Origin of the sequence: Mucilaginibacter sp. (genome assembly GCF_028288225.1) — a bacterium.
In the GTDB taxonomy this organism is placed as follows: Bacteria; Bacteroidota; Bacteroidia; order Sphingobacteriales; family Sphingobacteriaceae; genus Mucilaginibacter.
This window is the reverse complement of sequence record NZ_JAQBOC010000070.1, coordinates 1-53,249: the sequence shown is the minus strand read 5'-3', so window position 1 is coordinate 53,249 and position 53,249 is coordinate 1. Positions and strand designations below refer to the sequence as shown.

At 41.1% G+C, this 53,249-nt stretch carries 53 protein-coding genes, 1 tRNA gene and 1 pseudogene; 25 read left to right on the top strand and 30 right to left on the bottom strand.

Annotated features, from left to right (window positions below; genetic code table 11):
- Positions 1-232, top strand: a 232-nt coding sequence (locus tag JWQ54_RS20710; RefSeq protein ID WP_299588814.1) for a hypothetical protein, incomplete at its 5' end; no start/stop codon positions are given.
- Positions 233-288: 56 nt separating this feature from the next.
- Here JWQ54_RS20710 and JWQ54_RS20705 read toward each other — a convergent pair.
- A pseudogene (locus JWQ54_RS20705) lies at positions 289-453 on the bottom strand (IS3 family transposase); the annotation flags it as partial.
- Between the two features lie 307 nt (positions 454-760).
- On the opposite strand from JWQ54_RS20705, the gene JWQ54_RS20700 reads away from it, so the two are divergent.
- From JWQ54_RS20700 to JWQ54_RS20685, 4 genes are all read left to right on the top strand, one after another.
- Positions 761-1,618, top strand: coding sequence for a glycosyltransferase family 2 protein (locus JWQ54_RS20700; RefSeq protein WP_299588812.1), 858 nt, complete (start codon positions 761-763; stop codon positions 1,616-1,618).
- A 309-nt stretch (positions 1,619-1,927) separates the two neighbouring features.
- The gene (locus JWQ54_RS20695) at positions 1,928-3,004 is read left to right on the top strand and encodes a GNAT family N-acetyltransferase (protein WP_299588810.1); all 1,077 of its coding nucleotides are present in this window, start codon (positions 1,928-1,930) and stop codon (positions 3,002-3,004) included.
- A 26-nt stretch (positions 3,005-3,030) separates the two neighbouring features.
- Positions 3,031-3,834, top strand: a complete 804-nt coding sequence (locus tag JWQ54_RS20690; RefSeq protein WP_299588808.1) for a phytanoyl-CoA dioxygenase family protein — start codon at positions 3,031-3,033, stop codon at positions 3,832-3,834.
- Between the two features lie 75 nt (positions 3,835-3,909).
- Complete coding sequence (locus JWQ54_RS20685) at positions 3,910-4,317, top strand: GNAT family N-acetyltransferase (RefSeq protein ID WP_299588806.1); 408 nt, start codon at positions 3,910-3,912, stop codon at positions 4,315-4,317.
- A gap of 382 nt (positions 4,318-4,699) precedes the next feature.
- Here the strand turns inward: JWQ54_RS20685 and JWQ54_RS20680 are convergent, their stop codons facing one another.
- The 6 genes from JWQ54_RS20680 to JWQ54_RS20655 all read right to left on the bottom strand — a co-directional run bounded on the left by JWQ54_RS20680 (position 4,700) and on the right by JWQ54_RS20655 (position 10,509).
- A complete protein-coding gene (locus tag JWQ54_RS20680) occupies positions 4,700-5,473 on the bottom strand; it encodes an MlaD family protein (protein WP_299588804.1) in 774 nt (257 codons plus the stop codon).
- On the bottom strand, positions 5,470-6,258 hold the full coding sequence (locus tag JWQ54_RS20675; RefSeq protein WP_299588803.1) for an ABC transporter ATP-binding protein: 789 nt from the start codon (positions 6,256-6,258) through the stop codon (positions 5,470-5,472). Before JWQ54_RS20675 ends, JWQ54_RS20680 begins: the two co-directional genes overlap by 4 nt.
- A gap of 7 nt (positions 6,259-6,265) precedes the next feature.
- Positions 6,266-7,045, bottom strand: coding sequence for an ABC transporter permease (locus JWQ54_RS20670; RefSeq protein WP_299588800.1), 780 nt, complete (start codon positions 7,043-7,045; stop codon positions 6,266-6,268).
- Positions 7,046-7,612: 567 nt separating this feature from the next.
- Complete coding sequence (locus JWQ54_RS20665; protein ID WP_299588798.1) at positions 7,613-8,680, bottom strand: serine hydrolase; 1,068 nt, start codon at positions 8,678-8,680, stop codon at positions 7,613-7,615.
- A 259-nt stretch (positions 8,681-8,939) separates the two neighbouring features.
- Complete coding sequence (locus JWQ54_RS20660; RefSeq protein WP_299588795.1) at positions 8,940-9,830, bottom strand: SBBP repeat-containing protein; 891 nt, start codon at positions 9,828-9,830, stop codon at positions 8,940-8,942.
- Between the two features lie 202 nt (positions 9,831-10,032).
- Positions 10,033-10,509, bottom strand: a complete 477-nt coding sequence (locus JWQ54_RS20655; protein WP_299588793.1) for a hypothetical protein — start codon at positions 10,507-10,509, stop codon at positions 10,033-10,035.
- A 406-nt stretch (positions 10,510-10,915) separates the two neighbouring features.
- Here JWQ54_RS20655 and JWQ54_RS20650 point away from each other — a divergent pair, with 406 nt between their 5' ends.
- The 5 genes from JWQ54_RS20650 (at position 10,916) to JWQ54_RS20630 (ending at position 17,447) form a co-directional block, all read left to right on the top strand.
- Positions 10,916-11,602: an NAD(P)H-binding protein gene (locus JWQ54_RS20650; protein ID WP_299588790.1), complete on the top strand. Its 687-nt coding sequence runs from the start codon at positions 10,916-10,918 to the stop codon at positions 11,600-11,602.
- Positions 11,599-13,464 carry an ABC-F family ATP-binding cassette domain-containing protein gene (locus JWQ54_RS20645; RefSeq protein WP_299588788.1) on the top strand — a complete coding sequence of 622 codons (1,866 nt, stop codon included), beginning with the start codon at positions 11,599-11,601 and terminating at the stop codon, positions 13,462-13,464. Before JWQ54_RS20650 ends, JWQ54_RS20645 begins: the two co-directional genes overlap by 4 nt.
- On the top strand, positions 13,465-13,719 hold the full coding sequence (locus JWQ54_RS20640) for a hypothetical protein (RefSeq protein ID WP_299588785.1): 255 nt from the start codon (positions 13,465-13,467) through the stop codon (positions 13,717-13,719).
- Between the two features lie 107 nt (positions 13,720-13,826).
- Positions 13,827-15,689 (top strand): tRNA uridine-5-carboxymethylaminomethyl(34) synthesis enzyme MnmG, encoded by a 1,863-nt coding sequence (gene mnmG, locus JWQ54_RS20635; RefSeq protein ID WP_299588783.1) that lies wholly within the window; start codon positions 13,827-13,829, stop codon positions 15,687-15,689.
- Between the two features lie 117 nt (positions 15,690-15,806).
- Complete coding sequence (locus JWQ54_RS20630; protein ID WP_299588780.1) at positions 15,807-17,447, top strand: Ig-like domain-containing protein; 1,641 nt, start codon at positions 15,807-15,809, stop codon at positions 17,445-17,447.
- Here the strand turns inward: JWQ54_RS20630 and JWQ54_RS20625 are convergent.
- Positions 17,437-17,949, bottom strand: coding sequence for a gamma carbonic anhydrase family protein (locus JWQ54_RS20625; protein WP_299588777.1), 513 nt, complete (start codon positions 17,947-17,949; stop codon positions 17,437-17,439). The two genes, JWQ54_RS20630 and JWQ54_RS20625, sit on opposite strands and share 11 nt — an antisense overlap.
- 86 nt (positions 17,950-18,035) lie before the next feature.
- Here JWQ54_RS20625 and JWQ54_RS20620 point away from each other — a divergent pair, with 86 nt between their 5' ends.
- Together JWQ54_RS20620 and JWQ54_RS20615 are read left to right on the top strand one after the other, a co-directional pair.
- Positions 18,036-18,551, top strand: coding sequence for a hypothetical protein (locus JWQ54_RS20620; protein ID WP_299588775.1), 516 nt, complete (start codon positions 18,036-18,038; stop codon positions 18,549-18,551).
- 69 nt (positions 18,552-18,620) lie between these two features.
- Positions 18,621-18,693 (top strand) — tRNA-Gly (locus tag JWQ54_RS20615).
- 816 nt (positions 18,694-19,509) lie between these two features.
- Here the strand turns inward: JWQ54_RS20615 and hpt are convergent.
- A complete protein-coding gene (hpt, locus tag JWQ54_RS20610; RefSeq protein ID WP_299588772.1) occupies positions 19,510-20,049 on the bottom strand; it encodes a hypoxanthine phosphoribosyltransferase in 540 nt (179 codons plus the stop codon).
- A gap of 1,208 nt (positions 20,050-21,257) precedes the next feature.
- Between hpt and JWQ54_RS20605 the strand changes: the two genes are divergently transcribed.
- Together JWQ54_RS20605 and def are read left to right on the top strand one after the other, a co-directional pair.
- A complete protein-coding gene (locus JWQ54_RS20605; protein ID WP_299588769.1) occupies positions 21,258-22,490 on the top strand; it encodes a pitrilysin family protein in 1,233 nt (410 codons plus the stop codon).
- Positions 22,491-22,507: 17 nt separating this feature from the next.
- Complete coding sequence (gene def / locus JWQ54_RS20600) at positions 22,508-23,080, top strand: peptide deformylase (protein ID WP_299588767.1); 573 nt, start codon at positions 22,508-22,510, stop codon at positions 23,078-23,080.
- 707 nt (positions 23,081-23,787) lie between these two features.
- On the opposite strand, the gene JWQ54_RS20595 is transcribed toward def, so the two are convergent.
- From JWQ54_RS20595 to JWQ54_RS20585, 3 genes are all read right to left on the bottom strand, one after another.
- The gene (locus tag JWQ54_RS20595; RefSeq protein WP_299588765.1) at positions 23,788-24,423 is read right to left on the bottom strand and encodes a hypothetical protein; all 636 of its coding nucleotides are present in this window, start codon (positions 24,421-24,423) and stop codon (positions 23,788-23,790) included.
- 113 nt (positions 24,424-24,536) lie between these two features.
- Positions 24,537-24,815, bottom strand: a complete 279-nt coding sequence (locus tag JWQ54_RS20590) for a NifU family protein (protein WP_299588763.1) — start codon at positions 24,813-24,815, stop codon at positions 24,537-24,539.
- Between the two features lie 253 nt (positions 24,816-25,068).
- Positions 25,069-26,169, bottom strand: coding sequence for an Mrp/NBP35 family ATP-binding protein (locus JWQ54_RS20585; protein WP_299588761.1), 1,101 nt, complete (start codon positions 26,167-26,169; stop codon positions 25,069-25,071).
- A gap of 421 nt (positions 26,170-26,590) precedes the next feature.
- On the opposite strand from JWQ54_RS20585, the gene JWQ54_RS20580 reads away from it, so the two are divergent.
- Together JWQ54_RS20580 and JWQ54_RS20575 are read left to right on the top strand one after the other, a co-directional pair.
- Positions 26,591-27,547: an NAD-dependent epimerase/dehydratase family protein gene (locus tag JWQ54_RS20580; protein WP_299588760.1), complete on the top strand. Its 957-nt coding sequence runs from the start codon at positions 26,591-26,593 to the stop codon at positions 27,545-27,547.
- Between the two features lie 67 nt (positions 27,548-27,614).
- Positions 27,615-28,136: an OsmC family protein gene (locus tag JWQ54_RS20575; protein WP_299588758.1), complete on the top strand. Its 522-nt coding sequence runs from the start codon at positions 27,615-27,617 to the stop codon at positions 28,134-28,136.
- 103 nt (positions 28,137-28,239) lie between these two features.
- On the opposite strand, the gene JWQ54_RS20570 is transcribed toward JWQ54_RS20575, so the two are convergent.
- The 4 genes from JWQ54_RS20570 to JWQ54_RS20555 all read right to left on the bottom strand — a co-directional run bounded on the left by JWQ54_RS20570 (position 28,240) and on the right by JWQ54_RS20555 (position 31,405).
- Positions 28,240-28,605 (bottom strand): CoA-binding protein, encoded by a 366-nt coding sequence (locus JWQ54_RS20570; protein WP_299588757.1) that lies wholly within the window; start codon positions 28,603-28,605, stop codon positions 28,240-28,242.
- A 103-nt stretch (positions 28,606-28,708) separates the two neighbouring features.
- Positions 28,709-29,191 (bottom strand): DinB family protein, encoded by a 483-nt coding sequence (locus tag JWQ54_RS20565; RefSeq protein WP_299588755.1) that lies wholly within the window; start codon positions 29,189-29,191, stop codon positions 28,709-28,711.
- A gap of 1 nt (position 29,192) precedes the next feature.
- Positions 29,193-30,737 (bottom strand): NAD(P)/FAD-dependent oxidoreductase, encoded by a 1,545-nt coding sequence (locus JWQ54_RS20560; protein ID WP_299588753.1) that lies wholly within the window; start codon positions 30,735-30,737, stop codon positions 29,193-29,195.
- Between the two features lie 209 nt (positions 30,738-30,946).
- On the bottom strand, positions 30,947-31,405 hold the full coding sequence (locus tag JWQ54_RS20555) for a GNAT family N-acetyltransferase (protein ID WP_299588751.1): 459 nt from the start codon (positions 31,403-31,405) through the stop codon (positions 30,947-30,949).
- Between the two features lie 213 nt (positions 31,406-31,618).
- Between JWQ54_RS20555 and JWQ54_RS20550 the strand changes: the two genes are divergently transcribed.
- Complete coding sequence (locus JWQ54_RS20550) at positions 31,619-32,185, top strand: RNA polymerase sigma factor (RefSeq protein WP_299588749.1); 567 nt, start codon at positions 31,619-31,621, stop codon at positions 32,183-32,185.
- A 150-nt stretch (positions 32,186-32,335) separates the two neighbouring features.
- Here JWQ54_RS20550 and JWQ54_RS20545 read toward each other — a convergent pair whose 3' ends face one another.
- From JWQ54_RS20545 to JWQ54_RS20525, 5 genes are all read right to left on the bottom strand, one after another.
- On the bottom strand, positions 32,336-32,758 hold the full coding sequence (locus JWQ54_RS20545; RefSeq protein WP_299588747.1) for a hypothetical protein: 423 nt from the start codon (positions 32,756-32,758) through the stop codon (positions 32,336-32,338).
- Positions 32,759-32,795: 37 nt separating this feature from the next.
- Complete coding sequence (locus JWQ54_RS20540) at positions 32,796-33,026, bottom strand: hypothetical protein (protein ID WP_299588745.1); 231 nt, start codon at positions 33,024-33,026, stop codon at positions 32,796-32,798.
- A 228-nt stretch (positions 33,027-33,254) separates the two neighbouring features.
- Positions 33,255-33,650: a putative toxin-antitoxin system toxin component, PIN family gene (locus JWQ54_RS20535; protein WP_299588743.1), complete on the bottom strand. Its 396-nt coding sequence runs from the start codon at positions 33,648-33,650 to the stop codon at positions 33,255-33,257.
- Between the two features lie 5 nt (positions 33,651-33,655).
- Positions 33,656-33,961, bottom strand: a complete 306-nt coding sequence (locus JWQ54_RS20530) for a DUF2683 family protein (RefSeq protein ID WP_299588742.1) — start codon at positions 33,959-33,961, stop codon at positions 33,656-33,658.
- 122 nt (positions 33,962-34,083) lie between these two features.
- Positions 34,084-36,375 (bottom strand): GH92 family glycosyl hydrolase, encoded by a 2,292-nt coding sequence (locus JWQ54_RS20525; RefSeq protein WP_299588739.1) that lies wholly within the window; start codon positions 36,373-36,375, stop codon positions 34,084-34,086.
- A gap of 305 nt (positions 36,376-36,680) precedes the next feature.
- On the opposite strand from JWQ54_RS20525, the gene JWQ54_RS20520 reads away from it, so the two are divergent.
- Complete coding sequence (locus JWQ54_RS20520; RefSeq protein ID WP_299588737.1) at positions 36,681-37,466, top strand: DUF3050 domain-containing protein; 786 nt, start codon at positions 36,681-36,683, stop codon at positions 37,464-37,466.
- 115 nt (positions 37,467-37,581) lie between these two features.
- The gene (locus tag JWQ54_RS20515) at positions 37,582-39,840 is read left to right on the top strand and encodes a transglycosylase domain-containing protein (RefSeq protein WP_299588736.1); all 2,259 of its coding nucleotides are present in this window, start codon (positions 37,582-37,584) and stop codon (positions 39,838-39,840) included.
- Positions 39,841-40,085: 245 nt separating this feature from the next.
- Here the strand turns inward: JWQ54_RS20515 and JWQ54_RS20510 are convergent, their stop codons facing one another.
- A complete protein-coding gene (locus tag JWQ54_RS20510; RefSeq protein ID WP_299588734.1) occupies positions 40,086-41,096 on the bottom strand; it encodes a LacI family DNA-binding transcriptional regulator in 1,011 nt (336 codons plus the stop codon).
- A gap of 195 nt (positions 41,097-41,291) precedes the next feature.
- On the opposite strand from JWQ54_RS20510, the gene JWQ54_RS20505 reads away from it, so the two are divergent.
- Positions 41,292-41,657, top strand: coding sequence for a PleD family two-component system response regulator (locus tag JWQ54_RS20505; RefSeq protein ID WP_367187123.1), 366 nt, complete (start codon positions 41,292-41,294; stop codon positions 41,655-41,657).
- A gap of 55 nt (positions 41,658-41,712) precedes the next feature.
- Here the strand turns inward: JWQ54_RS20505 and JWQ54_RS20500 are convergent, their stop codons facing one another.
- From JWQ54_RS20500 to JWQ54_RS20475, 6 genes are all read right to left on the bottom strand, one after another.
- Positions 41,713-41,874: a hypothetical protein gene (locus JWQ54_RS20500; protein WP_299588732.1), complete on the bottom strand. Its 162-nt coding sequence runs from the start codon at positions 41,872-41,874 to the stop codon at positions 41,713-41,715.
- Positions 41,875-42,063, bottom strand: a complete 189-nt coding sequence (locus JWQ54_RS20495) for a hypothetical protein (RefSeq protein WP_299588730.1) — start codon at positions 42,061-42,063, stop codon at positions 41,875-41,877.
- Positions 42,064-42,202: 139 nt separating this feature from the next.
- Positions 42,203-44,194 (bottom strand): type I pullulanase, encoded by a 1,992-nt coding sequence (pulA, locus tag JWQ54_RS20490; RefSeq protein WP_299588728.1) that lies wholly within the window; start codon positions 44,192-44,194, stop codon positions 42,203-42,205.
- A 305-nt stretch (positions 44,195-44,499) separates the two neighbouring features.
- The gene (locus tag JWQ54_RS20485; RefSeq protein ID WP_299588725.1) at positions 44,500-44,985 is read right to left on the bottom strand and encodes a peptide deformylase; all 486 of its coding nucleotides are present in this window, start codon (positions 44,983-44,985) and stop codon (positions 44,500-44,502) included.
- Positions 44,986-45,462: 477 nt separating this feature from the next.
- Positions 45,463-46,050, bottom strand: coding sequence for a DUF4142 domain-containing protein (locus JWQ54_RS20480; protein ID WP_299588723.1), 588 nt, complete (start codon positions 46,048-46,050; stop codon positions 45,463-45,465).
- Positions 46,051-46,142: 92 nt separating this feature from the next.
- A complete protein-coding gene (locus JWQ54_RS20475) occupies positions 46,143-46,790 on the bottom strand; it encodes a YceH family protein (RefSeq protein WP_299588721.1) in 648 nt (215 codons plus the stop codon).
- A 237-nt stretch (positions 46,791-47,027) separates the two neighbouring features.
- Here JWQ54_RS20475 and JWQ54_RS20470 point away from each other — a divergent pair, with 237 nt between their 5' ends.
- Positions 47,028-47,864 (top strand): MBL fold metallo-hydrolase, encoded by an 837-nt coding sequence (locus JWQ54_RS20470; protein ID WP_299588719.1) that lies wholly within the window; start codon positions 47,028-47,030, stop codon positions 47,862-47,864.
- A 235-nt stretch (positions 47,865-48,099) separates the two neighbouring features.
- Here the strand turns inward: JWQ54_RS20470 and JWQ54_RS20465 are convergent, their stop codons facing one another.
- Positions 48,100-48,768, bottom strand: coding sequence for a GntR family transcriptional regulator (locus JWQ54_RS20465; RefSeq protein WP_299588716.1), 669 nt, complete (start codon positions 48,766-48,768; stop codon positions 48,100-48,102).
- A 268-nt stretch (positions 48,769-49,036) separates the two neighbouring features.
- Here JWQ54_RS20465 and JWQ54_RS20460 point away from each other — a divergent pair, with 268 nt between their 5' ends.
- From JWQ54_RS20460 to JWQ54_RS20450, 3 genes are all read left to right on the top strand, one after another.
- On the top strand, positions 49,037-49,945 hold the full coding sequence (locus JWQ54_RS20460; protein ID WP_299588715.1) for a metallophosphoesterase: 909 nt from the start codon (positions 49,037-49,039) through the stop codon (positions 49,943-49,945).
- A gap of 225 nt (positions 49,946-50,170) precedes the next feature.
- Complete coding sequence (locus JWQ54_RS20455) at positions 50,171-51,244, top strand: acyltransferase family protein (protein WP_299588712.1); 1,074 nt, start codon at positions 50,171-50,173, stop codon at positions 51,242-51,244.
- 104 nt (positions 51,245-51,348) lie between these two features.
- Positions 51,349-51,552: a YtxH domain-containing protein gene (locus JWQ54_RS20450; RefSeq protein WP_299588710.1), complete on the top strand. Its 204-nt coding sequence runs from the start codon at positions 51,349-51,351 to the stop codon at positions 51,550-51,552.
- Positions 51,553-51,586: 34 nt separating this feature from the next.
- Here JWQ54_RS20450 and JWQ54_RS20445 read toward each other — a convergent pair whose 3' ends face one another.
- On the bottom strand, positions 51,587-52,303 hold the full coding sequence (locus tag JWQ54_RS20445) for a DUF2071 domain-containing protein (protein WP_299588707.1): 717 nt from the start codon (positions 52,301-52,303) through the stop codon (positions 51,587-51,589).
- A gap of 154 nt (positions 52,304-52,457) precedes the next feature.
- Between JWQ54_RS20445 and JWQ54_RS20440 the strand changes: the two genes are divergently transcribed.
- A complete protein-coding gene (locus JWQ54_RS20440) occupies positions 52,458-52,985 on the top strand; it encodes a DinB family protein (RefSeq protein ID WP_299588704.1) in 528 nt (175 codons plus the stop codon).
- The last annotated feature ends 264 nt before the right edge of the window (positions 52,986-53,249 follow it).

Here is a 53,249-nt window from a genome sequence, read left to right as displayed (position 1 = left end):
TAGCGAGTTTGAGTGGAAGATTGTAAAGGGGGGCCGAATGTTTTTGATAAACCGGCTGCCATACTCGGTACATCAGGAACTGCAGAAAAAGCACGGTTTCAGAATATTGAAGGAGCTTCCAGCGATCGTGGCTAACGATATTCCAAGGAATAAATTTTCACAAAGGTTCAGGAATCTTTCAGAAGAAGATATGACAACAAGCGAGGCGTATATGCTCTCCGTAAAAGAGTGATAAATGCCCTGCGTGGAATTGCAACAGTTTATTGTAGAGAAACATCAGGCAGATATTTAGTTGTTTAATAATATTTCTTCATACTGACAGGGCGTCCGATAGGCAAGAGTCGAATGTTTTCTCCAGCGGTTATACCACACTTCAATATATTCGAATACGGCAAGCTTCGCTTCTGTCTTGGTTTTAAAATCCCGGTGATAAATCATCTCTGTTTTCATGGTTTCACTTATTGCCCAGCCCCCTGTGCTAGCGCACGCGCTCTATGAGGCAAAAATGATTAGACCTCTAAGCTTCTACAAAGGGATAGACCCGATGGGTTATAGAGATTGTTGTTTACTTGTTTTTTAAAGGCGTTCATAAGGCTGCTGTTTAGAAGAGGGCTCAATTATCAGGGTTTTCTTAACTTAATGACATTGAGCTATGGCCTGGAATTTACTTCAATATGCAGCCTTCCACACGCTATAACGCCGGCAATAAAAACAAAGAGTTTGAAATTAATACTGAAACTGTGAAAATAAATACAACAATATGACGAAGAAGGATGTGATGGTTAGTGTATGCTGCACAACCTATAATCATAAGCCATTTATTAGCCAAACGGTTGAAAGCTTTTTAATGCAGCAAACCAATTTTAAATTTGAAATTGTTATTGGCGATGATTGCTCTACCGATGGAACATCAGAGATCCTAAAATCATTTAAAGAAAAGCACCCGGAAAAAATCAGGATAATTTCTGCTAAAAAAAATGTGGGGGCTCATCAAAACATGAGCAATACAGTTAAAACCTGTAAAGGAAAATATATTGCGCTTTGTGACGGAGACGACTACTGGACCGATCCTTTTAAATTACAAAAGCAGGTTGATTTTTTGGAGCAAAACCCGGAGTATATCATTTGCTGTCATTATACGCAGGTAGTTGACATGGATAATAACCCTTTGTATGTTGATCCTAACCCTGTACCATTGGTACATAGCTATCATGACCTTCTTGCCGGCAAACAGGTGGAAACAAAAACAGCTACGGTAGTATATCATAATATTCCGGAGGTTCAGCAGTTTTTCAAACAGCCCTTGTTTTTTAAAAGTTATGCGGCTGATAAGCTAATAAAACTTTATACCACGTTTATATCCGGCCGTAAAATATATGTAATGCCCGAGGTAATGAGTTGTTATCGCAATCATGTTGGCGGCATATGGAGCATGATCAAAGCGGAAGCCCGGATGGAGAAGATGATCAGCGATTTTAACCTCATTATTAAAAATTTTAGCTATAGGGGAATTCACAAAAAAAAACTGCTGCTGCTTTATGTAAAAAGGTACATATTATTTGAACTAAAAAAGCTTAGGTTCAGAAAAGCTTATGATACTATAAAATACCTGCTTTAATAATAAGCTACAATTTGTAGCTGCGCTTTCTTTCCCCGAAAAATATTAGCCGGAAATTATGTGGCGGAGATGTTTTAGCCACTCAATTTATCAGACCAATATACCAATTATAATCTTAGCCGACCTCTTTTATGCTTTTTAATTAGCTCTTTTTTGTTTAACAAATCAAGGGCTAAACTACCCGGCAAGCTTATTAGATCATAATCCCGTTGACCCGTAAAAAGGGTCAAACGCGGGAAGGGATGCTTACCAGAAATTAAGTTCCCTGAATATCATCATTAAGTATTGTATTTAACCCCCAATAAATTTATGGATCACCAAACCTGTATCATTAGTAATAAAAAAGAATGGGATGCTTATGTGGCAAAGTCATTAATACATGAAGCTTTTCATACCTGGTATTATCATTCTTTAAATAAAACAGGCGAGCCACTTCTGTTTGTGTATGAAGAAGGCGATTTATTTATTGCTTTACCTGTGATCAAGCGAAAAATTGAAAACACTTCGTTTTTCGATATGACCTCTGTTTACGGCTATTCCGGACCTGTATCTAACATTGATCTGTCGGATTTACCGGAATTAACCATTACGAATTTTAAAAACGCCTTTGTAAATTTCATGAAAGGCCAAAATGTGGTTTGTATTTTTTCAAGGCTTCATCCATTCCTTAACCAGCATTCTTTATTAAACAACTTTGGAGGGTTACGGGAAAATGGCGCAACGTTATATATGGACCTTTCATTATCTATTGAAGACCAGCGAAGTAAATATGAAAAAAGGCTTTCGCGCCAGGTAAGGAAACTGCGGGAAAAAGGGTATGTAATAATGGAGGACAACAGTGCGGAGGGAATTAAAAATTTCACTGACATGTATTGGAAAAATATGGACCGGGTAAGTGCCTCCTCACATTACTATTTTGATGAACAATATTTCGCCAATCTTCTTAATATGGAAGGGTTTGAAAATAAACTTGTTCTTATTTACAATGGAACGGAGCTTATTTGCGGGGCACTCCTTTTATTGTCAGATAGTATTATCAGAAATCACCTTTCAGCAACATCCCCTGAGTATTTAAAAGAATCGCCAAGTAAACTATTAACAGACGAAATAAGCGTGATTGGAAGGCGGCTTGGAAAAAAGATCTTCCATCTTGGGGGCGGGGTATCCGGTAAAGAAGATTCCCTGTTTACATTTAAAAGGTATTTTTCAGATCTGCGGGTAAAGGATTATATATGGTGTTACATCAATGACGATGATGTTTATAATGACCTTGTTTTAAAAGCCGGGGCAAAGGCCGATGATGAGTCCTTTTTTTTCCCCCTGTATCGCAAGGCAAAAAGACAAACGGAAACATATGTTTCAGATATTGAAACCCCCACAATTTAAATTGAACTTAAAAATAATTAAATAACATGGAAAATAAATTTGCTTATTCAAGCGCTGACCTGGCAACCTTTGATAAAACGATGGCTGATAGTGGCTGGATTGTATATGAAGATGCCGTTGATGCTGATTTTGTTGACGAAATTACCGGCTCACTAGCAAAGGCTTATGAGGTACGGCGCAAAATTCAAATCGCCAACGGGATAGCCGCCAATATGAACGGCACACTTCACCACCTGGTAGAAAGAGATACATTTACCCTAAAATTCCTGGACCAAAAATATTGCGCCGAACAAATAAAGCATTTTTTAAAAGGGAACTACATCCTGAACTCATTAGGAGCGGTTATAAATTTAAGAGATGACAAGCCCTATGTCCAGAACATTCACAGAGATGTAAGGAGCTTTACCGGAGATTTTAAAGTAATGATCCAAATGATGGTTATTTTAGATGATTTTACCCTCGAAAATGGTGCAACCTATTTTCTTTCAGGTTCACATAAGCAGGATGACAGGCCTGAAGATGGTTATTTTTACAGAAATTCCGAACGTGCCACAGCAAAGAAAGGTAGTATCATTTTGTTCGATTCAAACCTATGGCATGCCGCCGGAAAGAATAATACAGACGGAACCAGGCGGACACTAACCATGGCCTTTACCCGCCCATTCTTTAAACCACAGCTTGATTACCCGCGGGCCTTGGGTTATACATTCGGCGAAAAACTAAATGAAGATCTAAGACAAGTTTTAGGTTATAATTCAAGGGTCCCCGAAAACCTGCAGGAATACTATCAGCCTGTTGAAAAAAGAATGTACCAGCCCGGCCAGGGTTAATTAATAAACTATTTGGTCAATAGATGCAAATTAAACCCATCAAATCTTTTACCTTTTCTTTAAACCGGGCTCAAAATGAAATCAAAAATATATGATATGATGTACCCGTTGATCCATGACGGAAGCGGAATATATGAACTTGACGATCTGGATGCATACGTCGATAAAATAATTGCAAAGGGGAATATTATCTCTATAATTGAGCAGGATGTTTTAGTAGGGTTTTTAGCATACTATGCCAATGACTATGAAAATAAGCTCGCCTTTTTATCAATGACGATAGTTTTACCATCAACACGAAGAATGGGCTATGGGAGGAGGCTGCTTGATTTTTTCCTGGCTGAACTATTGCATAAAGGATTTAAAAGATGCCTCACCGAAATAAAAGCGGAAAATATAGTGCCCATAACCATTTGTAAGCGGGCCGGCTTTCATGAATTAGAAAGGAAAGGGAAATATATAGTTTTGGAAAAATTTATATAGGAGTTTAGGTGAACTAAGCTCTATTTTAAGAGGCTGTATCAAAAGACGTAAATCTAAAAAACACTCAAAATAATATTTGGTCTCTGTAATCTCCGGCGTTCTTTGTGATCTCTGCGGTTTATTTTTAACCACGGAGTACGCAAAGAGGTACAGAGAAAACACGGAGCTTTTTATTATCCAAAATTTAATTTTGTTCAGTCCTTTGTGATTTTACTTTTGATACAGCCGCTTCATTATTTTCTCCTTCTTTCGCTATACAATGCCGGAAATAAACGGCATGACGTGCAGGATGGTCTGGGTAAAAACGTTACGCAACAAAAAGGAAGATATCCGATCATCAGATGATTTCTTTTTTGTTTATAGTGTTTGGCGGGGCGCTTACTTATTGGTTGTTGTCCTTATTGTCTTTTCCGGCAGCTTTATCCGCGGCTGCCTCTGCCTTCTTTATCGAATCCTGTTTTGCCTTTTTCTTTTTTTTGTTAAAAAAGCCTTTTAACAGGAAGTTGCTTTGGGCCGCTTTAAGGTCGGTATTTAATGTTGTAGTGGTAGCATGAACGTTTTTCATAGTAGTTTTTGCCTGGCGAACGGTTCCTTCAAGGTCCCTCGAAAGCCTGTCACTGTTCAATAACCGGCCTATACTCCCCTTGCCGCTATTAACTTTATTTACAATAGCCGACAACCCTTCTGTAAGCGATGCGGCATTATTGGCCACACTGGTGAGCTTGGCAATTATTTTATCCACATCAACCGGGTTTATTGTTGCCAGCCGACCGCCATCTTCAACTTGCTGTGTGCTGGTAAGTCCGCCGGGTGCAATAACCACCAGCTTATCGCCCATCAGGCCGTCGCTGCCGATGCTTAATTTCGAGTCCTTTTTTATAAACTTTTTTACGTTGTTATTTAAGGTAAGGTCAACCTTTACTGAGCTATCAGTAACTATATTTATATCCTGAACAACACCAACATTAATGCCCGCGAAGCGAACATTGTTGCCAATTTGCAGCCCGCTTACATTTTTGAAGGTACCTGAAACCTGGAATGTTGAACTGAACAGGTTTTTTTGGTTGCCGATGAAAAAGATGACCAGCACCAATACTGCTAAGCCAATAAAGGTAAATACGCCTATCTTTATTTTTTGAGATGAAGTTGCTTTCATAATATGTCTATAAAAAATGATGCCACAATTTTGTCTTTTGATTTATGAAGCTCATCAAATGAGCCTTCTGCTATATATTCGCCATCATTCATTATCACTACCCTGTCTGATGCTATGCGTGCGCACTCCATATCGTGGGTGATGATTAATGATGATGTTTTATATTTCTTTTGGATCGATAATATCAGGTCGCTTATCTCCCGTGATGTTATCGGGTCGAGACCGGTGGTTGGCTCGTCAAACAAAATAATTTCGGGCTCAACAATTATTGTACGTGCCAGCCCCGCCCGTTTGCGCATGCCGCCTGACAGGTCGGACGGCATTTTATCGATGGCCTCAAGCAGGCCTACGCTATCAAGCGCGGCTTCTACTCTTTTATCAATGTCTGCCTGATCCTTTATTTTTAATACCCTGGTGAGAGGAAATTCAAGATTTTCGCGTACGGTCATTGAATCGTATAATGCCCCGCTCTGAAACAGGAACCCGATCTTTATTCTTAACTCTTTCAGTGCCCTTTCGCTCAATTCGGCCACCTCGTCGCCAAACACCTTGACTGAGCCGCTATCGGGCTTTAACATCCCAACAATACACTGAATAGTTACCGATTTACCCGTTCCGGAACGCCCCATAATAACCACATTTTCACCGCGTTTAAGCTCAAGGTTGATGTTTTTTAGCACATGCTTTGTTCCAAAGGATTTTTTGAGCCCTTTTATAGCAATAACAACCTCCTGCTTTTTTGGCGCCTGCTGCTTATGTTCGGTTTTTATCGTTTCTGCTTCCATTTCCATCCTATTTATAAAACAACAAACTGGTTATCTGAACGGCAATGGCATCAATAACAAAAATCCAAAGCGAGGCGGTTACCACGGCCGAGTTTGCAGCGATGCCTACACTTTCAGTGCCTTTATTGGAGTGAAAACCTTTATAACAGCCTACAAAGCCAATGGCAAAGCCGAAAAATATGGTTTTGATAAAGGCGGGTAAAAAGTCGGTAAAATCAAGCGCGGCAATTACCTTGGTAAAATACAGCTGAAAGCTTATGCTATCGCGGATGTTTAGTGCCAGGAAGCCCCCGAAAAGACCAATAGCGTCGCCAATTACGGATAATATTGGTACCATTAAAGTTGTTGCGATGATGCGGGTAACCACGAGGTATTGCGTTGGGTTTGCACCTGATACCTCCATCGCATCCAGCTGCTCGTTTACCTTCATACTGCCCAGCTCGGCGCCAATGCTTGATGCTATTTTTCCCGCGCAAATAATGGCAATAATTACCGGGCCAATTTCGCGGATAAAAGAAACGGAGAGCGTTTTTGGCAACATACTTGCCGCACCAAATGCTACTAAAGTTGGCCGCAGCTGCAAAATAAGCACCACACCCATTATAAACGAAGTAATGCCAACCAGCATCATTGAGCGGTAGCCTATCTCGTAGCATTGCCGCACAAACTCCGACCATTCAAAACCACCTACAAAAATGTTTTTGAAAAATTTAAAGAAAAATCCAACCTGGTCGCCAATATCTTCGAACCATTTTTTCCAGGCTGGAATTGTAATCTCTTCTGCCATAGTTATTTATATTTATTGCATGTTAAAAAGCAATGATTTACAAATTTGTTTTTGTCTCAATCAAATAAATTCACCTTGTTTTTAATACGGGCCGGCTTGTATTATTGAGGGAAATCTGCAACGGGCAAACGGATTGCGCTTCGGTTTTAATAATTGAGCTAATAAATAAACACGCAGGAAGGTGTTTTTGTTTTGATGGGGGGATTGGGGCTAGTTGATAGCTTTTGTCTTGCGGGCGGGGCATGATACTCAACGGCGTGGGAAAACGGGCATTAGTGACATGGACTAAGCTTTGGCAGTATAAAAATCGATGTTTTTTGCAGGGGATTAGCGTGTAAGGTGTTTGTTCTGCAGGCTAATTGTTTGTTGGCTACTTGTCCTGCGGGCCACAAGCCGGGGACGTATGTGGCAGCGACAGAAAAGTCCTTGCGGCATACAGGGTTTTTCCGTCCACCGAATTATCTAAAAATTAAAGAAACTTATCTCCATCTGTCTATTGTTTTCAATGTCCAGGAGCGTTGATATCAGTTGACCACCTGGCAGCATTAACCCGTTCAAGCTTTTCTTTCACTGCCTCAAATAAGCCGCTATAACCCTCATCCGCATCTTATTCAGATCGACCGTATCGGTATTTGAAAGTAAAATAAATGTAAGCCCTTTATCAACCAAATGGATCCAATTGGAGTGATGTCCATAGCCGGCGCCCTGCCGTTCTGCGAATATGGTACTCACTTTTCCGAATTTTTTTGGGTATACCCAAAAACCAAATGCTACATCCCCAAGCTTGGGGTACGGGGTAAGCATCAGTTCAGCTGTTGCTTTCTTCAATATTTTATGGTTAAAAATAGCCTGGTCAAATTTAAGCAGGTCAGAGGGTGTTGAATAAATGCCCCCTGCTGAGTAATAATTATCGATGTAATAATTAGTCGACGTATAAAGCGCTGTTGTGCTGCCATCCTGGTTAGAATATCCTTCATCTATATTTTTTATAATATCCTCATGGTGCAGCAAACCTGTATGGTTCATTTTAAGCGGGGTTAGTATTTTTTCCTTTAATACCTGCTCATAAGGTTTGCCGTATACGTTCTCAATTATCTTACCCAGTAAAATATAGTCGCCGTTGTTATAATTAAATTTAGTACCGGGTGTATCTATCAGCTTTTCAGAAAGATAGCGGGTTATAAATGTATCCAGGGGCCAAATATCCTTACTATAAGCTTCAAGCAACATTTGCCTGCCATCCAGGTCTTTATGATACATGCCACTGGTATAAGTGAGCAGGTTACGGATGGTTACTTTTTTTGCGGCCTCGCCCTTATAAGCAGGGTAATAGGTTGATATAGTTGAATCTAAATTGATCCTTTTTTGTTCGACCAATTGCATTATTAAAGCCGCGGTAAACGTTTTGGTAACCGAAAACAAATGAAATATGGTTTGGTTTGAGTACTTAATATCGTAATGCCGGTTGGCTATCCCTGTATATTTAAGATATTCAATCTTCCCGTTTTTGGCGATGAGCACTGCACCATTAAAGTTTTTTTTAATGCAGGAATCAAGCACTTTGTCAACCCGTTTTACCTGGGCGAAGACCGTGTTAACAATTAGCAACAAAACTGCAAGGCTGGTGATTTTCATATAATCGATTTATGTTTATTGTGCACGTCGTTTTTCATCTTCGCTGCCGCTATCCCTTTTGCGAAATCAGCATTCCCGTTAAAAACATCATTCACCGCCGCCTGATGGCGTCCTGTCTGTTTAATATAGTTTGGCGGATACCGGGCGCTCACATCAAAAGCGCAGTCAAGCTTATAAATGCGCTAGCTGCCGCAAAGCGTCCCCGGCTTCTGGCAGCTGAAAAATCCTTGCGGATCACTCAGATGGAAAATATAAAACCTTATTTATACTCCAATTTCCGTACCCTGTTATTCCCGTTATCCATAACAAATACAACTCCTTTGTTATCAACCGTAATCCCAAAAGGATATTTGAAAAGCGCCTTCGTGTTATCCCCATCCGAATAGCCCATTACTCCTTGTCCCGCGATCGTGGTGACTGTTCCATCCGGTGTAACCTCCCGTATTGCATGATTGTCGCCATCGCTGACCCAGAGATTGCCTGAAGCATCGCAGGTCATGCCCAGGATGGTATTAAACTTGGCGTCCCTTCCTTTACCGTCCTTAAAACCGATATCGCCTGCTCCGGCCAGAATGGTTACGTTACCGGCGGGATCCACTTTTTTTATAAGGCAGTTCCCATTCCCTGTTACATATATATTGCCTGACGCATCGACCGCTATGGAATACAGATAATGATAATTTGGTAGTCCGTTAGAGGAATAACCTGTGCTGTCCTTCAAAGTTAAAGTGGAGACAACTCCACCGGGAGTAACCTTGCGCAGATGGAAGTTATCGCTGATATCATAGTCCGGCAGAAAAATATTGTCTTGATTGTCGATGGCCATATTACCGATAAAATTGAAAGCCGCATTGGTACCAATACCATCTAAATAATTGACTGACAGCGACCCCGAAAAAATAGAGCTATTGGTAGGCGATGTTATTTTCCGAATTAAACTGTATTCAATTGTATAAAAATCACCCTGGCTATTTCTTACAAGACTGTAAATATTACCGAAAAGCGGGGTGGGGTTGCTGATATTTTTACCTGCATAGGTGGTGACATGACCAGAGTAAGTGACCTGCCGGATGCTTACGTTTCCCTGGTCGCCTACAAACAGATTTCCATGGTCGTCCGCGACGATACCTTGTGCATTGTTGAATTGCACCAGTGTAGTGTCCCCGTCAATGAATCCTAGGGTGGTCGATCCGGCCACAGTAGAAACGATCCACTTTTTGGCGGGAGCTGGTGCCGGGACTGTCGGTGTCGGGACTACGGAAATTTTATTACATGCGGCAAAAAAAAGAACAAGGCTCAAGCATAAAACAGTGTGCCTTACCCTAGGAATAGGATTTTTTATCATGGGGTAATCAATATGAAGCTGAAGTTAAAATCACTATATCGATGTTTTTCAACTGAATTAAAAAGTCGGAATCAAAATTATCCAATAATAACTTCATTCCTATAGCTTTTAGTCCGTATCCTCCAGTATTATTGGTAAGGTCGTGAGCTCCAATTAGCAGTAATTTGGTTGTCGGTCTAATGCCATCTGTGTCTTCAAATTTTAATTCGTATAATAGATCGTGTGATTTATCTTTCATTTTAATGGTAATGTCATAAGCATATCCACTCGTCTTATTACCTAAAATTTCGCCAATACTAAAAATCAGATGTGGCCTGGTTGAGGCGAAGAGTTTCATTTTAGTAATTAATTGATTGACATCCCCTCGATATTCGTATTCTTTAATTGGGGGAAGAGTAGCGCTTATATTTCCAACAAAGTAAATACAGGTCCCAACGCCGGTTAATAGTACTAATGCGAACATAAAAATTATTGTCTTTTTCATTGCATATCGGAAAATTTACATAAGGGACGAATGCTGTTCATGTGATAATAGTTAGGTTTAATAAATAGTACTTTTAGTGTAATATTCAGTTACACAATATTTGGCAGGTAATTTTTTTCTTTAAAAAGACCTGCTAATTATCGACCAAAATAATTACAAAAAGCAGACATTTCATCAATCTTAAAAAATAAATCTTCCCGGAAAATTATTAACCGGGGTTAATAACAATGTTGAAGTGTGTTATAATAAAATAATAGGCGTCAGATATTAGAAATCACTTAAGCTCTTTCCTGCTTTTGGATGACCGGGATGATTTGAAGATTTTTTTCTATTTATATCAGAATTAAAACGAGAAATGTTTTGTTTATTCGGTGTTTAAACATGTATTCTTTATCTCAATTTAATTATGCGTATTTTTGCAAAAAATTGGAGCCAAATGGTTAAAAGAGCAATTATGGCTGGTGCAAGTGGATTGGTAGGCAGTAGTTTATTAGAAATTTTACTGAATGAGCCTGGCTATAACGAAGTATTGATATTTGTGCGGAAAGAGTTACCATTAAAACACAATAAATTAAAGCAATTAAGAGTTGATTTTAATACGCTGGACGAGTATTCAGCTGCAATTACCGGCGACGTGATCTTCTGCTGCCTGGGATCGACAAAGAAAAAAACACCCAATCTGGATGATTACAAAAAAGTTGACCATGATTATCCATTGAAACTGGCACAAATTGCGTTAAAAAATAAAATTGATCAGTTTCATTTGGTGTCTGCTATTGGCGCCAATGTAAGCTCGTCAAATTTTTACACAAAAATGAAAGGTGAAACGGAAGAAGATATTATAAAGGTTGGATTACCTGTGCTGCAAATCTATCGGCCATCATTATTAACCGGCGACAGGAAAGAAAACAGGCCATTGGAAATTTTCTTTACCGGATTGATGAAGATCCTGAATCCCCTGCTGATAGGTAACCTTAAAAAATACAGATCAATATCTGCTAAAACCGTGGCGGGTGCCATGTATAAGCAATCATTAAAAAACGAACGGGGAGTATATATTTACTCTTCGGATAAAATACAAGAACTATCGTGAGTAATTATATCTCTGCCGAGAATCTCGGCCATTCCTTTCATGATCACTGGCTTTTCAGAAACGTAGCCATAGGCATTAACCGCGGCCGCAGGGTTGCGCTGGTAGGTATTAATGGTGCCGGGAAATCAACCCTTTTAAAATTATTAGCCGGCAGTTTAAAACCGACCGAGGGTAAAGTTGCGCAAATGCGCGATTTAAACATGGGCTACCTGGAACAAGATCCTGGCTTTAAAGATGCGGTTACCATAAGCGACTATATCTTCCATGCAGATGACATACAACAACAACTAATCCGTAAATACGAGGAGCTATTGGAAAATGACCCCGAAAACTCCAAAGCTATTGAAAATGTAATGGAGGAAATGAGCAATGTTGATGCCTGGGAATATGAATATAAAATAAAGACCATTTTGGGGAGATTGGATATCCATCACCTTAATCAAAAGATTAACACTTTATCTGGCGGGCAGAAAAAACGTTTGGCTCTGGCTAAACTATTGATAGAAGATCCGGACATTTATATTTTAGATGAGCCAACCAATCACCTGGACATTGATACCATTGAGTGGCTGGAGAAATTACTGACAGATGGTTCAAAAACCATCCTGATGGTTACTCACGACAGATATTTCCTGGATAACGTATGTAACGAAATATTGGAGATTGATAAAGGCAAGATTATTCCTTACGTTGGCAATTACGGGTATTACCTGGAGAAAAAGGCGGAACGTGAAAGCGCTGACGAAGCTTCATTTCAAAAAAACAGCAACTTATTACGTAAAGAACTGGAATGGATGCGCAGACAGCCACAGGCCCGCGGCACCAAATCAAAAGCAAGGATAGATGCGTTTTATGATCTGGAAGAAAAGACAAAGAACGGCGGAGCCAAGCAGAAGGTTGAACTAAGCGTTAAAACCGCACGCCAGGGAAATAAAATTATGGAGATGAGTCATCTTTATAAATCATTCAGGGATCAGATTTTTATAAATAACTTTAGCTATGTATTTAAAAAAGGAGACAGGATTGGCCTTGCAGGGAAGAATGGAAGTGGGAAATCAACCTTACTTAATTTAATTACCGGAGGATTACAGCCAGATAAAGGCATCATTGATAAAGGAGAGACTACTGTTATCGGCTATTTTCATCAATCGGGAATAGTTTTTAAGGAGGATGAGCGTGTAATTGATATAGTAAAGAATGTGGCTGAATTCATAACAATGGCTGATGGTAAGCTTATTTCAGCCTCTGCCCTGCTTACTCTGTTTCTTTTTCCGCCTGCCAAGCAATATGGATTTATCTCTAAATTAAGCGGGGGTGAAAAGAAACGGCTGCAGTTGATGAGTGTTTTGATGAAGAATCCGAATTTTTTAATTCTGGATGAGCCAACAAACGATCTTGATATTGATACATTAAATATATTAGAAGAGTTTTTAACTAACTATTCCGGTGTTTTGATGATGGTTTCGCACGATAGGTATTTACTTGACAAGCTAACCGATCAGCTTTTTATAATGGAAGAGGGCGGGCACGTAAAAATTTATAACGGAAACTATTCTGCATATAGGGTTGAGTTGGAAGAAAGTAAACAACAGAACAAACGAAGCCCGGCGAGTGAAGCAAAAAAGACAATAGAACCTAAGAAAAGCAAATTAAGCTTTAAAGAGCAAAAAGAGCTGGATATACTGGAAGGCGAAATCGCAACAATTGAAAAACAGATAGAAGAAAAAAGCAATACACTTAATGTTGTAGGGATTGAGGTCGCTAAATTGACTGAAATATTGCAACAGATAACGGGTTTAAACAGTAAGCTTGATGAAAAAAGCATTCGCTGGATTGAATTAACCGAACTAAAGGAAGCATAAATGAAGACTTCAGACATATTGGCCTCAATTGGTGTTATTATATTATTGATCGCCTTTTTATTAAATTTATATAAAAAACTACCTGCCCAAAGCAAGGTCTATGGTTTTATGAACTTTCTTGGTGCGGGAATATGTTGTTTTTCATCATATTTAATTAAATTTTATCCGTTTGTGGTATTAGAAGGTATTTGGGGGCTTGTTGCATTATTATCATTATTTAATGTTCCACGTGGAACATTACAAGAACGTAAATAGTTGCATAAATAGAAGCAGGTATATCGCAATAAAAAAGAGTGTTCCACGTGGAACACTCTAAAAAAAACAAATAATATAATTGTTCCACGTGGAATATAGGAGTTGAAATGTTTAAGAAATATAATGTAATAGTCGTTGGTGCCGGACATGCGGGCTGTGAAGCTGCTGCTGCTGCTGCCAATCTCGGTTCATCTGTTTTGTTAATCACTATGAATATGGGAGTGATAGCACAGATGAGCTGTAACCCGGCTATGGGTGGTGTAGCCAAAGGTCAAATAGTGCGCGAGATTGATGCCATGGGCGGATATTCAGGTATAATAACAGATAAAACCTCGCTTCAGTTTCGTATGTTAAACCGATCAAAAGGTCCGGCGATGTGGAGTCCCAGAGCCCAAAGCGACCGCATGCGATTTGCTGAAGAATGGAGATTAGCTCTTGAACGTATTCCCAATGTCGATTTCTGGCAAGACACAGTTATCTCGTTATTGATTAAAAACAATACTATAGCTGGCATCAAAACTTCACTGGGTATAGAGATAGAGGCAGATGCGGTTGTTCTTACGAATGGTACGTTCTTAAATGGCTTGATTCACATAGGTGAAAAACGCTTTGGGGGGGGTAGAACAGCAGAAAAGGCAGCGACCGGTTTAACTGAACAACTAGTCCAATTGGGTTTTGAATCGGGGAGAATGAAGACAGGTACTCCTCCAAGAGTCGACGGCCGTAGTCTGAACTATAGTCAGATGGAAGAGCAATGGGGAGATGAAGAGCGTGGTCGTTTCTCCTTTACAGATGTAGAATTAGCCAAAGAGCAACGTTGTTGCTGGATAACATATACCAACAAAAATGTACACGAAACATTGAAAGAGGGCTTTGAAAAGTCGCCAATGTTTACTGGTAGGATCAAAGGATTAGGGCCAAGATACTGCCCATCTATCGAAGATAAAATCAATCGGTTTGCTGAACGCGACCGACACCAAATATTTGTTGAGCCTGAGGGCTGGAACACGGTAGAGATCTATGTAAATGGTTTCTCTACATCTTTACCAGAAGACATCCAATACAAAGCATTGATCCAGATCCCGGGTTTTGAGAAAGCAAAAATGTTCAGGCCTGGGTACGCCATAGAGTACGACTACTTTCCCCCTACCCAGCTCGGATTAACGCTTGAAACTAAACTGATCAGCAACTTATATTTTGCCGGACAGATAAATGGAACAACCGGCTATGAAGAAGCCGCCTCGCAGGGATTTATAGCAGGGATCAATGCTCATCAAAAAATTCATGACAAACACGAATTGATCATGAAAAGATCTGAGTCATATATTGGTGTTTTGATTGATGACCTGGTTACAAAAGGTACTGAAGAACCTTACCGCATGTTTACCTCAAGGGCCGAGCACCGTTTGTTACTTCGTCAAGACAATGCCGATATTAGACTAAGCCCAATCGGCCATGAGCTCGGCTTGATAAATGATGAACGCCTGGAGAAGGTAAAAAACAAGGTGAAAAATTCAGACAGCATTGTTGCCTATACCCGTTCCAAATCAATTGACCCGGGAAGTGTTAATGGCTTGTTGGAAAACTTAGAGACAAGTCCACTTAGTCAAAGTGCTAAACTATTTAATTTACTTAGTCGCCCCCAGGTTGGTTTTGAAGATCTGCGAAAGGCGGATGAAACATTGAATGACCTGCTTGCAAAGTATGATAAAGAAACTATTGAGCAGGCTGAAATAAAAATCAAATATGAGAGTTATTTTGAAAAGGAAATGGAAATTGTGGACCGGATGAAAAAAATGGAGGACAAAGAAATCAATCCTGAATTTAATTACCATCAACTTGTATCACTTTCTAAAGAGGCGCGCGAAAAATTAATGAAGATAAAACCTCGTACATTAGGACAGGCTTCACGTATTTCGGGGGTAACACCCTCGGATGTCTCGGTTTTAATGGTTCACATATCAAGATAATCTTGCAATTAATTGATAATTAGATGTTTATATAAATTTTGTGTTAAATCAATTATTTTAGTTTTTTAATATCCCATATCATTAAAATATAAAAATCGTTTATAGCGTTTAAAAACAATGTTAAATAAAAAGGCCGGATTTTTTGGATCTCTTATAATCGTTTTTTCCATCATTTTGCTGAATTTTGGCTGCGCAAGTCGCCAATTACCCCAGGGTGGACCTCGAGACCATGATCCGCCAAAATTATTGCTGGCAACCCCGGCAAATATGACCCGTCATTTTAACAGTAAAACAATTCAGCTTGATTTTGACGAATATTTTAAACTAACAAATATTTACTCCGAAATAAGCATGAGTCCTACTCCGGCAAAATTACCGGAATATAAAGTGAAGAAAAAAAGCATTTTGATAACGCTTAAAGATTCGCTTGAAAAAAATACGACTTATGTTATAAATTTCGGAAAGGCAATTGCCGATGTAAATGAGTCGAACATTTTAAAAAATTTCACTTATGTATTTTCAACCGGCGAACATATCGACTCATTAAGTATGTCGGGTACGGTAGTTAATGCAACAACCCAATTAAAGGAAAAGGATGCAACGGTTATGCTTTTTACCCTTAAGCAGGATTCGCTCCTCTTTGGAAAAAAGAAACCTACTGTTTATGCAACAACCGATAGTGCCGGACGATTCTCTTTAAATAACCTGCACCCGGATAATTACCGCATTTATGCTTTGAAGGAAACAAGCCCCGATAAAATATATAATAAAGATGATGAGCTCATCGCTTTTAACAAAAAAGTAATTCACTTAACAACGGACACTTCAAACATCCAGCTGAACCTGTTTAAACAGGCGCCATCCAAATTAAGGATTGTTGGCGGTTTTGACCCTGACGGAAAAATGACTTTTATTTTTAATAAAAGACTCGACAAGCCATCCTTAAAAGTAATCTATCCTCCCGATTTTGATAAATATAAAATTGTAGACATCACTAAAACCAAAGATACCGCTACTTTATATATGCGTAATATGGGTTTTGATTCTATCCGGATTGCCGTCCTTGATAATAATAAACCCCTTGATACTATAGCTAAGAAAAAAGGCAAAAAAGAAACCTTTCAGCGAACATTTGCATTAAGTTACAATATTTCCGGCGATGGTCGTTTAAAGCCAGGCACAAATTTAGTAATCAGAGGTTTCTACCCTCTCGAAAACGTTGAGAGCTCTTTAATTACCTTAAAAGAAGATTCAGCAGAGGTTAGTAATTTTACAGTACAAAAGGATACAGCTAATCCCAAAAACCTCATTCTAAATTACCGGTGGAAGCAAAATGATAATTATACGCTTGCTTTAGATAATGGCGCTGTCACAGATATATATGGAGATAAAAACAGAAAGGTAAATAAAAAATTTACGATAGATAAGCGCGAAAATTATAGCCAGTTAACATTAGCCGTAACCGTACCTGATACAGGTAAGGCGTACATAGTTGAAGTAATGAACGAGCAGAAAGAGTTATTGCATAGTGATGTGATCCACAAATCAACCTCATTGACCTATAAAAATTACCTTACCGGAAAATATACAGTAAGCGTTATTTACGACGCTAATAATAACGGTAAGTGGGACAGCGGTAATGTAAAGGAAAAAATACAGCCGGAAAATATTTGGATTGATGATACACCAATAACATTAAGGGCCAACTGGGAACAGGTAACACCAATTACGGTACCTAAAGAACCGGCTACTCCTTAAACCAGCCAGAATACATAATGTAATTATTAGGCAAACGATCAAGCATTTCCTTCTGTTCAGGAGTAAGTGGCTTGATCTTTTTTGCAGGGGTGCCTGCGTATATGAATCCAGACTCGCAGATCGTTTTTTCCAAAACAACAGAACCGGCAGCAATTATTACATATTCTTCTACAATACAATGATCCATTACTATCGCGCCCATGCCTATTAAAACATTATCCTTAAGCGTACAGCCATGTACCAGGGCATTGTGGCCTATTGATACATTGTTGCCAATGTTTGTTGGCGCATACTGGTATGTGGCGTGTATAACGGCCCCATCCTGTATGTTGGTATTGTTGCCTATCTTAATGTAATGCACATCGCCCCTTATCACCGCATTAAACCAAACTGAGCAATTATTCCCCATCTCTACATCGCCAACAATTGTAGCATTTGGCGCAATAAAACAATCATTTCCCCATGATGGACTTATATTTTTTACAGGCAGTATTACAGGCATATATTAAATTAGTGAATTGTTGAGTTAGTGAATAGCTAATGTTTATTTTTGTTATAAACCCAAACGTAATTATAAACCTTCCAATTATGGTAAAGATATTGTTAACTTTTGTTTTTTTATTTGAAGGTCTTTTTTGTTCCGGGCAAACGTTCAACCAACTTAACAAAGATACAGCCAATTATAAAAACACCCCTGTGTTTGTTTTAAATACCGGCAATAAACAGTTAAACATCCAAACAAGACATCCGGTTATAGACCAAAATGATTTATCAGCTGTAAATGTTTATCAAAAAAGTGAAACAACCAATCTTATTTTGAATGATGACAGAAGCGGTACTATATATTTCACCTTTAAACCGGGTATAACATTAATAGATCTGCCGCATCTATTAAAAAAATTTGATATTGCTATAAAAGGAAGCATGTTGCCTGTATTTATTGATAGTGTTTTTGATTATCAACCAAAAACTATGTATTTTCAATTATCCGCAGTTAAGTCGGTTAAAATAGAGGAGGAAGCAAACACCCGCATGAAATACATCAGCATTATTTCAGTTAATCCGCCATTAAAATTAAAACAGGATGAGATCTATCTGCACTGATCAAAGTCAACAATTAACAGAAAATAAGTTTAAAAATTAATTTTCTTTATATCTTCGAACTATAATTAAGCGGAAATAGCTCAGCTGGTAGAGCATCAGTTTCCCAAACTGAAGGCCGCGGGTTCGAATCCCGTTTTCCGCTCTTTAAACCCCATCATGCGATTAATAAAATCTATTTGTCAAGTTGGTTTCGAAATAATGATTGCTTTACAATCTTTATTTATAGTAGCTAACTTATTGACAATCTGCAAAATTTTTGACTATGGAATGGGGGCTTTTAATTCCATGTATTCTATTATTAATTATCGCGTCAATAACTACATATGTAACCAAAAGAACATTATGGTCGGTATTTAAGAAAGAATATTTCTTAGTATTTTCTATCCTTATTTTATATTTTGTTATAGACTTGTCATTTACCTTATGCCCAAAATGCAGATTCTAATTCTCAAACTGAAGGCCGCGGGTTCGAATCCCGTTTTCTGCTCTTTACCCCCCTTGTCATTGCAGGGCGCTTAAAAAACAGCTATACTTCAAATATCCGCATAAACTTTTATTTAACTGCTGACACTGTTTTGTCAGTTGATCTTTATTGAACTTAGGTTTATACGATTCAGAAAAATCCGTTTCTTTAAATCCCACGAATCCCGGGTATAAGTAATTGGCCGCGGGTTTGAAACATTATCAATCACGCAGGCCTCCGACCTGCGCTATCGTATGTCGCCCCTCCAGGGCTTTGAATATTGTGATTTTCATGGCCCTGGAAGGGCCTAATATATCAGCGCAGGTCGAAGGCCTGCGTTAAATACGGGTAAATCAGGAAAATAATTGATCATTAGGATATGTTTCGAACACTCAAGGTTCAAAACATTATCAATCACGCAGGCCTTCGACCTGCGCTATTGTATGTTGCCCCTTCAGGGCTTTGAATATTGTGATTTTCATGACTTCCGAAATCCTACAAAACCCTCTTATAAATATCTTTCAAATTCCTGCCCATTTCTTTGTAATCAAGGCCGTAGCCCACAACAAACTCATTCTCAATTTCAAAGCCCACGTATTTTAGCTCCTCTATCGGTTTTAGCAGGGCGGCAGGCTTCAGCAGCAGGGAGCAAAGCTTTATGGAGGCCGGTTGTTTTACTTTCAACTTTTCGAGCAGGTAATTGGCGGTATTGCCAGTATCAACAATATCTTCAATTACCACCACATCACGGCCTTTAATATCAACGCTAAAATCAATATCATCACGAATTTTGAGGCTGCTTTTTGTGCCGCCGTAATAAGAGGCCAGTTTGGTAAAGGTAATTTCACAGGGAATATCTACCTGTTTAATAATATCGGCAATAAACAAAAAACTGCCATTTAAAACCCCAATAAACACAGGTATAGTATGCTGATAATCAGCATTTAACTGTTTGCCAATTGCTTTTATGCGCTCATCAATAGCGGCAGATTTTATAAGGGGTTCAAACGCTAAACCGGCTATTTGTTTTTTCATGCGTTAAATTTAGTAAAATAGTCCGGAAGCCGGGAAGGGTGCAATTCAAATTGCCGCTAACCTGCTGGTTTTTGGCTAAAGCCCTTAACTTTTATTTTATTCTTATCCGCCCAATAAATGGGACGGTAATGGAGGTGTCTGCTATTTTTTTCATTCATTGCCGTTGGGCTTCAGCCAATGGATAATAGGCAATCAAAATAAGGCTTTAGCCAAATTCTTCGGGATTTCAATAAGCTAAGCAGATGGTTAACGATAAGTTATAGCTATTGGCGGCAATTTGAATTGCACCTGTCGGGAAAGTCCGAAAGTCAGGACGAAAAAGTTGAACGCAGTATGAACGTTTGAGTGGCTTTTGCTGTAGCGATGGGTTTTTGACATGGAGGTGCTCGAAAGATTTTTAAAGCGGGGCCCGTGCGATCTCTTTCCTATGAGCTACAGCAATGTCATTAAGTTAAGGGGAAACACAAATGCAATTTTCCCTAAAAGCCTGGTAGCCCCCTCTAAATTTCCTCCGCTGATTAGCGGAGAGACGTAGCTTCGGATACGTTTATTTTTTTATGTTCTCCCCTTCCAGGGAGGATTATTCACAGTTGTTTATTTTTAGTGGGTGCTCATGAGGGCTATGCCGTTTAGGTGGGGTGTTGGACGTTGCTATGTGGTCAGTTTATAACCGACGTTCCCTTAACTTAATGACATCGGGGGAAGGTTTGGGGCGTTTCGTCAACCCTTTTACCACAGTTAATCACCCGTACTTCCTCTGGAGCTATGACCCACGGGGTCTACCCCTTTGTAGAAATACAAGGTCCATTCTTCTTTGACTCGTAGAGTCTACCCTTCATCAGTCTAAAGGTCTTGCGAACAAACGGTAGCCTCTAACGAGGCAATACCTTTGTTATTATATTTTCTACAAAGGGGTTGACCCGATGGGTCATTGTTGATTTTTATACTTAAAGCCACCGTGAAAAGCATAAGTGCCAACCCAAATTCAAAAAGATGTTTACACTCTGTAGCCCCCAGTAAGGGAATCGCACCGGCCCTGCCTTTAGCGCTGTTTCGGACACCCTTAATTTCCAGTCCATCGCTATTTGATAATATTTATGTGTTGTTTTGCAAGCCGGAAGAAGGCCATGAATAATTTTCTTTTTTTCGTCCGGATCTTCGGACTTTCCGGACTTTTCCGACTTAAAACTTATCTTTACGCCTCAATCATGACGGATTACCAGGTTCACACTTTACCAAACGGCATCAGGATACTTTTTAAGCATGCGGCATCAACCATAACGCATTGCTGTTTTGTTGTTAATGCCGGCTCGCGCGATGAGTTGGAGCACCAAACCGGCCTGGCCCATTTTATTGAACATTTGCTGTTTAAAGAAACCGAACGCCGCAGCACCAACCAGATCCTGAACCGCCTGGAACTTGTGGGCGCCGACCTGAATGCCTATACCACCAAAGAGTATACCTGCATCCATGCATCGTTGCTAAACCAGCATTTGGAGCGCACTATTGACCTTTTTGAGGATATATTATTTCATTCCACCTTTCCCGAGGATGAGCAGGAAAAGGAACGCGGGGTGATTTTGGACGAGATCTCCTCTTACCTTGATCAGCCTGAGGAAGCTATCCAGGATGACTTTGAAGAATTATTGTTTAAAGGGCACCCGATAGGGAACAATATTTTAGGCACGCCGGAAACCGTTGCCAAACTGAACACCGCAGATATCAATCAATTTATTGGAGCCAATTATAACACCTCCGAAATGGTTTTTGCCGTTTTTGGCGATTATGCTTTTAAAAAGGTAATTAAACTGGCTGAAAAATATTTTGGCCCAATACTGGCAAATCATACAAAAAAACACCGGATCACCCCTGCGGAGATCTTTTCAACAAAAAGTGTTGTTGCCAAGCCCATATCTCAAACCCATTGCATTATTGGCAGCCGGGCTTATTCATCATCCCATCAGCATAAAAACGGCTTGCTGCTTTTAAATAACCTGCTGGGGGGCATGGGGATGAGCAGCCGCTTAAACCTGGAGATAAGGGAAAAATATGGTATTGCATATACCGTAGAATCAAACTATACCCCGCTGACAGATACCGGTATTTTCTCTATCTATTTTGGAACCGATAGTGAAAAGGCTGAAAAAGCAACCAAACTGGTCCACAAGGAATTAAAAAAACTGCGGGATAATAAATTGGGTACCCTGCAGCTGCACCAGGCGAAGGAAAAATTTATTGGCCAGATAGCTTTAGCCGAAGAAAACCGGATGAGCCTGATCATTTCAATGGCAAAAAGTTTGCTCGATTTTAATTATGTGGATACGCTGCAGGAGGTATTTGACAAAATAAATGCAGTTACAGCCGTACAATTGTTAGAAATAAGTAATGAAATTTTTGATAATGACAGGATGATAACCTTACTGTTTGAGCCTAAGCAATAAAGCCGTATTTTTGCACGATGAAGTTTCCTATTATTGCATACGGCGACCCTGTTTTAAGAAGAAAAGCAACAGCCATTGAGCCGGATGAATATCCGCATATAAAAGAGTTGGTTGAAAACATGTACGAAACCATGTATGGCGCCCATGGAGTAGGATTGGCAGCGCCGCAGGTTGGCCTTTCCATGCGTTTATTTGTTGTTGATGTTTCAACATTTGCTGATGAAGATCCAAAATTAAAAGATTTTAAAAGAGCCTTTATAAATGCCACAATGTTAGAGGAAACCGGCGAAGAGTGGGCGTTTAACGAAGGCTGCCTCAGCATCCCCGATATAAGGGAAGACGTATACCGCAAGTCTGATATCAAGATTTCATATTATGACGAAAACTGGAAACACCATGAAGAGACGTTTTCAGGAATGGCCGCAAGGGTTATACAGCATGAATATGACCATATTGAAGGCAAGTTGTTTACGGATAAGCTAAGCCCCTTACGCAAACGCCTGTTAGAAAAAAAACTGACCGATATTTCAAAGGGCATTGTTGACGTTGAATATAAAATGAAATTTCCGGCGGCCAAGAAGGGACGCTAAGGGAACAGATGCAAGAATGTTAGAGTCAGGAATCAAGATAATTAAACGGCTTGGTTTTCGGCTCTTTTTTATTTGAAATTTCTTCGTCACCGCAGGGTCTCCTGAATGCTCTTAAGTTAAGGTAAACACAAATAATTATTCTCCCCAAAAGAATTTTAGCCCCACCCAACCCTCCCCGGAAGGCTACCGTGTACCACATCTTTTATTTCAATTATATTATGAAAGGCTGCTCCGTTAGGAGCAAAAGGTCGGGAGAATAATAAAACACAATCATTTTTCGCGCCGTCAGGTGCGAAACTTATTGGACTATTCCCCGGTGATTTGATATTGGCCAGCTATAAGGGCGGAAAAAGTTATGTACCTGCGGCACATATATATGACTTTTTGATCTGTTTCTACCGACGTTTAACCCCGCTGGGGTTTTATAAAAAGATGTGGCAATGAATTTGTCTGCCATTATTACATTCATTACCATTGGGCTTCAGCCAACGGATAATGGGCTATCAAAAAGAGGGCTTTAGCCAAATTCTGCAAGATTTCTGTAATCCAGGCAGATGCTTAATGATGGAGATATATCTATCGGCGACAAGTTTGAATTTCACCCCGCAAGCCCCCCCTGCTGAGCCATTATTTTTTTTGAAATGCTATGATTTTTTTTCTCTCTTGCTTCCTGAATCTTGACTTCTTGATTCTCCCTCACCCCTCTGCTAATTACTACCCGGTGTCCGGCTCTTATCGCCTTCCGAGATCTCTTTGATCAGGCTGCCCCAGTTAAACGGATTTAACAGCGGATTGGTAATGGAGTGTGAGTTCAGCACGCTGTTATGAAAATCCTGGAAACCATTCATTTCTGAGCCATCCCGTGGCAGGGAGCGCTGTAAGCTTAATATAGATGAACGGCTTAAGTTCTTTTGCGCTATGGCAAGGTCGTCATCCGCAACCTTCATGGAGATAAAATCTTTTCTGAATTCTTCGGTAGTTGCCCAGGGGAAAACGTGAAATATCGGCAGGTTGATGATCTGCGGTCTTAGCATTACCTGGGCAGTATAGCTTTTTGAGGTAATATTTGCAGGGATAACTATAATTGCAGGAGCATATCCCACGCAGGTAAAACGGATGGTATCGCGCTCATGGGCCGGGAATGAAAAATAACCTTTATAGTTTGAAATATTAACCAGGTTTTGATTGCTGGTGTTTACAATGCTTACATAAGGCACAATAACACCTGCACTATCAGCATTGTGAACAATCCCGCTAAACTGCACTATAGGCCTGTCCGGCTTTTGCGCAAAAGCAGTTGCTGTTATAAATAAAAAGAAAAGAAAGCCAATTAACTTCTTCATTAGGAGAAATGAGCTGTGTTATTTTTTACAGGGTTTTTTATTAAAAAGTTTCAAAGTTTGAACAAAAATAGCTTATTGCAGCAATAGGTGTATCAATTTAACAAAACTTAACACTACCTGAGGTTTTCAGGAAGTACTGCATTCGGATCGTCAATATCGGTTAGGTTTATTGCTTCAATCCCTGTAATTTCCGGCACAGCTTTTTTTATAGCTTCCTCAATCCCAGCCTTAAGCGTCATGATGCTCATGGGGCATGATCCGCACGAGCCAAGCAATTTAAGCCTTACTATATTATCGGGAGTTATCTCCTCAATTGAAACATTCCCCCCATCTGTCAGCAAATACGGTCTTATCGTATCCAACGCTGCTTCAACCTGATCTAATAAACTCATTTGTACTATATTATAAAGTAAAGTTATTAAATATTTTCCATTTGTATACAAACAGCTACAAATAGCTGCTTATTGCCTCAGTCAAACATCCAATCGTCATTGCGAGGAACGAAGCAAACTCTGCTAAGGACACTCCCGAACCTTTATATAAATGTGAACCTTAAAGCAGCTGTTTGGTCGCCACTATATTCTCCGTCATTGATTGGCTTGTGCAGGGTTTGCTTCGTTCCTCGCAATGACGCGCTTAGATGATTTAACTATTCACCTGCTGCCCTGCATTAGCCTTATCAAAAGCTTTTGCATTGCTTATGGCAACCTGTTGCGCTACGCCTTTAGCCATATTTATAAAGGCTTTGGCCATCATGCTCTCATCGTCCAAAACAATTGGTTTGCCCGAGTCGCCGCTGTCGCTGATGCCCTTTACCAGGGGAATCTCTCCCAAAAAGGGCACGTTAAGCTGTGCGGCAAGCTTTTTACCGCCACCCTGACCGAAGATATAATATTTATTTTTGGGCAGCTCAGCCGGGGTAAAGTAGGCCATATTTTCAACAACACCCAGTATCGGTACATTAATGGCCGGCATCATAAACATGCCTATCCCTTTTTTTGCATCGGCCAGCGCCACATTTTGCGGTGTGGTAACAATTACTGCCCCGGTTACCGGGAAAGTTTGTGTTACCGTAATATGGATATCGCCGGTTCCGGGTGGCAGGTCTACCACCAGGTAATCAAGCTCACCCCAGTCGGCGTCGTTAAATAATTGTTTAACCGCGGTTGATACCATTGGCCCGCGCCATGGCACAGGTTGGTTAGGGTCGGTAAAAAAGCCTATCGAAAGCAACTTAATGCCATATTTTTCAATGGGCTGGATCCGGGTTTTACCATCTACCTCGCGCGCCATAGGCCGTTCATTTTCCAAACCGAACATCATTGGGATAGAAGGGCCATAAATATCGGCATCAATCAATCCAACTTTTGCCCCTGTTTTTGCAAGGCCCAAAGCCAGGTTTACCGCAACGGTTGATTTACCTACACCACCTTTGCCTGATGCAACCGCAATAATATTTTTAACACCGGGCACACCGGTATTTTTTTGCGAAGTAACCCGCGATGCCATGTTGATATGTATCTCGGCATCTTTACTTACAAAATGAAGAATAGCGTTGCGGCAGGCATTCTCTATCATTGCCTTTAGGGGGCATGCCGGTGTGGTTAGTATTACTGAAAAGCTAACCCGGTTGCCCTCAATATTAATATCCTGGATCATGTTCAGGGTAACCAGGTCTTTTTTTAGATCGGGTTCCTCAACATTGCCCAGTGCTTGTAAAACTTGTTCACGGGTGATTGTCGTCATATAATGCGAAGCTACTTAAAACGTGCCTAAATAGTGTCATGTAAATGATAGTTTTGGCGGAAGTCCGAAAGTCGGGAAAGACAGTAAAGTCCGGAAGAAAGGAGTTTACAAGAATTCATTCGGGTAAAAGAAATCCTTTAATCATCAAATCCTATGAATCTTGGTGGAAGTCCGAAAGTCGGGAAAGTCCGAAAAGTCCAGAAGAATTGAGTATACAAGAATTCATTCGGGTAAAGGAGATCCTTTAATCATCAAATCCTATGAATCTTGATGAAGTCCGAAAGTCGGGAAAGCCGAAAAGTCCGGAAGAATGGAGTTTATAAGAATTCATCCGGTTAAAAGAAATCCTTTAATCGTCAAATCCTATGAATCTTAGTTAAAATCCGCACATTTGCACATCAGCATATCCGCACATCAAAATATGATTTTAGTTACCGGTGCAACAGGCTTTTTAGGGTCAGAAGTAGCGCTTCAGTTGGTGCAGCAGGGGCACCGCATCCGTTGTACCAGGCGTGCCGCTTCGCTGGTCCCTGGCATTTTGCGCCCGTACCAAATTCAATGGGTGGAGGCGGATCTGATGGATTTTTTTGCGCTGGAAGACGCTCTTAAAGGCATAACACAGGTTTACCATTGCGCGGCATGGGTATCATTAAAACAGGCCGACAAAAAACCTATGATAAATGCCAATGTTACCGGCACCGCCAACGTGGTTAATTTATGCACGGAGCAAAATATCCGGCTGGTGCATGTAAGCTCGGTTGCAGCCATAGGGCTCGCCAAGCCCGGCGACCTGATAACCGAAAACCACCACCTTGACCGCGATGTCGAAACCGATGGCTATGCCATATCAAAGCTGGAAAGCGAAATGGAAGTATGGCGTGGCATTGCCGAAGGGCTGGATGCCATAATTGTTAATCCATCGATAATTTTAGGGGCTAATGCAGGCACCACAGGCAGCGGACAACTATTTGAAACGGTACGTAAGGGGCTTAAATTTTATACGGCAGGCAGCTCGGGTTTTGTTGATGTGGAAGATGTCGCTAAATGTATGATCAGGCTGATGGATAGCGATATTAGTGGCGAGCGCTATATCATCAACGCCGAAAACCGCGAATACAAACAAATTACCGCCGAAATTGCAGATGGTTTTGGTGTAAAACGCCCTGCAACATTAGCGAAGCCCTGGATAATGAATTTGGCATGGCGGGCGGCCCGCATAATTGGTGTATTAACAGGCAAAGATCCTGCTATCGATAAGGTATCGGCACAGGCTGCCACCATGACGCGTAACTATGATAATTCGAAAATAAAAAAGGCTATAGGGATTGAGTTTAAGCCATTGAGTGATACGATAAAAGAGGTATGCGCTGCTGACTAATACTGTTGACTTAACACTAGCATCAAAATAACTCACCCGGAGCAATTATCTGTCTAAATTTATTTATATGAATGCTAATGAATTAAAAGATCTGCAGACCCCGCTTAAAGAAAAGTATAAAGAGCAACCCGGTTCGGCCTTAATTACTTTAAAAGCGCAGGGCAATATTGGGGAAGGAATCTCATGCAAAGTAGAAACCGGCCGCGCAATAGTAGAAGCGGGTCTTCATCCCGCTACCGGGGGCGATGGAATACTTGCCTGTTCGGGCGATATGCTGCTTGAGGCATTGGTAGCCTGTGCCGGCGTTACCTTAAGCGCCGTGGCCACTGCTATTGGAGTGGAAATTAAAAGCGGAACTGTTGAAGCAGAAGGCGATCTTGATTTTCGCGGCACCTTAGGTGTTTCAAAAGATGCGTCTGTAGGATTTAAGCAGATCAGGCTTAATTTTAATTTACAGTCAGCTGCCACAGAAGAACAACTGGCAAGCCTGGCTAAATTAACCGAAAGATATTGCGTTATCTACCAAACAATTTGCGGCGGGGCAAATATTGAAACGAGCTATACCAGCGTTGTGTCACCTGTAAATTGACATTTAGTCCTGAGTCGAAAGTCCAAAGTCAAAACTCTTGAGGGTCTAAGTCGGAAAAAGACAAATTTTGACTTAGAACTAAAGACTCACGACTTCCTCAATGCTAATACTGTCCTATCGATAACAGCACGAGCGTACAGGCATATTCTGTTTTAATTCCTTTTTCATTGGCCATTCGGCGCAACTCAGAATTTTCAGTGCCAGGGTTAAAGATGATGCGTTTTGGATGGGTGTCTAATATATAATTGTACAGACTTTCCTGGTGTACCGGCCCAACATAAAGCGTTATCGTATCAATATCATTATGGATGGTTTCGGCCTTTTCAATAGGCACACCCGCCACTTCGCCCTCCCTAAGGCCTACATTCACAATGGTGTGCCCGCTCCTTACCAGCCTGTTGGCGGCAAGGTTTGCGTAACGCCCTTCGTTGGGTGTTGCGCCTAATATTAATGTTTTTTTATCAGCCATTTTTTTGGATTACACCGATTTTAAAAATGATCACATCGATTGCTTGAGATTGATCTCACTGATTTTTCTTGAATCTGTGCAATCATTTTTAAAATCTGTGAAATCATAATATAATCCTCGTTAATAATGCAATTTGCGCCGAATGGTAAACATGGTGTTGTATCAATCCGCGTACCAGCTCTTCGTGGCTTACACCTGTTCCCAGTTCTGGGTTGCGCTCGTCAAGCATGGGTTCATTCCATTGTTCCTCAGGGAAATTTTGGATAATGCCCAGCAAATTTACGTTAACCAGCTTCAGATCATTGACATATTGCTGCCATTTTTGCTCATCAGGCGCACCTGGATTGGGCCAGTCGCCGCTTGATGGCTGTTGTGCGGGCATTCCGTTCAACCGGTCCATTACTTCTTCCGTCCACGAAAGCATGTGCAGCACTATACCGGCGATATTATGTATCGATCCGCCAGGTTGCTCATAGGCCGTTTCAAAATTTATATTTTCAAGGATCTTATAAACCGGGGAACCATACCAGGGGTCGCCCGATAATACCTGCTCTAACTCTTTGCTTAGTTTTTCTGAAATAGTCATGTTATATTTTTGATGCCGCAATGGCACAGTTTATTCCATCAATAGCAGCAGAAATTATGCCACCGGCATAACCTGCGCCCTCGCCGCATGGAAACAATCCTGTTACCTGCGGATGCTGCAAGGTTTCTTTATCCCGCGGCACCTTTACCGGCGATGATGTGCGCGACTCAACACCTACCAAAATAGCCTCGTTAGTATAATAGCCCCTCATCTTTTTTCCAAAAGCAGGCAGGGCCTTGCGCAAACGCTCATTGATCCAGCCTGGTAAAATTTCTTTTAGTTCGACAGACTTTGTGCCGGGCAGGTAAGAATTTTCCGGCAGATCTTTCGAGATGCGGTTCTCTACAAAATCTATCATTCGCTGTCCGGGAGCTACCAGGTTACCGCCACCCGCTTTAAAGGCAAGCTTTTCTATCTGCTGCTGAAAGCGGAGCATCCTTAAGGGATCATTCATATCGCCTTTAACATCCTCTGAATTTATCTGCACTACCGTACCCGAATTTGCAAAAGGATTATTCCGTTTTGATGGGCTCCAGCCGTTCACCACTATTTCTTCAGCTTCTGTTGCGCAAGGCGCGATAATGCCACCCGGGCACATGCAAAAGGAAAATACGCCCCGGTTCTCAACCTGTTCCACCAGGTTATAATAGGATGGCGGCAGATCTGGTCCGCGATGTTCGCAATGGTATTGCGCCTGGTCTATTATCTCCTGCGGATGTTCGATCCTTACACCCAGGGCAAATGGCTTAGCCTCTATCAAAATATTTTGATGATGCAACATCTCAAAAACATCCCTTGCCGAGTGACCTGTTGCCAGAATAACCGCGTCGGCCATTAGCTTTTCGCCATTTGCCAGCACAACGCCTTTTATCTTTCCAAATTCTACAATCAAGCCGGTTACTTTAGCGTCAAAAATCACTTCGCCGCCGGCGTTCAATATGCTGTCTTTAATGGATGTGATGATCTGCGGGAGCTTATTTGTGCCTATATGCGGCCGGGCATCTATCAAAATATCTTCTGTAGCGCCATGTGACACAAAAGTTTTTAATACCGCATTTACATCACCACGCTTTGTTGAACGGGTATACAGCTTGCCGTCAGAATAGGTACCCGCGCCGCCCTCGCCAAAGCAATAGTTTGATTCCGGGTTAACCAGGCCCTGTTTATTGATGTTTGCCAAGTCGCGGCGGCGTTGTTTTACATCTTTGCCGCGCTCTATTATTATGGGCTTTAAACCCAGCTCAATGCACTGCAAAGCGGCAAACAGTCCGGCCGGGCCAGCGCCTATTATAATCACAGGCTTCGCAGATTTTACATCAGGGTATTTAACCGTAAATGTTTCGGGTACATAAACCTCATCAACAAACACCTGTACCTGCATGCGGTAAACCACTTTGCGGCCACGGGCATCAATAGAGCGTTTTAGAATTTTTAAGGCCGATACTTTTTGAGGGGATATATTTAATGATGCAGCAGCGATCCTTATTAAAGCGCCTTCATCTTCCTGCTGCCCCGGCGGACAAACAATTTCAATTTCTTTTATCATACAGTTGCCGGGTTTTTATCCCGGATTGCGCAAAGGTAGGGAATCAGCGTCATATAATCACATTATCGCTGTATCGCAGGGCGTTGCCCTGCGCTGACATATTGGGCCCTTTCAGGGCCAGGAACGAGAAAATGCCTGCCAAGCCCTGAAAGGGCGACATCCATCAGCGCAGGGCAACGCCCTGCGCCATATAATATATACGGTTTAACTTACCCCAACCCTTTCTTCATACAAATACTATTCTCAACCCCAACATAATGCCCATAAGCTTCGGATATTTCATACCCGCATTTTAGATAAAGGCTTACGGCCTCTGGTTGGTTTGTGCCGGTTTCTAATATACAGTTTTGAAAGTTTAATTCTGTCGCCCAGTTTTCCAACTCATTTAATACCTGCATTGCAATGCCTTTGCCCCGGTGTTCATCGGCCACAAACATTCTTTTAATTTCAATGTCGGTATTGTTATATGCTCTGAGCGCACCGCAGCCAACCGGGGTGTCATCCAAATAAGCAATTATCACATTTTTAATTTTATCTAATTTATTAAATTGGTTAAAAAAGCCCTGTTGTGCACCATATCTTCTTTCCAGGTACTGGTCAAGGCGGCTTATTAAATTGCGGAAATGGGTGTTATCTGAATCGGTTCTTTTCAGGATGAGATTTTGCATGTGATATTAAGCTAATTGGCTAAAATTAATAAAATTACCCATTTGTTTAACCGTTTAAGCATCGCCATAAACCTTCCCAAAATCGTCCGCCTTTGTATCACCCACCGTTCGGAAACGAACAGTTTCGTAGATGGGTAAAAATTTATTTGTTTGATAATCAATTATTTAAAATCTGGGTATCAATATTGGCATAGTAGTACAAAATACAACAAGATGATGACCACCGATATAAAATTGGCTGAAATTTGGGAAGGGTGCCTGAAAAACGACCGGAAACAACAGGAGCTGTTATATAAAACCTTAGCGCCCAGGATGCTGGCTGTGTGTATGCGCTATGCCCATGATAAAGACGAAGCCCAGGATATTTTACAGGAAGGCTTTATAAAGATGTTCAAAAATGCACACAATTTCCGTGGAGATGGAAACCTTGAAGGATGGATCCGCCGCATTATGGTTCATTGTGCCATATCACGATACCGCAAGCTAAAACCATTGGTTTTGGTAGAAGACTTTACCGAAGAGAACAGCGGGTTCAGCAGCGGTTATAACGCCCACGGACTTGAAGCAAAAGACCTGATGAAAATGATCCAGAAGCTGCCGCAAACCTATCGCTCGGTATTTAATATGTATGCCATTGAAGGCTACTCGCACCAGGAAATTGGCAGCAAATTAGGAATGACCGAGCTGTTGTCGCGCACAAACCTGCACCGCGCCCGTACTATTTTAAAAGATATGGTGAACAAGCTTACCGCTAACGAAATGCATTATATGGCGGGGTAAAGTTAAGTTGATTGGGTTGAGTAAGTTGGATTAGGTTGATTTAGTTGGAACCATCAAAATTAACAAATCCGAAACGGCAAAGCCCTCTTGAGCACCATTAAAAAACAAATTGTCACGAAAAATCGAACATCCGAATTCCGAAATCAAAAATCACTTTTTTAAATTAACCACCCTGAACGATGTTCCGCCCGGGGTAATAATATCCGGGCTTGTAATTGTGGCTCTATGCTCTGTAAACGGATCAATGGTACTTGGTGAATTTTCACCATTTATGTTGGGACCGAATTTAGCTATGGTTACCTTGTTGCTGCCCGCCAATTGATAGGCTAACGTGTCGTAAACATTTCCTTCTTTGGTGTAACATTTACCATCATTCCTGAAATCGAAATAATCACCGGCTACCCCTATATAGCTAGTTGTATCCCAGCCCCCGGCCCCCACTATGTATCCTGACGAATCTTTTACCAGTACCCATTTTGTAACCAGGCTGCCCGGCTCAATCATCTCCGATTTGCTGCAGCCAATCAATCCACAGAAAACTAAAAATACCATTGCTAATAAAGACGGTTTCATAATGATTAAATTTTTACACTAATATAGCCCGCGTTCTTTATCCCTCTTCATCTAATAATTTAGCCAGCCCTTCATCCGTAAGCCCGTTTGTGCCTGCCACCGTTCCGGCATCCTGTAAATGACTTTCAAGAGTAGTTTCCTTAATTTTTTTATCTGATTGAATAATCAATTCCCCAATGGCTTCAGTGATCTGTTTGCGCAACGCTGAAGAAATACTGCGCCACGCTTTTGCTGTTTCATCATCCACTTCCAATGTTATCCGCTTCATAATGCTTTTGTTTGGTTGTTGCCTATTCAAACTTACAAATAATTTGATTGTTACCATTTCGCATAGCAGGGCAAACGCACTAAAATAAATGATTTTTCTTAGGGCTCGCTAAGCAAATTTGGAGGGGCTCCGATGGAGTTTGTTAAATGTTTTAATGCTGATTGTCTTGTCCTGTTTGTAGAAAACCGCAATATTCCTATTTGGATTCCATCGGAGAATATCGCAGAATTAAAATATCTTCAGAAAATCCGCTGCAGACATTATTGGAATATTTTCAAAGGGATTCAAAACAAGCAGATCTTTATCGCCGGTTATAATACAGGTGGCCTCTGCTTCAACAGCTAATTCAAGGAATTTATTGTCTTTCTGATCCCGGCAAATGGTAATATTTATTGAAACATTTATTAGTTGTGCTGTTTTTGTAAAAGCAGTAATGGCATTGAGCCTGCTTTCATTAGAAATGTATTTATCAAACTTTGGCCGAATCAATGTTTCGGAAAACTCTTTTAATGTTGAATCAGAATAAACAGGAATTCCAATTTCGCGGGCTTTATCGTAAGCCTGCCGATTAACAGAGTTTGGTGAAAGATTAGCACTAATCAGGCTATTGGCATCAAAAAACAAATATTTTAATCATTAGAGGCCAATAAACCTTCTAATATCTCCGGAGTTAGGCCGTTTTTCATTGCCTCATTACCTGTACTATCCAGTAATTTTGAATACTCAGAAAAAGTGGCATCATTAATAGCTTTTTTAAATTCTAAAAAAGTCCGCGTATTCCCTTCTTTAACACTTTCCTGCCCTTTTTTTATGCCGGCCAAAACATGAGGTGGCACTACTTCCTGTTTTTTTCCAAACGGAACATGAAGTGCTTTCAGAAATGCCTTTACAGCTTTTGCCTGATCTTTAGTCGGATAAACAATCAACGCTTCCATATCCAAATTTACTAAAAAATGCAATTCATTAAAAGCAAAAGAGCATTGACAACTTTAAAAGTTATCAATGCTCCGCTAATAATTCTTATCTAATCTCTAATTAACTAACCTCTAATCTCTCCCTACCTATGTTTCGCACCCATCACAAACGTGATCTCGCCGCCGTTCATAATATCGGCATGGGATAAAAATAAACTGTTATGCGGCTGGCCGTTAAGGGTTATCTTTTGGATATAAACGTTTTTATCGCTTTGATTTTTTACATTGATGGTAAAGGTCTTGCCATCGCCTACCTGGATCACCGCATGATTTACCGCCGGGCTGCCAATAGCATACTGGTCCGTTGCCGGGGCAACCGGGTAAAAGCCCAGCGAACTGAATATGTACCAGGCGCTCATTTGACCGGTATCATCATTACCACCCAAACCATCAGGCGTTGGTTTGTACATGCGCTTTAATATCATGCGGATCTTGTCCTGCGCTTTCCATGGTTTATTAGTCCAGTCGTACAAATAAGCTACGTGGTGCGATGGCTCGTTGCCATGCACGTAGTTGCCTATGATGCCGTCTTTAGTAATGTCTTCGGTTTCGGCAAAGTATTTATCAGGCAGGTTGTAGCTGAAAAGACTATCTACATACGTTATAAAACGCTTGTCGCCGCCCATCATTTTTATCAGCCCTTCCGGATCATGCGGAACATACAGCGTGTAGTTCCAGGCGTTGCCTTCAATAAAGCCCTGGTTAATGGTGGTGAACGGATCGAAATTTTTGCGGAAGGTGCCATCAGCCAGTTTAGGATGCATGAACCCGCTCTTAGGGTCGTAAACGTTTTTCCAGTTTTGTGCGCGCTTGTTAAAATCCTCGTAAATATCCATCCGGTTTAACTTTTTAGCCATCTGCGCAATGCAAAAGTCATCATAAGCATATTCCTGGGTTGATGATACTGAGTTACCGTTCTTTTCATCAGGAATATAGCCCATGTCCATATAATAACCTATCCCTTCGTAATCGCGGTGACGCGCAGTTGCCACGCAGGCATCCAGCGCCTTATTGGCGTCAAAAGGGGCATTGCCTTTAATCACAGCATCGGCAAGGACAGACACGCTGTGATAGCCGCTCATGCACCAGTTTTCATTTGCGCTGTTACTCCATATTGGCAGCATATGCTCCGGGCTCTGGTCAAAATGGGCCATCATTGATTGCACCATGTCAGAGTTTCTTTTTGGGTCGATGATGTTAAACAGGGGATGCAGGGCACGGTGCGTGTCCCAAAGGCTAAAGGTGGTATAATTGGTAAACCCTTCGGCTTTGTGCACGTTCTGATCAATTCCTTTATACTGGCCGTCGGCATCCATGTAAATGGTAGGGTTTATCATGGCGTGGTACATGGAAGTATAAAAATCTTCCTTTTCGTCCTTGCTTCCATCTATTACTATTTTATGAAGCTCGGCTTCCCATTGCGCCTGGCCGTCATTTTTCACTTTATCAAAATCCCAGCCCGGAATCTCTGCCTTCATGTTGTTCAGTGCGCCATCAATGCTCACCGGCGACAAGGCGAATTTTATTTTTATCTTTTCGCCTTCTTCTGTTTTAAAGTCGAAGTAGGTTTTTAGCTGACGGCCAGCCAGGTCAGGGAAGTTTTTCACCCTTGCAAACTTGCCCCAAAAGCCACCGTAGACTTCGCGCTTATCAAACTTTTTATACCCCATCTGGATAAAAGGCTTATTAAACGTCATGGCGAAATACAGTGTGCGAGTACGGGCCCAGCCATTGGTTGAGCGGTAACCTACAACGGTACTGTCATTCACCATGCGTAAATACGTCCACACGTTTTTATCAGGATAGTTATAAATGCCGGCCATCAGGTCCAAAATAATATGTGAATTATCTGATTTTGGGAAAGTATACTGGTGAAAGCCCACGCGGGTGCTGGTGGTCATTTCAGCGATAATGCCGCTGGCATCAAGCTTTACTTTGTAGTAATTTGCCGCGCTCACCTCATTATCATGCGAGAAAGCCGAGCGGTAACCGCTGCCCGGTTTATCGGCCGTGCCAGGGTTAAGCTGCAATTTGCCAACAGTTGGCATTATTAAAAAATCTCCAAGGTCACTGTGGCCGGTACCGCTAAAATGGGTGTGACTAAAGCCAACTATCGTTCTATCATCATACTGGTAACCGGCGCAATATTTATACACATCCGGGTTGTATTTGCCGTTCAGCTCATAGCTGGGTGTATCTGTTTCCGGACTAAGCTGCACCATACCAAAAGGCACCGTAGCACCCGGGTACACATGGCCCATCCGTTGTGTACCTATAATAGGCTTAACGTATTGAACTAAATTGTCGTTAGTTTTTGTTTGAGCCGACGCCATTACGGTTGCGCAGCTTAAAAGAGCGGTCAGTATTTTTTTCATTTATGAGATCAGTAAAAGCCTCAAATATAGTTGTATTGTTTTATTGTTGGATTGCTGTAACGCAGGTTTGACAGAAATAGCGTGTTTTTAGTAGCATGGCGGTGTTTTTGTTCCATGATTTTTCACAAGTGGATTGTTTTAAAGGTGTTCAAGAGAGCTTCGCCGTTCGCCAGATTTAAGGATTTTCCGAATGCTTTAACTTGCAGAAATTAATCATTGTCATCCTTAAATCAAGAGCGCGTAATGGGTCAAACCAATTCCCTTCAAATAGCTACCTTTGTGGCATTAAAGCACCCGGAAAGCAGATGAACGAGCAAATAAAGAAACTACAGCAGGCTATTGAGCCTTTAAGGCAGCAGATAATTAACCATAAAGTTTACGGCTTAATAACCAATATTGACGATCTCGGTATTTTTATGAACCATCATATTTATGCTGTTTGGGATTTTATGTCACTGCTGAAAGCTTTGCAGCAAAACTTAACCTGTACCGCTGTGCCGTGGTTCCCGGTAGGTTCAGCAAATACCAGGTATTTAATTAACGAGATAGTAACCGGGGAAGAATCCGATCTGGATAGCGAAGGCAATCGCAAAAGCCATTATGAAATGTATTTGGAGGCCATGCAGCAATGCGGTGCGGAGCCGGTAGCTTTTCTTGATTTTATTGCTGTGCTTAAAAACTCCGGCGATGTTAACGCGGCTTTCAATGCTTTAGATGTCCCGGTAACGGTACGTGACTTTGTTGAGCATACGTTTGAAGTAATAAACAGTGGCAAGCCTCATCTGCAGGCAGCGGTTTTTACATTTGGCAGGGAAGACCTTATCCCTAACATGTTCCTTTCAATAGTTAATGATTTGAACAGTAAATTTCCGGGGCAGGTATCCCAATTTAAATACTACCTTGACCGGCATATAGAAGTAGACGGTGATCACCACAGCCACCTGGCATTGGAAATGACCGCCGAACTATGCGGCAACGATCCTCAGAAATGGGAAGAGATAACCAAAGCATCAATCATCGCCCTGCAAAAGCGGATAGGCTTGTGGGATGGTGTTTATGAAGAGGTCTTGAGCAGCAGGGTAATGGCGTAAGTATCTGTGGTGCAGGAAAAATTTGATCATCACTTCCCCAACCAAAGAAACATTTTACTGTTCCCCGCGTTTGTATCGGATGATAATTAGTTTAGTTTTGGATAAATATTATTAGATGCCGGGCCCCAATTTTAAAAACATACACATTAATCCTAAATATATCCGGATTGCGGCAATTATATTCGCTTCCCTGTTTGTTCTGTTTTTGATAGGCGGTTATATTGCCTATTCCAAACGCGAAACCCTGCTTCAAAGCGCAATAGCTAAAGCAAAGGCAAAAGCCCGCAGCGCCTATAATTTAGACCTCCAGATAGGATCAGCCCATTTTACAGGACTTAGCACCGTTGCGTTTACAGATATTACGGTAGTGCCCGATCATCGCGACAGCTTATTAAGCATCAAACAGTTCCAGGTGAGCGTTAAGCTGTTCCCGCTGATATTTGGCGATGTTAAACTGGCTGATGTTGAGCTGGAAAAAGGGCATTTAAACCTGACAGATATAAAGCACGTAAAAAATTTCGACTTCCTTTTTAAAAAGAAGCGGGATACTACTGTAAAAACAAAAGTTGATCTTTCACAACTATCCAGCAACCTCATCAATCAGCTGCTTTATAAAATTCCGGATAACCTTAAGCTGAACAATTTTTTGGTGTCCTTTAAAAACGATAGCGGCAGCTTTACAGCACTGGCACAATCGGCAATAATAAAAGACGGGCACCTAACCTCAATCATCAACATAGATAATGGCCTGGCGCTATGGCATTTTGATGGCCGTATGCACCCTTCAGACAAGGACATTGATGTTAAGCTTTATGCCGATGGAAAAAAAGTGGAGATTCCCTTTATTGAAAAACGCTTTCATTTAAAAGTGACTTTTGATACCGTGAGCACCCGTTTAAGCAAGGTTGAGCATAGTGAAGGCGAGACCCGGATCTACGGCTATTGGGGCGTAAAAAATCTGCTTATTAACCAGCCGGGCCTGTCGAGCAATGATATTGTTGTGCCAAGTGCGGGTATTGATGCCAATATGTTTGTGGGGCAAAATTATTTATCGCTAGATAGCTCATCAACCATCTACCTAAAAAAATTAACAGCCCACCCTTATATAAAATACACGCTTAACCCGGTTAAAATTTACGAGCTGAAGCTTAATACCGGCTGGCAAAATGCCCAGGATGTTTTCGATTCGTTCCCATCAGGCATGTTTGAATCATTGGAGGGGATGCAGGTTGCGGGCAAATTAAATTATAACCTCAATATATTTTTAAATAGCAAAAAGCCCGATGACGTTCAGTTTGATTCGCGGCTGGATAAGCAGGGCTTTAACATTGTTAAATATGGCAGAACCGATTTGACCAGGCTGAACAAGCCTTTTGTTTATACACCCTACGAAAAGGGAAAACCAATGGGGCCGCACATTATCGGGCCCGAAAACTCGTACTATACGCCATTACAGGACATTTCGCCAAACCTGCGCAATGCTGTAATGACTGCCGAGGACCCTTCTTTTTATACCAATCATGGTTTTGTTGAGGAGTCTATCCGTAAATCACTGGCTACCGATTTTAAGGACAAAAAATTTAAGCGCGGTGGCAGCACCATCTCCATGCAGCTGGTTAAAAACACCTTTTTAAGTCGCGAAAAAACACTGGCCCGTAAAATCGAAGAGATCCTGATAGTGTGGTTGATAGAGAATAACCGCATTATGAGTAAAAACCGGATGCTGGAGGTTTATTTTAATGTTATTGAATGGGGGCATAATGTGTATGGCATTGGTGAGGCTTCAAGGTATTATTTCGGGAAAGCACCCTCAGAACTTACCATTGGCGAAAGTATTTACCTGGCAAGCATTGTTCCGCACCCAAAAACCGGCCTGTACTCATTTATGCCCGATGGCTCATTAAGGCCGGGGCTCTCCGGCTATTTTAACCTGATAGGTAACTTGATGGCCGGGCACGGCAAGGCCCAGCGCGATAGCAGCAATTACGGCTTTTATGACGTGCGCTTAAAAGAAAGCATGCGGCGTGAGATCGCCCCGGTTAGTACCATCATAGCAGATAGCCTGATGAACCAAAATGATGATGACGAGGCAACACCGGTAGTTATTCTAGAGCCGGAAGTAAAGAAGCCCTCGTTTTTTCAGCGTTTGTTTGGCAAAAAGGATACTACAGCCAAAAAGGAAGAGGTAAAACAGGTTGATGTAAAAGCAAAACTAAAGGCCGATATACAGAAATTGAAAGACGAAGAAAAGCGCAAAGAGCTTTTAATTGATACCGCCGGAAAAACCAAAAAGGAGATTCGCCAGGAAAAGAAACGGCTGCGAAGCGAAGAAAAAGATGCGGAAAAAGCCTTGAAGGAAGCGGTTAAGGAGTAGTTGGCAGTTGGCAGTTTACAGTGGGCAGTTGGCAGTTTGTCTATCGGGATTCGTCTGCCTTTTCCTTACCGCAAACTGCAAACTTTTTCAATTGGGCAGTTGGCAGTTAGTCTATTAGGATTTCGCCTTTTCTTTACTGCAAACTGCAAACTTTTTCAATTGGGCAGGTGGCAGTTAGTCTATCGGATTCGTTTGCCTTTTCTTTACTGCAAACTGAAAACCGGCAACCGCAAACTTCTTCAGTATCAACCACCAGATGACTTCCTGATAAACAACTTCGATTTCAGCACATGCTCTTTTTTGCTGACGGGCTGTCCTTTACTTTCCAGCTCATCAAACAACAGGTTAGCGGCTTTAATGCCCATTTCATAGGCAGGCTGGGTGATGGTTGATAGCGGGGGGCATAATAAGGGCGCAATACCCAGGCTGGAGAAGCTAATGACCTTCAGATCGCGGGGGATATTGATATTCATATCGTTACACACATAATAGGTGGCAAATGCCAAACGCTCAACCGAGCTGAAGATCCCGTCGGGTTTAATCTCTTCCAATACCTTTTTTAGTATTACATAGTTTATCTTTTCATCATTACTGCAATCAATTACCAGCTCATCATTAAACGGAATGTTGTGTTTTTGCAGCGCATCAATATAGCCCTGCATCCGCACCTTACCTATGGAGATGCTTTTGTTTACAACCAGGTAGGCTATTTTTTTGCACCCGCCTTTAATCAAATGCTCAGTAGCGTCAAAGCTGCTGTCATAGTCATTAGTAGTAACCTTGGCCGCTTCGATATCTTCATAAACACGGTCAAAAAATACTACCGGAATATTTTTTTGTTCAAGTTTGCGCAAATAATTATGATCGTTAGCCTCGCCGGATACCGACATGATAATGCCATCAACCTTTCCGTTGTTAAGGTAGTTTACAAATGAAACTTCCTTTTCAAAAACATCATCGGTACGATAAAGCAAAATGTAAAAACCTTTTTTGCGCGCAATCTCTTCAATGCCGTTTATGGCCTGTGAAAAGAAATCATTGGTTATTTCGGGTATAATTACGGCAAGGGTACGGCTCTTTTTATCGCGCAGGTTGCTCGCATAGTGGTTTGGCAAAAAATTATGTTCACGGGCATACGCTAAAATTTTTTCTTTAGTGTCCTTATTAATATCAGAATTGCCATTAAATGCCCTTGAAATGGTGGACGTTGAGATATTTAATTCTTTAGCAAGTATTTTGATATTAATATTATCCATTTTAGCGTAAGTAGTTTGTTATAGCCACCAAATTTAATAAAAGTGATTTATAGCCCTTAATCAATCTTATTATTGTGCAAATATAGTCACAGCATTGTTAAAACCTCATAACTAAGTAGTTATATTGCTTATTATTTAGATATGGCACGCCCTTTGCAAGGTAAATAATAACTGCAATATTAAAGAAGAAAGCTAGTGGCAAAAAAAATATTAATAGTGGATAATAACACGTTAATGATTGAGGTTATGACCTACATATTAATTAACAACGGCTATGAAGTATTTGCCATATCAAGCGGCAGCAAAATATTTGAGCTTATTAAAAAAGAACACCCCGACCTTATAATTTTAGATGCTGTGTTACCCGGCATAAACGGAAAAGAGATTTGTCAGCTGATAAAGCTAAATAAATCCACACAAAACTTGCCGGTCATTATGTGCTCGGGCGACGAATCAATTGATGAATCATTAAATGAAAAAGGCGCGCCCGATGATGTATTGCACAAGCCCTTTGATATTAATAGCCTGATAAAGAAGGTTAATTACCAGTTGGTTGCATGAGTTGATTGATAAGTCCAATAGGACGTTCCCGCAGGCTGATTAAGTTATAAACACCTTACTTAAGCCAATAACCTATAATTATCCCAATTATCCCATAAGCCCATTTTATTTTGTCACTACTATTTGGTTCGGTAGCTATCAAATAAATGGCAAAAAAGCCTAACACAATAGTAACACCTGTTTGAACACGAATTTTGGCTTTTGATGCAGGTGTCATTTATTTACTAAATGCTTTGATCAGCCTTTTAATGTTTTCACCAAAATATTGTTCGTGTGTCACTTCATCATCTTCATCAATTTCAGCGGCGGCTTTTTTAGACTTAACCACCTCTCCCCCAATATTCTGGATATATTGAGATACATCAGTAGCTTTACCATCTGGTATCTTAACTGTTAATGTAGTCATGCGTGATTAATTATTAAAAAAAAGTTCAATACAAATATAACAAAAAATCTAAAAGCAAAGTTTGTGCTATTTTCTATGCATCAATTAATACATGGGTTTCAGGTAGTTATTGTAAAAGCCCTATTGTTATATGCCTGTCTTAATTACCATATAAAACATAAGCTGCAGTACCTGTTACGGTTATATCGCCCGAAGAAACCTCTTTTATCCCTTTCTCATTAATAGTATTTTCATCTGCAACCAATGTCCATTTACCGGCGGGTATTTTTATTGTTTTATCAGATGGATTGCCATTCAGCACAACCAGAATATTTTTCCAGCTATCGCCGTTAGCATTATTGCTGAGTTGATAGGCTATTATTCCGGGATCACTGGTATCTATAAACTTTAAATTAGTTTGGATCATTTTGGTTGACGCCATCCTGAATGCCGGATGATCTTTCCGCAAGGCAATAAGCCCTTTATAATAATTAAAAACCGCCTTATATTTTGTTTTGCGGCTCCAGTCAATCTGGTTGATAGAATCGGGTTGGTTATATGAATTAGCTACACCTTGTTTGGTCCGCAGCATTTCAGCCCCTGCGTGCAAAAAGGAAACTCCCTGTGAAGTTAACACTATCGCATTAGCCAGCTTATCCATTTTTATAAGATCGGCTTCTGATGCTCCCGGATTTGAAATTTTCAGCCTGTCGAATAACGTGTTATCATCATGGCAGGATGCATAGGTTATAGTTTGAAAAGGCTCCGCTGCCCAGGGCGCTTTTGAATAGTTCACTTTGGTATAGTCAACCTGTGGGTTTGGCGTTGATGCAACAATTCCGAATTTTACACTTTCGGCTTTGCCTGCCGCGCCGCTTACAAAACCCTTTTCCTTCAGATCGCTCCAGCCGCCCTTCAGGCCATCGCGGATGTCATCGCTGAATGCTGCTATCTCATTCAGTTTGGCCGCATTCTTTTTTATGGCACGCTGATCTTCGGGCAGCGGACTGTCTCCTGCCGTCCAGCCTTCGCCATAAATAAAAATGGTGGGGTCAATTTTATGAAGCGCAGCGCTGACCTGGTTCATTGTTTCTATATCATGCACTCCCATCAAATCAAACCGGAAACCATCAAGGTGGTATTCCTTTGCCCAATACACTATAGATTCTATTATAAACTTACGCACCATAGCCCTTTCAGATGCCACCTCGTTGCCGCAGCCCGTAGCATTGGAGTAGGAGCCATCTGCATTTTGGCGATAGAAATAATTCGGCGCAAACTGGTTAAAGTTTGAGTTTTTGGTATCGCTGGTATGGTTATAAACCACATCCAATATTACCCTTAATCCATTTTTATGCAGGGCCTGCACCATTGTTTTAAATTCCTTTATCCGCGCATTGCCATCGTAAGGGTTTGTTGAATAGCTACCCTCGGGCACGTTGTAATTTAACGGATCATATCCCCAGTTATATTTATTGGCTTCGGGCTTTGTTTCATCTATCGAATTAAAATCAAATGCGGGCAGCAGGTGCACATGCGTTACGCCAAGCTGTTTGATGTGATCAAGCCCGGTGGGTTCTCCATCCGGGCTTTTGGTGCCGGTTTCAGCAAGGCCTAAAAATTTACCTTTGTTTTTTATGCCTGAGTTTGGGCTGATAGAAATATCGCGGATGTGCAGTTCATAAAGTACAATATCTGTAAAGCTTTTAAGCGCGGGTTTTTTATCGTTTTGCCAGCCGGTTGGGTTGGTTAGCGCCATATCAGCCACCATTCCGCGTGCGCCATTAACACCAACAGCCTTTGCATAAATATCGGGGCATTCCATCAGCCACTTCCCATCCTGCATAACCTGGAAGGTGTAGTATTTGTTTTTAAGGTCTTTATTGATGATGTTCTGCCAGGTGCCGCTGATGCTTTTAACCATGCTGACGGTGCTGATGGCTTGTCCGCCATTGCCGGCATCATATAACCTCAGTTTTACTTCAGATGCCATTGGCGCCCACACTTTAAAAGTAGTTTTTTCAGGAGAATAGCTAACTCCGAGATCGTTCCCGGCGTATGCCGGGAAATTATCAAATGAGCCTGTTTGTTGAACGGATTTAAAAGCTGTAAGCATGGCAATGGATAGGAGAATTAATAAATAGCGTTTCATAATTGGTTATAAGGATGCTGCCCGGTATAAATGTGGGTTAAAGTTAAAATAAATTGAAGCATATAATACTTACTGGTTGAATGTTAATAAAGAACGCTTGTCAGCCCGCCCCGTTGGGCTATTGTGTCCCTGTTTTATCAGTCAGGTCTTAATTTCCACCAGGTGCCATGACCCGGTAAACCCTCCGGGTCATTGTTGAATTATATAAACTTCTGTGTAGAAAAGTACCCGCGTAGTTTCGTTGAGATGGGATAACAATGGCAAAGTTTTTAAATGATATATGTTTGTGGATTACACGAAAACAATCAGGGTCTCCACTTAAAAGATTTTTCATCAATTGCACGCATGGTACAAAGTATGCCGTTTAAATGGTCATACTCATGCTGTAAAAGTTCAGACAGCGCTCCTTCCATTTTCCATTCATGCGGCTCCCAGTTTTCATCCAAATAATTAATGGTTAACGACCGGTGCCTTTTCACTTTCACCAATAAGTTAGGAAAACTCATGCAATCGTCCCAAAGCTCAAACAGATCGGCGCTCACATCATTTAGCTCCGGGTTTATGAATACTACGGGCTTATCAATATTCATGTAGATCAGCCTTTTCATAATACCCAGCTGCGGTGCGGCAATGGCCCGGCCAAAATTATATTTCTGCCGTATTTCATTCATTACATTATCCATATCGGCAACCCAGTTTTTAACAAGCGGCAGTTCTGCTTTTAAAACAGGCTGACAGGTTTCATAAAGGCGCTGATCGCCTAATAAAAGAAGATCGGTAAGGGTTTTCATGGCGTTTTGATAATAGCATTTATAGCGATGGCTTGCAACCTATGTTCAAAACATATCCCAATGATGGATTAATGCCTTGTTTCGCACAGGTCGACGACCTGCGCGATAGATGATGTTCGTTCCCTGATTTGAACCCCGTCGCTATTAGGCAAATATTGGAATTTAAAAACAATGCACAAAAAAACAGGATTCCCTGTACGGAAATCCTGCCTGGTGAGATTAGCTGAAATAACACTAATTAAGTATGTTTTGTGCCCCTTACTTATCCGTGTCCCCACCAAATTTTATGAAGCGACGGGCGCTTTTTTCTAAACCTCTGTACAAAATTAACACATCAAAAGCTATCCGGCTTATACAATTCCGTACAAGATGATTCAATTTGGTTCACGGTATTTAAGGGGGAAATGAAGCAATGGTTTTACATAAAAGGGGAATAGGCATAATCTCCATTCCCCTTAGCAGCGAGTTTCGCTAATATTATTTCATGCTATCATGGATCTTATTGATCGCATCAAGGTGCATTTGTACTATGGGGGCAGTTTTAGCAGCAAAGGCTTTTAGCTCACTATCCTTGCAGTCTTTTGCACCCTTGTTCATCAGATCGAGTGTTTTCTTATGCCCGTCAACCATGGCATCAACATAAGCTTTATCAAACTTTTTACCTGATAATTTTGAAAGGTCGTCTATTTTCTTTTGATGATCGGCGTCAGGGGCTGCAGGAAGGGTAATATTCTTTGCCTTGGCAATTCCCATTAGCTCGTCGTTTGCTTTGGAATGGTCAGTAACCATCATATCAGCAAAACTTTTAATCCGGGCATTGCTGGTTTTTGACTGGGCCAGCTTGCCTAAAGTAACTTCAGTCAAACCGCCGTTGGCAGCATCCGTAGCAAATTTAGCATCGTCGGGAGCAACCGCTATGCCACCGGTAGCAGCAGCGTTGGTAGTCGTGTCCTTGGTTTTGTTCAAACTGTCGGCACTTTCTTTCGCGTCCTTTTTGGTGTTGTTACAGCCCTGGAATGCATAGGCTGCAATTGCGATCATGATCGCGTAACTTAACTTCTTCATAGGTATATAGTTTGGTGTTTTAATTTAGTAATCAAACAAACATCACACCAATAAGTTTTTTAACCTATAAATAATATTTAGTCGTTGTAGTTTTAACTTAATTCTTTCATTAGCTTATCAAAGGCTTCCCTTAGTTCTGCAAGCTCTGTTTCCAGCCTGGTTACCCTTGCTTCAAGCCCGCTTTTGCTTACCGGTGCATCATCATTAAAATCATCATCATTTACTTCGGGTACGCCGCACAATAAGTGGGCATAACGCACTTCTTTTTGTCCCGGTCTGCGGGGCAGCTGCATTAAAAATGGCATTTCGGCGCTGCTTAACCGTTCCAGTTTTTCCTGTACTTCTTCTATCGATTCAAACTCATACATTCTGCCCGAATTGGTATTTATCTCACCAGGTGTTTGCGGGCCGCGCAGCATCAACAGGCAAATAATGGCAACCTCGGATGGCAACACCGGGAATACGATGGCAAAATTGTGTTTGTATTTTACACTGCGGATGGAACCTCCGGTTGCTGTAGAGATTAGTCCGCGCCTTTTGAGCGTGTTTAAAGCCTGGGCAACGGTATCTTCATCATAATTAACAACCGGCTTGCGCGATGTTTTTTGATTACAAGCCAGGGTAAGGCTGTTGATGGTCATGGGGTAATAATCGGGCGTGGTTTTACTTTTTTCCATTAATGAGCCAAGCACCCGAAGTTCAGCGGCATCAAGTACAGGTAAAGTTATCGGTGAATCCATAGGAGTAAAGATATATTTTTGATTTCGGATGTCGGATGTTTGATTTCGGATTTTGTTCAAATGCGAAAGTCGGATTGCCGATTTCGGAATGGTTTAAGTTCGCAAACTCAATTTCTTAATTCAATAATTTGCGATCAAGCCAATCACTAATTCACTAAATCAATAATTCAACCTTAATAAATTCCGCAATCAAACATCCGAAATCCGAAATAAAAAAACCGTTACTTTGTAACAGATATGTCGCTGTTTATTGCATCATTAAATTCCGGGAGTAACGGTAATTGCTATTACGTAGGTAACGAGCACGAAGCTGTGTTGATTGATGCCGGGATCTCCTGCCGCGAAACAGAGAGAAGGATGCTGCGGCTGGGCTTATCCATGCAAAAAGTAAAGGCCATTTTTGTATCGCATGAGCACTCCGACCATATCAACGGCATTCCCGTAATAGCAAAGAAGTACAGGCTGCCGGTTTACATTACGCCGCCAACACTTCAAAGAGGCGGCTTAATGCTGGATAGTGAGCTGGTTATAGCTTTTGGTGCTTTTGAAACCATTACCATAGGCGGACTGCATGTTTCCGCATTCCCCAAACAGCATGACGCCAGCAACCCGCACAGCTTTTTAATTACCTGCCGGGATATTAAAGTGGGCGTGTTTACTGATATTGGCTTTGTTTGCGAAAACCTTATCCATCATTTCAGCCAATGTCACGCAGCTTTTTTGGAGGCTAATTATGACGACGAAATGCTCGACAAGGGCGGCTACCCCTACCATTTAAAACGACGGATCCGCGGCGGGCACGGCCACTTATCAAACAAACAGGCACTTGAGCTTTTTACCGCGCATAAGCCATCGTTTATGACCCACCTGCTGTTATCCCACCTGTCAAAAAATAACAACGACCCACAGTTGGTACAGGACTTATTTGACAACTGCGCCGATGGAATAAATATTATTGTTGCTTCGCGATATGTGGAAACGGAGGTTTATTATATCGGAAGTCCCATTGAAGGATCCGTTACCCCGCAAACAAAGGGAGTAGCGCTTAAAGCACAGCAGATCTCGTTGTTTTAATATTATACCATATCTTATAATATATCGCAGGGCGATGCCCTGCGCTGATAGATTAGACCCTTCCAGGGTCACGCTGAGTCTAAAACAGTCATCTTCAAGATTGTTTTATTTCACGAAACCTGGGATATAAACAAAAGCCCTGCAATGGCGAAATATAATAGCGCAGGGCTATGCCCTGCACTAAATTAAAAATTAAAACGCATCATCCCATCATCCGAGGATTTAAAAATCCGGGTTATTTCGTTATCTGCCCGGTAATTTTAGCGCTCCAATACCAGGCCATTTTAGGGTCTTCCCTTAATACGCTGTCAAATAATTTGTGGTGATTATCCGGCCCGTTTTTAAAAAAAGAGGTGTCCTGGTGCGTATTCATCAGGTCGCTTTTTAGCTGCACGGCAAATTGTTTGTATAGGTCGGCGAGGATGTCATTCTTTGAAGCCTCGGCAAGTACAATATAAAAGCTCACATGCGCATCAATACAATCTTCAATTAAATTATCATTGGCGGCTTTTGTGCGTTTTTTTAAAAAGTGCTCAAGTTTTGAGATATCGTTACCGGTGCGGTTCATTGCCGCTTTCTCTGCAATTTTCATTTCAAGGATCTCGCGAACCTCGTCAATGTTTTTTGAAGAGGCCCTTTTTAACCGCTGGCCAAGCGGCTCGTTTATGCCCGAGCTATCCTCAACAAAAGTACCTATACCCTGCTGCACCCGCAGAAAGCCGGAGTTAACCATGATCTTTACGGCCTCCCTGATTGTTGACCGGCCCACGCCAAAGGCCTTCATCAACTCCGCTTCAACCGGCAGCTTCTGATTTACATTGTAGGTTCCTTTAAGTATTTGTTCCTGTAATTTTGCCGCCACTTCATCGGCTAATGTTTTGCGTGGAATTAGGTTTTGGTTCATCTTATCATCTGATGAGGGTAAATATACAATATGGTTTAAACATAACTATGAACCGGAGATTATAATTGTGTAAAATTTTAAGAATAAAGAAAATGTGCCTGTTCCAATTAATCGTAGTGCTTTTTTGTGTATTTATGGCGAACCCGGGGGTTAAAAAATTATCGGTGATGTAACGCAGGGGCAAGCCCTTCATTTTTTTATTCATATAAATCTTACTCAAATTTTACTTTGTATCCCTACTTTCGTTTTTCAAAAAAAAACTTCAATTATGCAAAGAAGATCAGCCCTAAAAAGCCTTGGCGGTCTGTTATTGATCCCGGCCCTGCCTTTTAAAAGTACAGCCGCCGACCGGAAACCTGTTTTACGAGTGGCACACCTTACCGATATCCATTTGAAAGACAAATGGGATGCCCCGGCACGCTTTGCAAAATGCCTGCACCATGCACAGCAGCAAAAAGGGGTCGACTTTATACTGAATGGCGGCGATGTTGTGTTTGATATGAACAAGGAGAACCTGGATACCATAAATACACAATGGAACCTATGGCATAAAACTATAAAAGCAGATTGCAGCCTGCCCATGCATTATGTTTTAGGCAATCACGATATCTGGTGGAATGAAAATGACAAGGGCCAGGCCGTATATGGCAAAAAATATTCAATGGACCAACTGCAGCTTGCCTCGCCTTATTATAGTTTTACAAAGAGTGGCTGGAAGTTTATTATGCTGGACAGTGTTCACCTTGATATTGACAACACCTGGTACATTGGCAAACTGGGTGATGAACAGCTTAACTGGCTGGAGAATGAGCTAAAATCAACACCTGTCACGACGCCTGTTTGCGTACTGTCGCACATTCCTATCCTGTCGGCTACGTTAATGGTTGATGATATTGCAGCCGGGAGTAATAAATGGGAGATCCTTGGCGGCGATATGCACACCGATACCAATAAAATAATCGATCTTTTTTACAGGCACCCAAATGTAAAGCTGTGCCTGAGCGGGCACATTCACCTGCGCGACAAGGTGGTTTACAACAATGTAACCTATATATGTAATGGCGCGGTAAGCGGTGCCTGGTGGGAGGGCAACAAACGCGAAACAGCACCCGGCTATGGTCTGATTGATTTTTATGATGACGGCAGCTTTAACGAGCAATATGTGAATTATGGATAAATAAAAATGCAGGGCATGCATTGGGGGGAGCAGCCTTACAGAATTTTAATCCGTTGTTATAAGATATAAGATCGGACAAGGCAACGCACCCGGATTGATCGCGTAATAAATCCAAACCCTATTTTAAGAGGGCCATCGGCCCGGCACATTTGGTAGCAACGGATTTTAATCTGTTGTGGATTAGAAAAGATTCAATACCTTAATCTTTTATTTAAGCCAGGACCAATGACGACCGTTAAACCTTCCCGCAATTATTCATTAGACCTGTTAAGGGTTATTGCCTGTTACATGGTAATACAGATCCATACCGGCGAGTTTTATTACGTTGGTAACCAGGGCGTAGTATTAAACACACCCGATGCTAATATAGTGGGCTGGTATAATTCCCTGTGCCGTATTTGCGTTCCGCTGTTCATAATGATCTCGGGATTTTTTTTGTTCCCGGTTAATAATACCGGCACATTTTTTAAAAAGCGGTTGAGCCGGGTGGCCATCCCTTTTGTATTGTGGTGTATCATTTATGCCTTTTATTATTATTTTATGGGGAGCGCGGATCTGAACACTACGTTGATAAACATTCTTAAGATCCCCGTAAATTATGGTGTTGAGATTGGACACCTGTGGTTTGTATACATGCTGCTGGGCTTGTACCTGTTTGCGCCAATATTATCGCCATGGATAGAAACAGCAAGCCGCAGGGGAATGGAGTTCTACTTAATGCTGTGGGGCATTGCTTTTACACTGCCCTATATTCATTTGATATTCCCGAAAATTTGGGGTGAAGAATATTGGAACCATACCCCCATGCTGTATTATTTTTCAGGTTTTTTAGGTTATGCGGTGTTAGCTAATTACATCAAAAAATTTCACATGCAGCCCCGGACATGGAATTATGTGGCAGGTGTCACGCTGATAATTACAGGTTATGCCATCACAGCTTACGGATTTTTACACGGCTTACTTGCAGAAAAATATGTGAACACCCTTGAACTTACATGGGGTTTTGAAACAATTAACGTAGCGATGATGACTGCCGGAGTTTTCCTGCTCATAAAAAACATCAAAATTCAAAATACAGCACTGCGTTTAACAAGGCTTATTATTGATGTTTCCGCAAAGAGCTATGGGATTTACCTCTGCCATATTATGGTGCTCAACGCATATCATTCTTTCCTGGATGAATACTTTACCAGTGCTGCAATCAAAATGCCGCTGATTGCATTATGTACTTTTATCACCACTTACATTATTATAAAAGTTCTTTCATATTTGCCAAAAAGCAAGTGGCTTGTAGGTTAATTTTAACATAATACAACTTTGCAACATTTCAACCTTACAACATTTCAACAACAGATCAAAAACATTCTTCCCTAAATCCTGTTTTATTAAAAAACTTTAAAATCATGGGCATATTAAAATTCATTATAGTTGGCGCTGCCGTAGGTTACGGTATTAACTACATAACAAAAAAGAACGCGGATGGCCGCTCAATTATTGACGACCTGGCAGAAAATGCGCCGGATTGGTTCGACAAGGCTAAACAATATGCCGAAGATGCACTTGGCCAGGTTAGTAAAACCGCCAAGGAGGCAAAAGCTAATTTTTAATTAAGCGCCGCATGGGTGTATTTTTATTTAGATATTAACAGCATATTTTGTCTGACACAGACGACCACTCATGCGGTATATTTTCCATAAGCAAGGCATTATCAAACATAACTGAACCAGCCGGAAATAATTGTTTATTTTCAAAATAGCTCGATGCCACATTGCTTACCGCAAGTGGCCTGACTTCCCATTTATGAGTTTTAAGCGATAGGCCCTCATACCGGCTGCCATTGGGCGAGTATCCCGTAGATCCTGCTTTAAAAAAGTCAGAGGCGGCATTTAAGTCTTTAAATATCGATTGATCTCCAAATGTTTCCTTTATTGTTGCATCAATGTTAATGGTGGTTCCATCAGTGCTTTTGAATGCTATATGATAGTTGCCGCCGCCCTCTTTTACATCAAATTTTGCCCGGAAATGCCTGCCCGGGAATATTCTTCCGCCTGTTGCCACATTAAACAGCGAAGAGGTATCTCTTCTTGGTATATAAACACCTTCCTTTAGCTGATTACCCTCTTCCCATTCAACAGCAATTCGGTGTGCGCCATTTTCAGATCCCACACCCATAAATGCCGGCAGCCCTTTTAGCCTCACGTGTTTTAACCTGATCAGGCAAATTCCTGCTATTGCCCTCCCATCAACAATTTTAGGCTTGAAAGGAAACGGCACTATAGCCTTAGCAATATCCGGGTCTACTGTGAAGTTAACCAGGATGCGCCTATCTATAATTCCGGTAATAGTGGGGATTCTCATATGTGCACTAAAGTAGTACAATAAGCTGATAGATTTAAATCATCGCAATCTCAAAACCCGCATAATTGAAATTATTTCCTTATTATAATTTACTGCTGACATAGGGTTGTCATCCGCCCTTCTTTCCTTTGTATAAGATCAAAACAAAATCACTATGAAACAGCAGGAATCAACCATCGAAACAAGCGTACCTCAGATTGTTTATTTAATGAAAAATTATGCCGGTTACAATCTTTGGGCAAATGCAACCCTTGTAAACTGGCTGCGCACAAAACCGGCTGATGTTTTAGCACAGGAAGTGCCATCCAGCTTCACTACCATAAAAGCAACTATTGTGCACATCTGGAATACGCAACGGTATTGGCTATCAAACATAAAAAGAACCGAATCGGAAGGATTTGAAGAATTTAACAGCACACTTGAAGATGCCTTTAAAGGGCTGGTTGAGAATTCCGACGAGTTTGCAGATTATATTGAATCAATGACTAACCAGCAGATTGAAGAAAACACGATGGTTATTAATCCCTGGTTTCAATGTGACTTTCAGAATTTTGAATACATTATGCAGGTAATGAACCACAGCACCTACCATCGCGGGCAAATTGTAACCATGGGCCGCAACCTCGGCTTTACCGATGCCCCAATGACGGATTATAATTTTTATAATATACATGGGAAATAAGCCCAAAACGAGTACAAATCCAATTATCGCTAACCTGCTGATTTTTGGCTAAAGCCCTTAACTTCTTATTTTATCCTTATCCGACCCATAAAGGAACGCCAATGAATTTGTCTGCTATTTGTTACATTCATTGCCGTTTGGCTAAAGTGGCTGTTGCACGACTACATGCCTAACAAACAATAAATTTGTTTAATATACTGATTATTAGTATATTGTGTCATGCAAGGAAAGAAAAACTATCAGGAGAAGCTTTTTATTAGCTTC

Excerpts from the sequence above, each read along its gene's own strand:
- JWQ54_RS20680 (WP_299588804.1), bottom strand. The coding sequence starts at position 5,473 with ATGAAAGCAACTTCATCTCAAAAAATAAAGATAGGCGTATTTACCTTT.
- JWQ54_RS20605 (WP_299588769.1), top strand. The coding sequence starts at position 21,258 with ATGACGGATTACCAGGTTCACACTTTACCAAACGGCATCAGGATACTT.
- JWQ54_RS20685 (WP_299588806.1), top strand. The coding sequence starts at position 3,910 with ATGAAATCAAAAATATATGATATGATGTACCCGTTGATCCATGACGGA.
- JWQ54_RS20455 (WP_299588712.1), top strand. The coding sequence starts at position 50,171 with ATGACGACCGTTAAACCTTCCCGCAATTATTCATTAGACCTGTTAAGG.
- JWQ54_RS20470 (WP_299588719.1), top strand. The coding sequence starts at position 47,028 with ATGTCGCTGTTTATTGCATCATTAAATTCCGGGAGTAACGGTAATTGC.
- JWQ54_RS20675 (WP_299588803.1), bottom strand. The coding sequence starts at position 6,258 with ATGGAAGCAGAAACGATAAAAACCGAACATAAGCAGCAGGCGCCAAAA.
- def (WP_299588767.1), top strand. The coding sequence starts at position 22,508 with ATGAAGTTTCCTATTATTGCATACGGCGACCCTGTTTTAAGAAGAAAA.
- JWQ54_RS20440 (WP_299588704.1), top strand. The coding sequence starts at position 52,458 with ATGAAACAGCAGGAATCAACCATCGAAACAAGCGTACCTCAGATTGTT.
- JWQ54_RS20460 (WP_299588715.1), top strand. The coding sequence starts at position 49,037 with ATGCAAAGAAGATCAGCCCTAAAAAGCCTTGGCGGTCTGTTATTGATC.
- JWQ54_RS20620 (WP_299588775.1), top strand. The coding sequence starts at position 18,036 with ATGGTAAAGATATTGTTAACTTTTGTTTTTTTATTTGAAGGTCTTTTT.
- JWQ54_RS20445 (WP_299588707.1), bottom strand. The coding sequence starts at position 52,303 with ATGAGAATCCCCACTATTACCGGAATTATAGATAGGCGCATCCTGGTT.
- JWQ54_RS20690 (WP_299588808.1), top strand. The coding sequence starts at position 3,031 with ATGGAAAATAAATTTGCTTATTCAAGCGCTGACCTGGCAACCTTTGAT.
- JWQ54_RS20670 (WP_299588800.1), bottom strand. The coding sequence starts at position 7,045 with ATGGCAGAAGAGATTACAATTCCAGCCTGGAAAAAATGGTTCGAAGAT.
- JWQ54_RS20530 (WP_299588742.1), bottom strand. The coding sequence starts at position 33,961 with ATGGAAGCGTTGATTGTTTATCCGACTAAAGATCAGGCAAAAGCTGTA.
- JWQ54_RS20640 (WP_299588785.1), top strand. The coding sequence starts at position 13,465 with ATGAAGACTTCAGACATATTGGCCTCAATTGGTGTTATTATATTATTG.
- JWQ54_RS20545 (WP_299588747.1), bottom strand. The coding sequence starts at position 32,758 with ATGAAACCGTCTTTATTAGCAATGGTATTTTTAGTTTTCTGTGGATTG.
- pulA (WP_299588728.1), bottom strand. The coding sequence starts at position 44,194 with ATGAAACGCTATTTATTAATTCTCCTATCCATTGCCATGCTTACAGCT.
- JWQ54_RS20450 (WP_299588710.1), top strand. The coding sequence starts at position 51,349 with ATGGGCATATTAAAATTCATTATAGTTGGCGCTGCCGTAGGTTACGGT.
- JWQ54_RS20595 (WP_299588765.1), bottom strand. The coding sequence starts at position 24,423 with ATGAAGAAGTTAATTGGCTTTCTTTTCTTTTTATTTATAACAGCAACT.
- JWQ54_RS20560 (WP_299588753.1), bottom strand. The coding sequence starts at position 30,737 with ATGATAAAAGAAATTGAAATTGTTTGTCCGCCGGGGCAGCAGGAAGAT.
- JWQ54_RS20500 (WP_299588732.1), bottom strand. The coding sequence starts at position 41,874 with ATGACACCTGCATCAAAAGCCAAAATTCGTGTTCAAACAGGTGTTACT.
- JWQ54_RS20630 (WP_299588780.1), top strand. The coding sequence starts at position 15,807 with ATGTTAAATAAAAAGGCCGGATTTTTTGGATCTCTTATAATCGTTTTT.
- hpt (WP_299588772.1), bottom strand. The coding sequence starts at position 20,049 with ATGAAAAAACAAATAGCCGGTTTAGCGTTTGAACCCCTTATAAAATCT.
- JWQ54_RS20655 (WP_299588793.1), bottom strand. The coding sequence starts at position 10,509 with ATGAAAAAGACAATAATTTTTATGTTCGCATTAGTACTATTAACCGGC.
- JWQ54_RS20565 (WP_299588755.1), bottom strand. The coding sequence starts at position 29,191 with ATGACTATTTCAGAAAAACTAAGCAAAGAGTTAGAGCAGGTATTATCG.
- JWQ54_RS20585 (WP_299588761.1), bottom strand. The coding sequence starts at position 26,169 with ATGACGACAATCACCCGTGAACAAGTTTTACAAGCACTGGGCAATGTT.
- JWQ54_RS20555 (WP_299588751.1), bottom strand. The coding sequence starts at position 31,405 with ATGCAAAATCTCATCCTGAAAAGAACCGATTCAGATAACACCCATTTC.
- JWQ54_RS20520 (WP_299588737.1), top strand. The coding sequence starts at position 36,681 with ATGAACGAGCAAATAAAGAAACTACAGCAGGCTATTGAGCCTTTAAGG.
- JWQ54_RS20700 (WP_299588812.1), top strand. The coding sequence starts at position 761 with ATGACGAAGAAGGATGTGATGGTTAGTGTATGCTGCACAACCTATAAT.
- JWQ54_RS20570 (WP_299588757.1), bottom strand. The coding sequence starts at position 28,605 with ATGGCTGATAAAAAAACATTAATATTAGGCGCAACACCCAACGAAGGG.
- JWQ54_RS20475 (WP_299588721.1), bottom strand. The coding sequence starts at position 46,790 with ATGGATTCACCGATAACTTTACCTGTACTTGATGCCGCTGAACTTCGG.
- JWQ54_RS20465 (WP_299588716.1), bottom strand. The coding sequence starts at position 48,768 with ATGAACCAAAACCTAATTCCACGCAAAACATTAGCCGATGAAGTGGCG.
- JWQ54_RS20625 (WP_299588777.1), bottom strand. The coding sequence starts at position 17,949 with ATGCCTGTAATACTGCCTGTAAAAAATATAAGTCCATCATGGGGAAAT.
- JWQ54_RS20525 (WP_299588739.1), bottom strand. The coding sequence starts at position 36,375 with ATGAAAAAAATACTGACCGCTCTTTTAAGCTGCGCAACCGTAATGGCG.
- JWQ54_RS20510 (WP_299588734.1), bottom strand. The coding sequence starts at position 41,096 with ATGGATAATATTAATATCAAAATACTTGCTAAAGAATTAAATATCTCA.
- JWQ54_RS20485 (WP_299588725.1), bottom strand. The coding sequence starts at position 44,985 with ATGAAAACCCTTACCGATCTTCTTTTATTAGGCGATCAGCGCCTTTAT.
- mnmG (WP_299588783.1), top strand. The coding sequence starts at position 13,827 with ATGTTTAAGAAATATAATGTAATAGTCGTTGGTGCCGGACATGCGGGC.
- JWQ54_RS20480 (WP_299588723.1), bottom strand. The coding sequence starts at position 46,050 with ATGAAGAAGTTAAGTTACGCGATCATGATCGCAATTGCAGCCTATGCA.
- JWQ54_RS20695 (WP_299588810.1), top strand. The coding sequence starts at position 1,928 with ATGGATCACCAAACCTGTATCATTAGTAATAAAAAAGAATGGGATGCT.
- JWQ54_RS20550 (WP_299588749.1), top strand. The coding sequence starts at position 31,619 with ATGATGACCACCGATATAAAATTGGCTGAAATTTGGGAAGGGTGCCTG.
- JWQ54_RS20575 (WP_299588758.1), top strand. The coding sequence starts at position 27,615 with ATGAATGCTAATGAATTAAAAGATCTGCAGACCCCGCTTAAAGAAAAG.
- JWQ54_RS20590 (WP_299588763.1), bottom strand. The coding sequence starts at position 24,815 with ATGAGTTTATTAGATCAGGTTGAAGCAGCGTTGGATACGATAAGACCG.
- JWQ54_RS20650 (WP_299588790.1), top strand. The coding sequence starts at position 10,916 with ATGCGTATTTTTGCAAAAAATTGGAGCCAAATGGTTAAAAGAGCAATT.
- JWQ54_RS20540 (WP_299588745.1), bottom strand. The coding sequence starts at position 33,026 with ATGAAGCGGATAACATTGGAAGTGGATGATGAAACAGCAAAAGCGTGG.
- JWQ54_RS20495 (WP_299588730.1), bottom strand. The coding sequence starts at position 42,063 with ATGACTACATTAACAGTTAAGATACCAGATGGTAAAGCTACTGATGTA.
- JWQ54_RS20515 (WP_299588736.1), top strand. The coding sequence starts at position 37,582 with ATGCCGGGCCCCAATTTTAAAAACATACACATTAATCCTAAATATATC.
- JWQ54_RS20665 (WP_299588798.1), bottom strand. The coding sequence starts at position 8,680 with ATGAAAATCACCAGCCTTGCAGTTTTGTTGCTAATTGTTAACACGGTC.
- JWQ54_RS20580 (WP_299588760.1), top strand. The coding sequence starts at position 26,591 with ATGATTTTAGTTACCGGTGCAACAGGCTTTTTAGGGTCAGAAGTAGCG.